The organism is Undibacterium sp. GW821-FHT11B02 (assembly GCF_058808955.1).
The window spans coordinates 515,378-571,384 of the sequence record NZ_JBXASD010000003.1 but is presented as its reverse complement, the minus strand read 5'-3'; the positions used below and the strand labels follow the sequence as shown (position 1 = coordinate 571,384).

56 protein-coding genes and 2 pseudogenes (2 of these 58 only partly in view) are annotated in these 56,007 nt (G+C 51.3%); 41 read left to right on the top strand and 17 right to left on the bottom strand.

Annotated elements, in window-relative coordinates; all coding sequences use genetic code 11:
- From AC1RVX_RS08885 to AC1RVX_RS08875, 3 genes are all read right to left on the bottom strand, one after another.
- On the bottom strand, positions 1–751 hold the 5' portion of the coding sequence (locus AC1RVX_RS08885; protein WP_493216207.1) for a methyl-accepting chemotaxis protein. 875 nt of this gene lie to the left of the window's left edge; only the first 751 of its 1,626 coding nucleotides appear in the window; its start codon is at positions 749–751; its stop codon lies beyond the left edge, outside the window.
- A gap of 261 nt (positions 752–1,012) precedes the next feature.
- A complete protein-coding gene (locus tag AC1RVX_RS08880) occupies positions 1,013–2,275 on the bottom strand; it encodes a cation:dicarboxylate symporter family transporter (protein WP_493216206.1) in 1,263 nt (420 codons plus the stop codon).
- Positions 2,275–3,192, bottom strand: a complete 918-nt coding sequence (locus tag AC1RVX_RS08875; RefSeq protein WP_493216205.1) for a LysR family transcriptional regulator — start codon at positions 3,190–3,192, stop codon at positions 2,275–2,277. Before AC1RVX_RS08875 ends, AC1RVX_RS08880 begins: the two co-directional genes overlap by 1 nt.
- Positions 3,193–3,355: 163 nt before the next feature.
- Between AC1RVX_RS08875 and AC1RVX_RS08870 the strand changes: the two genes are divergently transcribed.
- The 3 genes from AC1RVX_RS08870 to AC1RVX_RS08860 all read left to right on the top strand — a co-directional run bounded on the left by AC1RVX_RS08870 (position 3,356) and on the right by AC1RVX_RS08860 (position 6,658).
- Entirely contained in the window at positions 3,356–4,447 is a 1,092-nt protein-coding gene (locus AC1RVX_RS08870; RefSeq protein WP_493216204.1) for a porin, read from the top strand.
- Between the two features lie 19 nt (positions 4,448–4,466).
- Complete coding sequence (locus AC1RVX_RS08865) at positions 4,467–5,258, top strand: substrate-binding domain-containing protein (RefSeq protein WP_493216203.1); 792 nt, start codon at positions 4,467–4,469, stop codon at positions 5,256–5,258.
- An 80-nt stretch (positions 5,259–5,338) separates the two neighbouring features.
- Positions 5,339–6,658 carry an MFS transporter gene (locus AC1RVX_RS08860; protein ID WP_493216202.1) on the top strand — a complete coding sequence of 440 codons (1,320 nt, stop codon included), beginning with the start codon at positions 5,339–5,341 and terminating at the stop codon, positions 6,656–6,658.
- Between the two features lie 226 nt (positions 6,659–6,884).
- Here AC1RVX_RS08860 and AC1RVX_RS08855 read toward each other — a convergent pair whose 3' ends face one another.
- Positions 6,885–8,636 carry an alpha-L-fucosidase gene (locus tag AC1RVX_RS08855; RefSeq protein ID WP_493216201.1) on the bottom strand — a complete coding sequence of 584 codons (1,752 nt, stop codon included), beginning with the start codon at positions 8,634–8,636 and terminating at the stop codon, positions 6,885–6,887.
- 318 nt (positions 8,637–8,954) lie between these two features.
- Between AC1RVX_RS08855 and AC1RVX_RS08850 the strand changes: the two genes are divergently transcribed.
- The gene (locus tag AC1RVX_RS08850) at positions 8,955–10,172 is read left to right on the top strand and encodes a DUF1444 domain-containing protein (RefSeq protein WP_493216200.1); all 1,218 of its coding nucleotides are present in this window, start codon (positions 8,955–8,957) and stop codon (positions 10,170–10,172) included.
- Positions 10,173–10,337: 165 nt separating this feature from the next.
- On the opposite strand, the gene AC1RVX_RS08845 is transcribed toward AC1RVX_RS08850, so the two are convergent.
- The gene (locus tag AC1RVX_RS08845; protein ID WP_493216199.1) at positions 10,338–11,936 is read right to left on the bottom strand and encodes a family 43 glycosylhydrolase; all 1,599 of its coding nucleotides are present in this window, start codon (positions 11,934–11,936) and stop codon (positions 10,338–10,340) included.
- Between the two features lie 946 nt (positions 11,937–12,882).
- Here AC1RVX_RS08845 and AC1RVX_RS08840 point away from each other — a divergent pair.
- From AC1RVX_RS08840 to AC1RVX_RS08805, 8 genes and pseudogenes are all read left to right on the top strand, one after another.
- Complete coding sequence (locus tag AC1RVX_RS08840) at positions 12,883–13,791, top strand: proline dehydrogenase family protein (protein ID WP_493216198.1); 909 nt, start codon at positions 12,883–12,885, stop codon at positions 13,789–13,791.
- A gap of 231 nt (positions 13,792–14,022) precedes the next feature.
- Complete coding sequence (locus AC1RVX_RS08835) at positions 14,023–15,129, top strand: calcium:cation antiporter (protein WP_493216197.1); 1,107 nt, start codon at positions 14,023–14,025, stop codon at positions 15,127–15,129.
- Between the two features lie 208 nt (positions 15,130–15,337).
- Positions 15,338–16,627: a PQQ-dependent sugar dehydrogenase gene (locus AC1RVX_RS08830; protein WP_493216239.1), complete on the top strand. Its 1,290-nt coding sequence runs from the start codon at positions 15,338–15,340 to the stop codon at positions 16,625–16,627.
- Positions 16,628–17,389: 762 nt separating this feature from the next.
- Positions 17,390–18,139, top strand: a pseudogene (locus AC1RVX_RS08825) (IS5 family transposase).
- 388 nt (positions 18,140–18,527) lie between these two features.
- Positions 18,528–19,187 (top strand): hypothetical protein, encoded by a 660-nt coding sequence (locus AC1RVX_RS08820; protein ID WP_493216196.1) that lies wholly within the window; start codon positions 18,528–18,530, stop codon positions 19,185–19,187.
- Between the two features lie 2 nt (positions 19,188–19,189).
- Complete coding sequence (locus AC1RVX_RS08815; protein WP_493216195.1) at positions 19,190–19,735, top strand: GTP-binding protein; 546 nt, start codon at positions 19,190–19,192, stop codon at positions 19,733–19,735.
- A complete protein-coding gene (locus AC1RVX_RS08810; protein ID WP_493216194.1) occupies positions 19,725–20,129 on the top strand; it encodes a roadblock/LC7 domain-containing protein in 405 nt (134 codons plus the stop codon). Before AC1RVX_RS08815 ends, AC1RVX_RS08810 begins: the two co-directional genes overlap by 11 nt.
- 142 nt (positions 20,130–20,271) lie before the next feature.
- On the top strand, positions 20,272–20,631 hold the full coding sequence (locus tag AC1RVX_RS08805; RefSeq protein WP_493216193.1) for a hypothetical protein: 360 nt from the start codon (positions 20,272–20,274) through the stop codon (positions 20,629–20,631).
- Positions 20,632–21,090: 459 nt separating this feature from the next.
- Here AC1RVX_RS08805 and AC1RVX_RS08800 read toward each other — a convergent pair whose 3' ends face one another.
- Positions 21,091–21,594: a GNAT family N-acetyltransferase gene (locus tag AC1RVX_RS08800; RefSeq protein ID WP_493216192.1), complete on the bottom strand. Its 504-nt coding sequence runs from the start codon at positions 21,592–21,594 to the stop codon at positions 21,091–21,093.
- Between the two features lie 126 nt (positions 21,595–21,720).
- Here AC1RVX_RS08800 and AC1RVX_RS08795 point away from each other — a divergent pair, with 126 nt between their 5' ends.
- The 5 genes from AC1RVX_RS08795 to AC1RVX_RS08775 all read left to right on the top strand — a co-directional run bounded on the left by AC1RVX_RS08795 (position 21,721) and on the right by AC1RVX_RS08775 (position 25,572).
- Positions 21,721–22,479 (top strand): hypothetical protein, encoded by a 759-nt coding sequence (locus AC1RVX_RS08795; RefSeq protein ID WP_493216191.1) that lies wholly within the window; start codon positions 21,721–21,723, stop codon positions 22,477–22,479.
- A 79-nt stretch (positions 22,480–22,558) separates the two neighbouring features.
- Entirely contained in the window at positions 22,559–23,308 is a 750-nt protein-coding gene (locus AC1RVX_RS08790) for a metal-dependent hydrolase (RefSeq protein ID WP_493216190.1), read from the top strand.
- Positions 23,305–24,171: a cupin-like domain-containing protein gene (locus AC1RVX_RS08785; protein WP_493216189.1), complete on the top strand. Its 867-nt coding sequence runs from the start codon at positions 23,305–23,307 to the stop codon at positions 24,169–24,171. Before AC1RVX_RS08790 ends, AC1RVX_RS08785 begins: the two co-directional genes overlap by 4 nt.
- Positions 24,172–24,210: 39 nt before the next feature.
- Positions 24,211–25,104 carry a LysR family transcriptional regulator gene (locus AC1RVX_RS08780; protein WP_493216188.1) on the top strand — a complete coding sequence of 298 codons (894 nt, stop codon included), beginning with the start codon at positions 24,211–24,213 and terminating at the stop codon, positions 25,102–25,104.
- 111 nt (positions 25,105–25,215) lie between these two features.
- Positions 25,216–25,572 (top strand): FlxA-like family protein, encoded by a 357-nt coding sequence (locus tag AC1RVX_RS08775; protein ID WP_493216187.1) that lies wholly within the window; start codon positions 25,216–25,218, stop codon positions 25,570–25,572.
- 139 nt (positions 25,573–25,711) lie between these two features.
- Here the strand turns inward: AC1RVX_RS08775 and AC1RVX_RS08770 are convergent, their stop codons facing one another.
- On the bottom strand, positions 25,712–26,068 hold the full coding sequence (locus AC1RVX_RS08770) for a hypothetical protein (protein WP_493216186.1): 357 nt from the start codon (positions 26,066–26,068) through the stop codon (positions 25,712–25,714).
- On the opposite strand from AC1RVX_RS08770, the gene AC1RVX_RS08765 reads away from it, so the two are divergent.
- The 4 genes from AC1RVX_RS08765 (at position 26,058) to AC1RVX_RS08750 (ending at position 28,914) form a co-directional block, all read left to right on the top strand.
- A complete protein-coding gene (locus AC1RVX_RS08765; protein ID WP_493216185.1) occupies positions 26,058–26,372 on the top strand; it encodes an EthD family reductase in 315 nt (104 codons plus the stop codon). The genes AC1RVX_RS08770 and AC1RVX_RS08765 overlap by 11 nt on opposite strands.
- A gap of 70 nt (positions 26,373–26,442) precedes the next feature.
- Positions 26,443–27,324, top strand: coding sequence for an alpha/beta hydrolase (locus tag AC1RVX_RS08760; RefSeq protein ID WP_493216184.1), 882 nt, complete (start codon positions 26,443–26,445; stop codon positions 27,322–27,324).
- Positions 27,321–28,178 (top strand): sigma-70 family RNA polymerase sigma factor, encoded by an 858-nt coding sequence (locus AC1RVX_RS08755; protein WP_493216183.1) that lies wholly within the window; start codon positions 27,321–27,323, stop codon positions 28,176–28,178. Before AC1RVX_RS08760 ends, AC1RVX_RS08755 begins: the two co-directional genes overlap by 4 nt.
- Positions 28,179–28,281: 103 nt before the next feature.
- Positions 28,282–28,914, top strand: a complete 633-nt coding sequence (locus AC1RVX_RS08750) for a TetR/AcrR family transcriptional regulator (protein ID WP_493216182.1) — start codon at positions 28,282–28,284, stop codon at positions 28,912–28,914.
- Here AC1RVX_RS08750 and AC1RVX_RS08745 read toward each other — a convergent pair.
- Together AC1RVX_RS08745 and AC1RVX_RS08740 are read right to left on the bottom strand one after the other, a co-directional pair.
- Positions 28,908–29,759 carry an NAD(P)H-binding protein gene (locus tag AC1RVX_RS08745; RefSeq protein WP_493216181.1) on the bottom strand — a complete coding sequence of 284 codons (852 nt, stop codon included), beginning with the start codon at positions 29,757–29,759 and terminating at the stop codon, positions 28,908–28,910. The two genes, AC1RVX_RS08750 and AC1RVX_RS08745, sit on opposite strands and share 7 nt — an antisense overlap.
- Positions 29,756–30,595 carry an SGNH/GDSL hydrolase family protein gene (locus AC1RVX_RS08740; protein WP_493216180.1) on the bottom strand — a complete coding sequence of 280 codons (840 nt, stop codon included), beginning with the start codon at positions 30,593–30,595 and terminating at the stop codon, positions 29,756–29,758. The genes AC1RVX_RS08745 and AC1RVX_RS08740 overlap by 4 nt, the downstream gene beginning before the upstream one ends.
- A gap of 587 nt (positions 30,596–31,182) precedes the next feature.
- Between AC1RVX_RS08740 and AC1RVX_RS08735 the strand changes: the two genes are divergently transcribed.
- The 11 genes from AC1RVX_RS08735 (at position 31,183) to AC1RVX_RS08685 (ending at position 42,867) form a co-directional block, all read left to right on the top strand.
- Positions 31,183–31,872 (top strand): GntR family transcriptional regulator, encoded by a 690-nt coding sequence (locus tag AC1RVX_RS08735; RefSeq protein ID WP_493216179.1) that lies wholly within the window; start codon positions 31,183–31,185, stop codon positions 31,870–31,872.
- Positions 31,873–31,900: 28 nt separating this feature from the next.
- The gene (locus AC1RVX_RS08730) at positions 31,901–32,419 is read left to right on the top strand and encodes an isochorismatase family protein (RefSeq protein ID WP_493216178.1); all 519 of its coding nucleotides are present in this window, start codon (positions 31,901–31,903) and stop codon (positions 32,417–32,419) included.
- Positions 32,420–32,430: 11 nt separating this feature from the next.
- Complete coding sequence (locus AC1RVX_RS08725) at positions 32,431–33,588, top strand: trans-sulfuration enzyme family protein (protein ID WP_493216177.1); 1,158 nt, start codon at positions 32,431–32,433, stop codon at positions 33,586–33,588.
- Between the two features lie 135 nt (positions 33,589–33,723).
- A complete protein-coding gene (locus AC1RVX_RS08720) occupies positions 33,724–34,392 on the top strand; it encodes a hypothetical protein (protein ID WP_493216176.1) in 669 nt (222 codons plus the stop codon).
- Between the two features lie 245 nt (positions 34,393–34,637).
- Positions 34,638–35,495, top strand: coding sequence for an AraC family transcriptional regulator (locus tag AC1RVX_RS08715; protein ID WP_493216175.1), 858 nt, complete (start codon positions 34,638–34,640; stop codon positions 35,493–35,495).
- A 141-nt stretch (positions 35,496–35,636) separates the two neighbouring features.
- A complete protein-coding gene (locus tag AC1RVX_RS08710; RefSeq protein ID WP_493216174.1) occupies positions 35,637–36,029 on the top strand; it encodes a cupin domain-containing protein in 393 nt (130 codons plus the stop codon).
- 327 nt (positions 36,030–36,356) lie between these two features.
- A complete protein-coding gene (locus AC1RVX_RS08705; RefSeq protein WP_493216173.1) occupies positions 36,357–37,460 on the top strand; it encodes a type IV toxin-antitoxin system AbiEi family antitoxin in 1,104 nt (367 codons plus the stop codon).
- Positions 37,461–37,654: 194 nt separating this feature from the next.
- Positions 37,655–39,445: an AAA family ATPase gene (locus tag AC1RVX_RS08700; protein ID WP_493216172.1), complete on the top strand. Its 1,791-nt coding sequence runs from the start codon at positions 37,655–37,657 to the stop codon at positions 39,443–39,445.
- Entirely contained in the window at positions 39,438–41,366 is a 1,929-nt protein-coding gene (locus tag AC1RVX_RS08695; RefSeq protein ID WP_493216171.1) for an N-6 DNA methylase, read from the top strand. Before AC1RVX_RS08700 ends, AC1RVX_RS08695 begins: the two co-directional genes overlap by 8 nt.
- 198 nt (positions 41,367–41,564) lie before the next feature.
- A complete protein-coding gene (locus AC1RVX_RS08690) occupies positions 41,565–42,242 on the top strand; it encodes a hypothetical protein (RefSeq protein WP_493216170.1) in 678 nt (225 codons plus the stop codon).
- 118 nt (positions 42,243–42,360) lie between these two features.
- Positions 42,361–42,867 (top strand): Lcl C-terminal domain-containing protein, encoded by a 507-nt coding sequence (locus AC1RVX_RS08685; protein ID WP_493216169.1) that lies wholly within the window; start codon positions 42,361–42,363, stop codon positions 42,865–42,867.
- Between the two features lie 232 nt (positions 42,868–43,099).
- Here AC1RVX_RS08685 and AC1RVX_RS08680 read toward each other — a convergent pair.
- From AC1RVX_RS08680 to AC1RVX_RS08670, 3 genes and pseudogenes are all read right to left on the bottom strand, one after another.
- Positions 43,100–44,301, bottom strand: a pseudogene (locus AC1RVX_RS08680) (aminotransferase class V-fold PLP-dependent enzyme).
- Complete coding sequence (locus AC1RVX_RS08675; RefSeq protein ID WP_493216168.1) at positions 44,289–44,762, bottom strand: RidA family protein; 474 nt, start codon at positions 44,760–44,762, stop codon at positions 44,289–44,291. The pseudogene AC1RVX_RS08680 and the gene AC1RVX_RS08675 overlap by 13 nt, the downstream one beginning before the upstream one ends.
- 6 nt (positions 44,763–44,768) lie before the next feature.
- Positions 44,769–45,746, bottom strand: a complete 978-nt coding sequence (locus tag AC1RVX_RS08670) for a quinone oxidoreductase family protein (protein WP_493216167.1) — start codon at positions 45,744–45,746, stop codon at positions 44,769–44,771.
- A 99-nt stretch (positions 45,747–45,845) separates the two neighbouring features.
- Here AC1RVX_RS08670 and AC1RVX_RS08665 point away from each other — a divergent pair, with 99 nt between their 5' ends.
- Complete coding sequence (locus tag AC1RVX_RS08665) at positions 45,846–46,763, top strand: LysR family transcriptional regulator (RefSeq protein ID WP_493216166.1); 918 nt, start codon at positions 45,846–45,848, stop codon at positions 46,761–46,763.
- 44 nt (positions 46,764–46,807) lie between these two features.
- Here the strand turns inward: AC1RVX_RS08665 and AC1RVX_RS08660 are convergent, their stop codons facing one another.
- Positions 46,808–47,350, bottom strand: a complete 543-nt coding sequence (locus AC1RVX_RS08660) for a cytochrome b (protein ID WP_493216165.1) — start codon at positions 47,348–47,350, stop codon at positions 46,808–46,810.
- A 391-nt stretch (positions 47,351–47,741) separates the two neighbouring features.
- On the opposite strand from AC1RVX_RS08660, the gene AC1RVX_RS08655 reads away from it, so the two are divergent.
- Complete coding sequence (locus AC1RVX_RS08655; protein WP_493216164.1) at positions 47,742–48,227, top strand: hypothetical protein; 486 nt, start codon at positions 47,742–47,744, stop codon at positions 48,225–48,227.
- 341 nt (positions 48,228–48,568) lie between these two features.
- On the opposite strand, the gene AC1RVX_RS08650 is transcribed toward AC1RVX_RS08655, so the two are convergent.
- Positions 48,569–48,769 (bottom strand): hypothetical protein, encoded by a 201-nt coding sequence (locus tag AC1RVX_RS08650; protein WP_493216163.1) that lies wholly within the window; start codon positions 48,767–48,769, stop codon positions 48,569–48,571.
- A gap of 9 nt (positions 48,770–48,778) precedes the next feature.
- Here AC1RVX_RS08650 and AC1RVX_RS08645 point away from each other — a divergent pair, with 9 nt between their 5' ends.
- On the top strand, positions 48,779–48,907 hold the full coding sequence (locus AC1RVX_RS08645) for a hypothetical protein (protein WP_493216162.1): 129 nt from the start codon (positions 48,779–48,781) through the stop codon (positions 48,905–48,907).
- Positions 48,908–49,002: 95 nt separating this feature from the next.
- Here AC1RVX_RS08645 and AC1RVX_RS08640 read toward each other — a convergent pair whose 3' ends face one another.
- Entirely contained in the window at positions 49,003–49,434 is a 432-nt protein-coding gene (locus AC1RVX_RS08640; RefSeq protein ID WP_493216161.1) for a hypothetical protein, read from the bottom strand.
- Positions 49,435–49,452: 18 nt separating this feature from the next.
- The gene (locus AC1RVX_RS08635) at positions 49,453–50,352 is read right to left on the bottom strand and encodes a LysR family transcriptional regulator (protein WP_493216160.1); all 900 of its coding nucleotides are present in this window, start codon (positions 50,350–50,352) and stop codon (positions 49,453–49,455) included.
- 223 nt (positions 50,353–50,575) lie between these two features.
- On the opposite strand from AC1RVX_RS08635, the gene AC1RVX_RS08630 reads away from it, so the two are divergent.
- The gene (locus AC1RVX_RS08630) at positions 50,576–51,556 is read left to right on the top strand and encodes a zinc-dependent alcohol dehydrogenase family protein (RefSeq protein WP_493216159.1); all 981 of its coding nucleotides are present in this window, start codon (positions 50,576–50,578) and stop codon (positions 51,554–51,556) included.
- Between the two features lie 271 nt (positions 51,557–51,827).
- Here AC1RVX_RS08630 and AC1RVX_RS08625 read toward each other — a convergent pair whose 3' ends face one another.
- Positions 51,828–52,043: a hypothetical protein gene (locus AC1RVX_RS08625; RefSeq protein WP_493216158.1), complete on the bottom strand. Its 216-nt coding sequence runs from the start codon at positions 52,041–52,043 to the stop codon at positions 51,828–51,830.
- A 1,106-nt stretch (positions 52,044–53,149) separates the two neighbouring features.
- On the opposite strand from AC1RVX_RS08625, the gene AC1RVX_RS08620 reads away from it, so the two are divergent.
- The 5 genes from AC1RVX_RS08620 to AC1RVX_RS08600 form a co-directional block, all read left to right on the top strand.
- Positions 53,150–54,103 (top strand): YdaU family protein, encoded by a 954-nt coding sequence (locus AC1RVX_RS08620; RefSeq protein WP_493216157.1) that lies wholly within the window; start codon positions 53,150–53,152, stop codon positions 54,101–54,103.
- On the top strand, positions 54,087–54,881 hold the full coding sequence (locus AC1RVX_RS08615) for an ATP-binding protein (RefSeq protein WP_493216156.1): 795 nt from the start codon (positions 54,087–54,089) through the stop codon (positions 54,879–54,881). Before AC1RVX_RS08620 ends, AC1RVX_RS08615 begins: the two co-directional genes overlap by 17 nt.
- 364 nt (positions 54,882–55,245) lie before the next feature.
- Positions 55,246–55,674, top strand: a complete 429-nt coding sequence (locus AC1RVX_RS08610; RefSeq protein WP_493216155.1) for a hypothetical protein — start codon at positions 55,246–55,248, stop codon at positions 55,672–55,674.
- Positions 55,674–55,937, top strand: a complete 264-nt coding sequence (locus AC1RVX_RS08605) for a hypothetical protein (RefSeq protein ID WP_493216154.1) — start codon at positions 55,674–55,676, stop codon at positions 55,935–55,937. Before AC1RVX_RS08610 ends, AC1RVX_RS08605 begins: the two co-directional genes overlap by 1 nt.
- On the top strand, positions 55,934–56,007 hold the start of the coding sequence (locus AC1RVX_RS08600) for a hypothetical protein (protein WP_493216153.1). 484 nt of this gene lie beyond the right edge of the window; the window shows 74 of its 558 coding nt (coding positions 1–74); its start codon is at positions 55,934–55,936; its stop codon lies off the right edge, out of view. Before AC1RVX_RS08605 ends, AC1RVX_RS08600 begins: the two co-directional genes overlap by 4 nt.

The window sequence follows — 56,007 nt, the reverse complement described above, 5'->3', positions numbered from 1 at the left end:
AAGCCTGCATGAGCTGACCGGTTTCATCGGTGGAATTGACTTCGATGTTGCTGGTCAGGTCACCATCGGCTACATTGCGTGCCAGCGTGACAGCATGGTTCATGGGGCCGGTGATGCCATGGGTCAGGTACCAGGCACACAAACTACCAAACAGGATGAAGGTTGCGATTAATGTGCTGATCAATATGCGGCTGCTGGTGGCAATGGCATCGACATCCTTGCTCAGGTTATCGACTTGCTGCACCTGGAATTCCAGAAAATCGAGTTCGCTTTTCTGGTAAGCATCAGAAAAAGGCATGAATTTTTCAAACAGCTTGGCAACTTCATCTGCCTGGCCGTCTTTTTTTGCCTTGATGATCAGGTCACGTGTGGCGATATATTGCTTGCGCACGACAATGATATTGTCCAGCAGTTTTTTTTCGTCAGGTGACCCAATGTGCTCTTCCATGTATTTCTGGATTTCACTATTGCGGGTGGTGGATGCCTTGACATCACTGGCAAAGAAATCACCCAGCGATTCATCGCTGCTTTTGACAACCGCCAGCGTACGTTTGAGTCCCGCGAAGGTGATGCGATACCATTCTTCCGTCATGCGTTCTTTTTTAAGCGGTTCCTGCATCATGGCGCGGGTATTGCTGGCGACTTCATTCAAGCGCCACAACCCAATACCGGATGAGAGGGTGGCCAGCAACAACACCAGGCCGAAACCGAAACCAAGCCTGGTACCGATAGGCAGATTTTTAATTTTCATAATGACCTCATTGAATCCAGCAATTGGAAAGGCATAGCAAAATCAAATACGTGCCGCTTCGGGTGAAGCAGTGTCCCGCATACCTGTCTTGCCCGTTTGTTTTGCTTGGCTTATGGGGTGACAGTATGGGAAAGGCAATTGGTCTCTTGATACTTACTATCGGCCAATCCTTGTCAATTTGCAAGTAAAGGATTGCAAATTGAATGCCAATAAATTAACTGTGTTGTACCTTAACTAAACTGGTGTGGTGCTTCGTGGATTTCATGCCTGATCCAGTTGCTGTTTTAGAATTTTCCTGTCACAGGCACCGTCCCACATCGCCACCACCAGGCACACCACGACATTGCTGATGGTGCTGGTCAGGGCGCGGGCTTCTGACATGAAGCGGTCTATGCCCAGCAGCAGGGTAGCACCCGCCAGCGGCAAATCGGGGATGACGGTCAGCGTTGCCACCAGCGCCACAAAGCCACTGCCACTGACACCGGCAGCCCCCTTGGAAGTCAGCAGCATGGCGGCGATCAGTCCAAGTATTTGGCCATTGCTGAGTTGTATGTCATAAGCCTGGGCGATGAATAGCGAAGCCAGTGTCAGGTAAATGGCAGTGCCGTCCAGGTTGAAGGAATACGCCATTGGCAGCACCAGCCCGGCGACATCTTTCTTGCAACCCAGGCTCTGCAGTTTTTGCATCAGCGGCGGCAATACCGGCTCGGACGATGAGGTGCCCAGCACCACGAATAATTCTTCGCGCAGGTAACGCAGCAGTTTCCACAGACTAAAGCCATGCAGCCTGGCCAGGCTACCCAAAATGACCACCACAAACAATGCGCAAGCCAGGTAAAAACTCAAAATCAGGTAACTGAAACCGGCGATGGACTGTATGCCATAACGGCCCACCGTATACGCCATCGAGGCAAAGGCGGCAATGGGTGCCAGCTTCATGATGCTGCCAAAAATACTGAAACACAGGCGGCTTAATTCTTCCACTGCATTCAGCATGCGGTCGCCGGCCTGGCGCGTGCGTGCCATGGCAAACCCGGTCAGCAGGGCCAGCAATAGCACAGGTAAGACTTCCGGCTCGGCAAAGGCACCCACATAGGTGGCCGGGATGACGTGCAGCACAAAGCCTGCCAGACCCTGGTATTCCTTGGCACTCGATAAGGCTGACATGACATTCGTGTCTGTCGCTGCCGGATGAAAATGCCAGCCTGTGCCCGGCTGCATGATGGCGGCGGCCAGCCAGCCCAGCAACAGGGCCAGCAAGGTCAGCACATAAAAAATCGCCATGGCCTTGAGCAGTGTCCTGGCGACGCCACGCCGTTCATTCAGGTTGGCTATGCCGCCCGCAATGGTGCAAAACACCAGCGGTGCCAGCATCATCTTGACCAGTTTGATGAAGGCATCGCCCAGCGGTTTCAATTCTGTCCCCAACGCCGGCCAGACGTAGCCAACACCGATACCAAGAATGACGGCGCAGATGACCTGTACGTACAAATGTCGCTTCAGAAAAAGAAAAGGCAGTTTCATCAGGGCAGGGATTTTTTATCGGTCTTGATGCTTTGCACCAGCATCTCAAACAGGGTTTGTGCTGCTGGCGGCATGATGCGCCCGCGCTTGCAGATCAGGCCCAGCGTCCGGTATATGGGCGGGTTGACCAGGGGCACACCAACCAGCGTGGCCTGAATGTGTGGCGGCAGGGACAGGCGTGGCACGGCGGCCACGCCCATGCCGGCTTCCACCAGCGCCAGGATGCCGGATACATGATTGACTTCGTAATAAATGGCCGGGTGCTTTTCCACACCAGATAGCGCATTGTCGATCAGGCTGCGGTTGCCGCTGGATTTGGAAACGGCAATATAACGCTCATTGGCGGTTTCTTTCCATGACAGTTTCTTGCGCTTGGCCAGTGGGTGATCATGGCGCATGGCCAGCACATAACTCTCTTTGTAGATGGGTTTGAAGTCGATTTCCGGGTCTTCGGCCCCGGCAAAATTGATGCCAAAATCGGCTTCACCAGCCAGTATCAGGTTCAGCACATCTTGCGCGCTTTCATCATGGATGCGTACGCGTATCTTGGGAAAACGTTCGGTAAAATTTTTCAGCACTGCCGGTAAAAAATAATGCACGGCAGAAGGCACGCAGGCCAGCGTGACGATGCCGGTGCGGTGTGCTGCCAAGTCAGACACGCCCAGTATCGCCCCTTCCAGTTCATCCAGCGCGGTACGTACGTTGACCAGAAACCCCCGGCCCACATTGGTCAGTTGCACGCGCCGGGTGGTGCGTTCAAATAATTTGACGCCCAGCGTGTCTTCCAGCTTTTCTATGCGGCGACTCAGTGCTGGCTGAGATAAAAACAGGTCTTCGGCAGCCTGCTTGAAGCTGCTGCGTTCAGCCACTGCGACAAAAGCCTGCAGTTCCTGTAAATCGAAATTGATGCGTCCCATGCATTAATCTTAATAAATATTGCAATTCACAAATTATGCCATGTGATGGATGATGCAGTCCAAGAAAGAACGGGCTGTACATCAATATTGACCCGTTCATCAAATAGTATTCTTGCAATCAAAATGCCTCATCAAGAAGGCAAACAAAAACTTTGGAGACAATATGTTCAAACCTTCTTACCTCGCCGTTCTGCTGGGTGCCAGCGGCAGCGTCTTTGCCCAATCTGCCGTTAACCTGTATGGCATCGCCGATCTGGGCGTGCATTACAGCACCGGCATCAATGCCAGCAATGTGCCGGTCGTGTCCGGTTCCACCATGGCCTTAAATAGCGGCGTCAATAATACCAGCCGTTGGGGTATCAAAGGGCAAGAAGCTCTGGGTGATGGCTTGGAAGCCGTGTTCCAGCTCGAAGGTGGCTTGAATATCGACACTGGCGCATCGGCCAAATCAGACAAGCTGTTTGACCGTCTGGCCTTTGTCGGTATCAAATCCGGCTATGGCAGCCTGACTGCCGGTCGGCAGGCGACTATCCTGTCTGACGCTATTTCGCCTGTAGACCCGCTGGGCATGCGTAATGCAGGGTTCAACCCCAATATTAATGTTACTGCACTCAGTAACACGGCTTTTGGTACCCATGCTTTTGGCGTGCAATATGGCACCAGCGGCTATGCCGATAATTATTATCGTCTGGATAATATGCTGAAATATACCGGTGAATTTGGCCCGGTAGTGGCGCGTGTTTCTTATTCATTTGGTGAAGTGGCCGGCAATAGCAGCGCCTTATCCACCATGGGTGCGGGCCTGACATATCAACAGGATGGCCTGAGCGTTTCTGGTGCCTGGATGAAGTTCAAGAACAGTGCCGACTTTGACCTGCAAGCCTATACCCTGGGTGCTGCCTACCAATTGGGCAGCGTGCAGTTGAAAGCCAATTTTGGCAGTAACCGTGCCGACACCAGTACGACCAAGCAAACCCGGCAGCGTATCGCCTCTGGCGGTGCAGCATTGACCTTGAGCCCTGACCTGACCCTGACCACGGCGTATTACCGTGTTCGTCGTGAAGCCACCGGTTTTGTCGATGATGGTTTTGACCGTAGCTTTGCCTACCTGGAAAAAGCTCTGTCAAAACGCAGCACAGTGTATGTCGAAACTGACTATACCAACTGGAAAGGCAATGCAGCCGGTGTTACCGGTAGCCAGGCCAACAACAGCAACGGCCTTGGGCTGACGCTGGGCTTGATGCACAAGTTCTGACCTCGTCAAGGAAAAAATCATGTCCTTTTCTATATTGCGCCGCAGCGCAAGCATCACACTCACGCTGGCCATGTTGTGTGCCGGTAGCCAGGCTGTGGCTGCTGACATCAGGGTAGTCAGCTCAGGCGGTTTTGCGCAAGCATACAAAAACCTGGCACCTGCCTATGAACAGGCCAGTGGCGACAAACTGATATCTGGCTGGGGTCCATCGATGGGCACAACCACCAATGCCATCCCGGTACGCATGGCCCGTGGCGAAGAAATGGATGTCGTCATCATGGTCGGTGATTCGCTGGACACCCTGATGAAAGAAGGCAAACTGGTCGCGGGCAGCAAGGTCGTGCTGGCCAATTCGCCTATCGCATGTGCAGTAAAAAAGGGCAGTGCTAAACCCGATATCAGCACCGTTGACGGTTTGAAGCAGGCTTTTTTGCAAGCGCACAAAGTGGCTTATTCTGACAGCGCCAGTGGCGAATACATCAAGCACCAGTTGATGAAAAAACTCGACATTGTTGACCAGATGCAGAGCAAGGCAGCGCAAATCCCTGCGACGCCAGTCGGTGAAATCATTGCCCATGGCGAAGCTGACTTTGGTTGCCAGCAACGTAGTGAATTGTTGCCGGTACAGGGGATAGATATTGTCGGCTTGCTACCACAAGAAGTACAATTGACAACAAGCTTTTCTGCCGCTATTGTCACTGGTAGCAAGGTGCAGACACAGGCGCAGGCTTTGTTGAATTTTCTGTCGTCAGAAGAAAATGCTGGTGTGATTGCAGAGACCGGTCTTGAACCAATGGCCGGCAAAAAGTAATTGATATCGTTTCATCTCATTCATTTTCACAGACCCGGCTTCTCCATATGAGCAGCCACCGACTACAAAGGTCGAATAGTATGTCTAGCGCAACCACCCCAGATCGCACCAGCGTTGATCAGGCAAGCAATCCGCCTGAGGCACGGCATTCGAAATTTTCTACCGTGATCCGTGTCACGAGTGGCAATTTCATTGAAATGTATGACTTTTTCCTGTTTGGATTTTATGCCACCTATATCGCCAAGGCATTTTTTCCAGCCAGCAGCGAATATGCGGCCCTGATGATGACCTTTGCCACCTTTGGCGCGGGTTTCTTCATGCGACCGCTGGGTGCCATTATCCTGGGTAGTTATATTGACCGCATTGGTCGCCGCAAAGGGCTGGTGCTGACGCTGGGCATCATGGCGTCTGGCACGGCGATGATCGCCTTCATCCCCGGTTACGCGACCATAGGCTTGCTGGCACCTTTCCTGGTGCTGGTCGGGCGCTTGTTGCAGGGTTTTTCTGCCGGGGTGGAACTGGGCGGGGTATCGGTGTATCTGTCAGAAATGGCGACGCCGGGCAACAAGGGTTTTTATGTCAGCTGGCAATCGGCCAGTCAGCAAGTGGCCATCATCTTTTCGGCAGGCCTGGGTTACTTTTTGAATGAAACCCTGAGCAAGGAATTCATCGCCGACTGGGGCTGGCGCATTCCTTTCTTTATCGGCTGTTCCATCATCCCTGTAGTGTTTTACATCCGCCGTTCGCTGCAAGAGACAGAAGCCTACCTTGCACAAAAGACGCATCCCACTTTCAAGGAAATGCTGAAAACCATTTCCCTCAACTGGCCGCTGGTGGTTACCGGCACCATGCTGATTGTGATGACTACCGTATCCTTTTACCTGATCACGGTCTACACACCTACTTTTGGCAAAACGGTGTTGAAACTGACGACGGTAGAAAGCCTGCTGGTGACGCTGTGCGTGGGGGTATCCAATTTCATTTGGCTGCCGGTCATGGGTGCCTTGTCTGACCGCATCGGCAGATGGCCTCTCATGGCAGTGTTTTCGGGCCTGACTGCGGTCACGGCTTACCCTGTGCTGTCGTGGCTGATCGCCAACCCCAGCTTCGGCCACATGCTGGTGGTGGAATTGTGGCTGTCTTTCCTGTACGGCAGCTATAACGGGGCCACCGTTGTTGCGCTGACAGAAATCATCCCCGCACGCATCCGTACCACTGGCTTTTCCTTGGCGTATAGCCTGGCGACAGCCTTGTTTGGCGGCCTGACACCGCTGGTCTCTACCTGGCTGATAGAAACCACCGGCGACAAGGCTTCCCCCGGTTACTGGATGGCGATGGCCGGCAGTTTTGGCTTGCTGGCGACTTTCCTGATTTATCGTGGTGTGGTCAAAGAACGTTAATCGATTTTAAAGGCGACCGCCGTGACAGAACGTAGATACGATTAGCGAAGCGTAATCGTACACAACCGTGGCATGTCAGTCACGGTTTGCAATCTTTAAAGCTGATTTGAAATATCTTCGTGATTTTCAGGCACAATAGCCGTGCGATTACGCTACGCTAATCGCACACAGGCTACACAGGCACATGGGTTGATTGTGCAACCTTTCTGGCGGTTTTGCACATGTTCTAATCGATTTTAAAGGTGACCGCCGTCGCATACGGCATCGCAGATGGTGCGGTAATGACCAATCCATCTGCCTGCTGTTTCCACTGTAGCGGCGCACCCTGATGGCCCAGCAGGCTGACCGATTTGACTGGCTTGCCCAGCAGATTTTCTGCACTGCCCAATGAACGTATCCTGATCTCCGCACCTGCAGCCGGTACCGCCATGCTGAAGGCATACAGTGATCCATCCTTGCCCCTGGTGAATCTGAAGTCATGCGGACCAAACGCAAATTCAGCCTGCTTCTTGCCCAGGGCATGGCCGGGCAGGGTACGCAATTTATTGTCTTCACTTTCACCCAAGCGCACCCAGGCTTTGCTGCCATAAATGCCCTGACCATTCAGGCGCAGCCAGTTACCGACTTCTTGCAGCATGCGGGTGCTGCCTTCATCCAGTGAGCCATTTGGCAGAGGGGACACACAAATGGCGACATTGCCATCACGTGCGACTTCTTCCAGCAAATAACGGATGACTGCACCAGAATCATAGGTAAAGCCGGGCTGGTAATACCAGTCGCCGACCGGGGTTTCTGCTATCCAGGCCTGGTCGGTCTTGATGTCGCGCGGGATGGTGCCTTCTTCGGTATTCACTGTGCCATTGGTATTGGGGCGAAACTTGATGATGCTGAAGGTATCTACTTTGCCGCGTGTTTTCAGGGCATGGTTATAAAAATCCGCAATCACTGTCTGGGTCGCGTCAGCCTTGTAGCCGGTGCCGGTATGGTCGCCACTGAAGGGTTGTGGGCCGGTGCCGTCGGTGTAGATAAAGTCAGGATCGTAGCGATCCACCACATCCATCATGCGTAAGGCCCAGCGGGTGGCATACCATTTGGCATAATCCTGATGACGGCTGAACAGGCCATCCGGCGGTGGGTTCCATGGCGAATGGGCAGCTTTGCTGACGCCCTGGTATTCGCGCAGATCGATGTTATACAACAACCTGGGGTCCAGCCCTTCCCACCACTTACCCACACCATCCGCCAGTGTTAACTTGCCATCGTAAGGGATGCCAGCGCGTTCACCCTGGGTATCGCTGCCAAAGGCGGTTTGCCACCACCACCACGAATATTCATGGTGAAACGCCACCCCATAACGGATGCCAGCCGCTTTGGCTGCCTTGGCCCATTCGCCGACCAGATCCCGCTTTGGCCCCATCCTGACTGAATTCCAGGGTTGGTAACGCGAATCCCATAAATCAAAATTGTCGTGGTGTACGCCTTGCACGATCAGGAAACGGGCACCGGCATCTTTATAGATGGCAGTCAGTTTGGCAGGGTCAAGCTGCACCGGATTCCAGTCACGCAAGACTTCTTTATAGCCAGTCTCAGAAGGGTGACCATAATTATTCAGATGATTTTTATATGCCGGGGTAGCGGGGTTATATAGCTTGCGTGCATACCAGTCGCCACTTTTACCTGCGGCTTGCGGGCCAAAATGCACCCAGATACCAAATTTTGCTTCACGCAGCCATGCCGGTGTGCCGGGGTAATTCTTTTCTATTGATTCCCAGGTAGGCTGGAAAGGACCGGGTGTAATGGGGATACTCAGCTTGACCTCGGTAGCGGTTTTGCTGTCACCCAGTGGCACGCTATCTATCGGCAATGCGGGTGGAATGGCTGGCATAGGTGGCAAATCCGGCAGCCCGGCGTGTGCCTGCATGACACAGCTGATCAGCACGGCAATGGTGATTCGCTTGAAGCAGGATTGATTGTGCATGGTATTCAGTTCGGGTCAGGACAGGTGGAAGGCGGGCTGCTGTACAGCACCATGCTAAAAGCTGGAAAGAAAATCAGCCAATCAATTTTTTGTGAAGGACGATATGCAAAATGGTATCGCATGTGATGTCCATAGCCGCTCAAGGACATGATTGTTTGGTTTAAGCAGGGCAGGACGCATAAAGGTGAGAGAATTTCACCAGAATGTCAAAATGCAATCTTTACCACAAAGCTTGGTAAAATAAGGCGGCAGCTCACATTCCACCATTCACCGCACAGCAACAATAGAGCAACAACATCGCAACGGCAAAGGACATCCATGGGCATTTTTGATTTTTTCAGCAGCAAGCCATCCACCAAAAAATTTGGACAGATCGTCATTGACTTTGCCCGCAGACAAGGGGTGGACCAGATCATCCGTTTCGATGAGGCTGAATTTCGCCTGCTGGTGGGGGACACCGGCTCGCACGTACTGAACCTGCACAATGCCTACCGCGATTACTGCGCTTCGGCCAAAAAACAGCGCGACACGGTTTTGCTGAAATATACCGCTGGCCTGACACTGGAAGGCATACCGGATGATTATGCCAAAGCCAAAGCCCATCTCATGCCCAGTGTGAAACCGCGCGGGCAGGGTGAATACCTGCGACTGACCAGCCTGATCCAGGGCAAGCCCGCGTCCTATGATGAAGCATCGTTGAACTTCAGCGATGATGCCGTGCTGATGCTGGCCTATGACACCGAACATTCGATGGCCCTGGTCAATCGTTCCAATTTTGATACCTGGGGTGTCAGCGTGCAGGATGCAATGGATGTGGCCCTGGCTAACCTGCGTGACCGTACTGTCGATAAATTTGTTGATATTGGCGTTGGCGTGATGGCAGGCGTGTGGGACGACGCCTATGATTCATCGCGCATCCTGTTGACAGACCTGGCCTATCGCGCTAATTGTGGCAGCGACCCGGTCATCATGGTGCCAACGCGTGGGCGTTATTTGGTGACCGCTGCATCGAACATCGCTGGCCAGTTGTGCATGATAGTGCACGCGCAGGAATGTGCCGAAAAAGAAGGTCGCGTGGTGTCGGCCTGCATGTATAAAATCAAAAATGGCCAGATCGTCAGCTACACACCGGAAGATCCGGACATACTGACCAGTTTGAAATCATTGCAGACTTCTTTCGTGGCAGAAGATTATGGCTCGCAAAAAGAATTGCTGGAAGCCCTGTATGAAAAAGAAAAGACCGACGTTTTTGTCGCCACCTATACCGTCTTCAAAAACAATGATACCGGCCTGCTGACATCGCTATGCACCTGGACCCGTGGTGTTGTATCCCTCTTGCCCAAAACCGATCTGGTTGCTCTGGTCATGCCCGGCAATAAAGAAGGCGAATATGAAAGCAAGATCATTACCTGGGCCGCCGCCACCAGCATCGCCGCTGACCTGATGCAAGAAGTGGAGGGCTATCCCGTACGCTACCTGGTCAAACATTTCCCAACAATGGAACAGGTCAATTCGGTGGCGGAAACACCGTTGTGATGGTGGGAAGCAAGGCCGTAACCCGTAGGGTGCGCCATGCGCACCGCCTCCGTAAAATAAGTGTGGCGTGTTTGAAGACGGTGCGCGTGGCGCACCATACGGATTATTTGTTGACCAACTTGTTTGATTTACTCATTCAATCAATAAGCGTCAGGTCAACATGCCCTAAAGTGCTTGATACACAAAGTCTTTTATCCGGACACTTCCCTGGCCTGCACTGTATATGCTTGGCTTCAGACTTAAAAAACCGCCGAACACATTATGGTGCATCCCCGACACTTCCATGGTCCAAGGGTGCTGAATCCAATTGTTTCCGTCAATTGAATAAAAGAAATTGACAATATTCCGGTTGTTTCTGACTTTGACGTGAACAGTGGAAATTGACATTTCTGTGCGCATCCAAACCTGTTCCTGGCCGTAGTTAAAAGTTAACATCTGATCTGATGTAAAACCCAGGCCGACAAACATACGCTCGTTGTAATACAGCAGTAAGCCGCCTTCGCCTTTTTCCAGTATGTCAAGCGTGACCCTGGCCTCATAACCGAGATCACCTACGATGAAGGTCAGCGGCGAACAGTCGGCAGGGGAGCTTCCCTTGCCCTTGACGGTGATCGCCCCGTGGTTGAATTGCACCCGTTTCATTTCTAGGGAGTCTGGATTGTGGAAGCTCCATTGTGTACCGAATTTGTTGCCGGTAAAATCATCGGACAAAGGAAAGCCTGATGGCCCCGGTTTACCATTTCGCGGCATTGGCAAAGGTGACGAGAGATCACCACCTTTGGCCCGGAACCAACCATCTTGCGTCCATTCGACAGGCTCAAGCAAACATTGGCGTCCCAAAGTTCTGAAGCCGTTCTCGTAACCGTGATACACCATCCACCAATCGCCGCCTGGCCCTTCGACAAGACTGGCATGACCTCTCGACCACCATTTTTCGTCAGCACTGAGGGTACGGACGAGCGGGTTGTGCGGGCAATGCTCCCAAGGACCGTGGATTGAGCGTGACCTGGCAGCAATGACCATATGACTGGTAGGTGGCCCCGAGGTGCCACCCACTGCGGTAACGATGTAGAACCACTCGCCACGTCTGAGCAGTTTCGGGCCTTCTGGGGCGAACATTTCCACTACCCAGTCCTTTGGATATTGCCAGGCAGAATAGGCTTGTTCAATTTTACCGTCCGTCGCCAGGCCGTCATCGGTCAATCTGACGCGCCGGATGCCGTTCGTGAAAAGGTAGCGTTTGCCGTCTTCACCGACGGCGTGACCTGGGTCAATGCAACCTGGCAGATTCAGGTCGATCGGATCACTCCACGGACCTCTGATGTTGTCCGCCCAGATAACGAAGATTGACTGCTTGTCATTCGGGCTTCCTGGGATATAGATATAGTAACGGCCCTTGTGTTTGATCAAATCCATAGCCCAAACACTGCCGATCGGTTTCGACAGCGCACTACCGACCGGAGCCCAATTCACTAAATCACGGGAGTGCCAGATAACGACGCCCGGATAGGCAAGGAAGGATGAAAACGTCATGTAATAATCTTCACCATCTTTCAGAATGGTGGGATCAGGGTGATCGCCGGAAACGATAGGATTAAGGAACGTACCATTACCGAGATCAGCTTTACGTTGCCCTTCAATTCCGCTACGCCATTTCGGCCCGGTGGATGTTTTTTTGTCGGCGCAAACATTTTTAGCTTGCGATATATTGGATGAAACCAGGGAACCAGCAATCAGCCCCTTAATGGCATTGCGTCTCGTCATTGTCATTGTCAGATACTTTCAACTATCAGAATCCCTAAAATCACATCGTTAATAAGACACAGAGAACACGGAGAGCGCAGAAGTTTTCTGTAATCAGGTGCCTCTTGTTTTTCATTTGGCAGCATTTCAGGAATCACTCAAGTTCATTTCGTTCCATGTACCGAAATATCGTACGCCACTCTGTATATAATCCTCAGCAATACGTATAGGCTGTTGCCAAATTAACCTGGCGTTGTTGCACCTTCCGAATATTAACCCCGGTACTAAAGTACAATCTGCATCAGCGTGTCGGGTCCGGGCGCGTCTGGTCATCCTGATTTTGTAATAGCGCCTTATTTTCTGTTGCATGCTATCACCTTCGTATTTAAGCAAAGTAGAAGAAAATCTCACTTGCAATAAATTGTTCGCAGCTTTAGCGATTTTCGCAATAAGGAATCGGTATTGCCTGGTCGCAGATTTGGCATGAACCATTCTCATTGTTGAGAATGGATATTTGAACTCATTTCACCCCTATTGATGAAATGAGTTCTGTATAAGCTGCGAATGTATAATTTGGTTGCTGAAGCCACGCCCTAAACATTAACTGCCAAAGCACAAACTTTTCTTTGACAATGAATCGCTTATTTGAGGTATCCTTGATGCGTCCAATTTGTGGACAAGCGATTTTAAATACCACTGTTTTGACACACCGTTTTACTTTCATCTGAAGAACGAACTCAAAACGGAAAATTTGCAGGTTCCCTGAGAAAAAAATGCAACGCGCTGCCTGGCCTCCAACTACATCTAACTGAACGCACATCGTTGTCACGCGCTGAAAAGCGTGTCGTCAGCATGCTGCCTTGTACCGGCTGGTAATCCACCTGCCGGCATTCTTGCTTTGCCCATTAACTTTCCGATCAGTGCATCGGATTGGCTGCGGCATTCAGTTATTTGTTTGGAGTTTTACATGCAATTAATCAACACTTTGGTGGCGCATGCCATCCCCTGGCTTCCTCGCGCTCTGGTACAAAAAATCTCTCGTCGCTATATCGCTGGCAACAAGCTGGCAGATGCACTGGTTCGTATTCGTGAGCTGAACGCCCTCGGTTTTCAAGTCACTGTCGATGTGCTCGGTGAATCGGTGAGCAATTTATCGCAGGTAGCAGATACTGCTGGCGAATATATCAAGCTGCTGCACGCTCTCGATGAGCATGGATTGAACGCTGGCGTCTCTGTCAAACCAACTGCGCTGGGGTTGTTACTGGATACGGTGCAGTGTGAACACCTGTTTGAGCAGATCGTGGAAGTTGCCGAAGGCTACCAAATCCCTGTCTGCATGGATATGGAAGATGTCAGTTGCACCCAGATGGAAATTGAACTGTTCATTCGCCTCAAGCAATACAGCAGCAAGCTGAGTCTGGCCTTGCAGGCTTATCTGCAACGCAGCTATGCCGATATTGAACAACTGATTCACTTCAAAAGCAACTTGCGCATTTGCAAGGGCATTTATGCAGAAGATCAATCCCATCTGGTGAAGGATGCATGGCGCGACAGAAGTGCAATCAACGCCCATTTTTTGCATCATGTTGCGCGTTGCTTTGACGCCGGAACCTTCGTCGCTATTGCTACGCATGACGAGGTGCTGGTCGAACAAATTGTTACCATGATTCGACAACGCAGCATCGCGCCGACACAGTTTGAATTTCAAATGCTGTTAGGCGTTTGCGAGCCGCTGCGTGACCGCCTGCAGGGGATGGGGTTTGGTGTACGCATCTATGTCCCATATGGTGAGGATTGGTATGGGTACAGCACCCGACGAATGAAAGAGAACCCGCGTATTGCTGGCTATGTTTTGCGGGCAGTGCTGGGGCTCTGACGGATAGCGTGTAGGGTTCGCCGTGTGCACAGCCTCCCGGAAAATGGGAGGCGAAGTGTTTGACGACGGTGCGCGTGGCGCACCCTACACAATCGTCATCAACATTCTGTGTCTGGCCGTAAATGCGCCGGCCTGTGATTCATCTGATGTGAAAAGCAATTTTCAGCTATGCTTAGGGCTGACTCACTTTGGGCTGACCCATCTTGTTGGTGTGATCCGCCCTGCCTACCTATGAAAATTCCTGCACGCTTGCCGTCCTGGTCTGTTATTACTCCTTTCGCTGCCTGGGTCATCCTGGCAGGGGGGGTGCTGATATCGGCTCCCCTGTATGCGGTGTTGTTGACTGCCGCGCTGTTTGGTGGTGTGCTGACGGCGGTGTACCATGCTGAAGTGGTGGCGCATCGCATCGGTGAGCCATTTGGCACGCTGTTGCTGGCACTGGCGGTAACGCTGATTGAAGTCGCGCTGATTGTGTCGCTGATGCTGGCGGGTGGTGAAGCCACGTCTGGCCTGGCGCGGGATACGGTGTTTGCTGCCATCATGATCATCCTTAATGGCATCATCGGCATTTGTTTGCTGGCGGGTGCCAGCCTGCACAAGGAGCAAAGCTTCAGCCTGCAGGGTGCCAGTACTTCGCTGGCGACGCTGGCGGCACTGGCGGTGCTGACCCTGGTATTACCTAATTTTACGTCCACCGTGGCAGGGCCTTTTTACAGTCCCAGCCAACTGACTTTTATCGCCATTATTTCACTGGTGTTGTACGGCACGTTTGTGCTGGTGCAGACGGTACGTCATCGCGATTATTTTTTGCCTGAAAATGTATCGACCGATGCAGAGGCAATTGCAGATGTACATGCAGAGGCACATGCGCCACTGCCATCCAACAAAATGAGCTGGATGAGTGCAGGCTTGCTGATGCTGTGCCTGGGGGCCGTCGTCTTGCTGGCCAAGGCGCTGGCACCAACGCTGGAAAGTGCAGTGGCTGCTGCTGGTGCACCCAAGGCGTTGGTCGGCATTATTATTGCGATGGTGGTGTTGTTGCCGGAAGCAGTTGCTGCCTTTCGTGCGGCCCGCGCCAATCGCTTGCAGACCAGCATTAATCTTGCATTGGGTTCAGCGCTTGCCAGCATAGGTTTGACGATACCGGTGGTGGCGGCAATTTCGCTGGCGACCGGCTGGTCTTTGACGCTGGGTATCGATGCCAAATCTACCGTGCTGCTGTTGCTGTCGCTGATCATTACTTCTATCTCATTGGGTACAGGCCGTACCACCATCATGCAGGGCACGATTCATTGCGTGATTTTTGCGGTGTATTTGTTTACGACCGTGGTGCCATAGGCAGGTAATATAAATTCTGACGGTGCACTGTTATGTGCTGTTGTGTACGCTGACGAACGGACCAGGCGCGTACAGAGGGATGTAATAGGGCATCGCCTTCCTGTTACTGCCTGGAGAAATCATGTCAGCTTCCGCGCCTGCCACCTTGATTGGGGGGCAGAAAGATATCCCGGGCCATATTCCTGCCAGATCTCGCTTGTTTGCCCTCATGTTGCTGTCGATGGTGCAGGCATGCAGCGCACAAAGCACTCTGCCAGAAGCCCGTGGCTTTGGTGCACAACCCAATTTGCCAGAGCCGGAAAAAAACCTTTTGCCGACGATCAACATCGCGCCCGCCATAGGCTGGCCCAAAGGTGATAAACCCGTGGCAGCCAATGGTCTGGCAGTGGCCGCATTTGCGACAGGACTGGATCATCCGCGCATGCTGCATGTCTTGCCCAACGGTGATGTGCTGGTGGCAGAAAGCAATGCACCTGCCATACACGATACCAGCAGTGGCTTGAAAAGTATCCGCAATTGGGTCGAAAAAAAAGTCAAAGGATCAGCGGGTGCCAGCTCACCGAGTGCCGATCGCATTACGCTATTGCGTGGCCTTGATGAACATGGCGTGGCCAGCACACGCAGCATATTTCTGCAAGGCCTGCATTCCCCCTTTGGCATGGCCCAGGTGGGGGACTATTTATATGTCGCCAATACCGACGCCATCATACGTTACCCCTATCAGCGCGGGCAAACCAGCATTACGGAACCTGGCGTCAAGATAGTGGATTTACCCGCCGGCAAAATCGACCATCACTGGACCAAGGACCTGGTGGCCAGCCGTGATGGCTTGCGCCTGTATGTGTCGGTGGGATCAAACAGCAACATCACAGAAAACGGCATGGAAAATGAAAAAGACCGTGCCGCCATTCATGAAATTGACATCGCCACAGGCCGTATGCGCCTGTTTGCCAGCGGCTTGCGCAATGCCAATGGTCTGGCATGGCAACCCCAAAGCGGGCAGTTGTGGGCTGCCGTGAATGAAAGAGATGAACTGGGTAATGACCTGGTGCCAGACTACATGACATCGGTACGCGATGGCGGTTTTTATGGTTGGCCCTATAGCTATTTTGGTCAGCATGTGGATGTGCGGGTCAAACCGCAACGGCCCGATCTGGTGGCCACTGCGCTGGTGCCGGATTATGCCCTCGGTGCCCACACGGCTTCATTGGGCCTGACGTTTTATGACGGAAAATTGCTGCCTGCCAGTTATGCCGGTGGTGCCTTTGTTGGCCAGCATGGTTCATGGAATCGCCAACCCCACAGCGGTTACAAGGTGATTTTTGTTCCCTTTGCAGACGGCAAACCAGCCGGTGCACCGCAAGATGTACTCACCGGATTTTTAACTGCAGACGGCAAGGCCAAGGGCCGCCCGGTTGGTGTCGCCGTTGACAGCAAGGGAGCTTTGCTGGTGGCAGATGATGTAGGCAATATTATCTGGCGCGTAACAGCGAAATAAGCAGGACTTACGCAAAACTGCCCCAACTGCGTTGCAGCTCCCGCATTTAGCAAGATTCGGTACTAAAGTACTGTCTTCGTCGCTGCGGTGTAGTCGGGCTTTCAGGTAACTTCAAACAACAACCTCAAAATGACGAGCGATGTGATCAGATCGAATGGCGGACTGTAGCCGCCATTCGGTGGATCAAGGGTTTTCAGCGTTTTCAAGGCATCCCAGCAATAAACTTCCAGATGTGTTGCGAAAGTTCAATTTTTACAATTAGTTATAATATGACAATCTTTTTTCTGTAGAGTATCCGTAATGAGATTCATCAGAAGATTAAACGCAAACGATGATAGCTTTGTGTCACTGCTACTGAACTTGCGCTCGCCCACCTCGCAAGTTTATTGGAATGCAGTGAGTAGCAAAGGACGCTGCAAGATCAAAAAATATCTACTTCCGTATCTCATAAGGCTAATGCAGGGCAACCCGACATTTGTCGGATTGTGGATTGCAGACGTATTTGGCATGATGAATTCAATAAATTTTGCACTGTATTAAAAACTAGAAAAATCGTCCGCTTCGGAAGAGTATCAGAAACAGATCAGGAGTTGATCAGGCAAGCCTTATTGAGAGGACTTTATGTCATTGCTGCTACCCGTGATCCGAAAAGCATTTCTATTGCTCATTCTAGGGCGTGTTGACGTTTGATCGTCAGTCTTTGAAAAAGAAAGGCAAACTTCTATTGTTAAGGTTCTCACACCGGATCAACACGAGTTTGCCATGCCCCGACTGCTGCTCAACGACGAGCTTTGGTCGAAACTGAAGAAGATTTTGCTTCAAGAACGTATTTATAACAAACGCCATTTACGCCTGATGGTAGAAGCGATGCTGTATCGGCTGAGAGTGGGTTGCCCTTGGAGAGACTTACCGAAAGCATTTGGTCGCTGGAACTCGATTTATAAGAGATTTAATGCCTGGTCAAGCTGCGAAAAGTGGAGTGCAGTTTTTAAGGAACTGGTCACAGAGCCGGATGTGGAGTGGATTTTTATCGATGGTAGTTATGCCAAGGCACATCAGCATAGTGCAGGAGCCGCCAGTGATAGCGATGAAGGCATAGGGAAAAGCCGGGTTGGTCATACAACGAAGATTCATTTGGCAGTCGATGGTTATGGATTGCCAATTGATTTTACTGTTACCGGTGGCGCTACCCATGACTGCAAGGCTGCGCCAGAACTGATTGCCGTGCTGCCGCAGGCGGGACCCATGATTGCCGATAACGGCTATGACAGCGAATAGGTACGAGAGCAAATCATAGCAAAGGGAAGTCGTGTCGTTATCCCGAGAAGACGCAACTCACTCAAGGGAAACGACGACCTTGATAAAGGAGTATATCGATACCGTCACTTCGTCGAGAATGCGTTTGCGCGCTTAAAACAGTTTCGGGCTTTGGCGACGAGATTCGACAAGTTGAAACGTAATGATGAAAGTGTTGTCGCCATGGCCTGCGCCTTTTTGTGGTTGCCTATGTGAAACGTCAACATTCCCCAGCGCTATAGAACAAAAAAATGTGTCAGATTTGGCATTGTATTTAAGTGGTATCTGATTAAGTCCAGTTTTGCAATTTCAGATTTAACGTCTATTGCGAAATTAAGATAACTCGGCGTTCCTGGCAAGGCGACGTAACAACGCCAGGTTAATTTCGAAGCAGTCACTTAACCAGAGGTTGCGTAACTTACTGGTAACGATCGCACTGTTCAGTAATCATATGTTTGCATTGAAAAGTTTCGTGCTGTGTGAAGAAGTATTTCCTCTTCCGTTACATGAGATGTGAAACCTGAAAATTCTATCAACCACTTCAATAATGTGTTCTACAGTCGCATGTAATTTTCTATCAAACGGTCTGCAATAACTTCTTCATATGTCCAATCGAAAAGTATTTTACTTCAGTGTGCAAGGTGTTGCTTTCAGGGACGCTGAGCTTCTTAAATCCTATGTGCGTGTGCTCAATTTTAATTTACAGTATGAGTGGTTACACGACGAAAAATTACCTGATCTCATCATTCATGGTAAAGAAGCTGCAATATCTGTTTCAAAAAATGAGACTTCCGCTTCGCATACATTGATGCTCACCACGTCAAATGCAGGGGGGGAACAATGTTTGTCTCTTCCATTGAATTCCGTTGAAATTGCAACCGTCTTAAACCGGATTGGTATGGCGCTTGGCAGGAGGAGCAATAAGAACAATGCGGCTCAATTACCTATTTTCGACTTAACTCAGCCTTATCTCCTTAAGCGTTGGCCGCCATCCAGCCTGATCAATACACGCGACCGGATTCGCTTGGCCACTGTCATGACGAAGCAGGCTATTTCGATAGAAGCGCTGAATAAAAAATCTGGTCAGGACATCGAAGCATGCAAATCGTTTGTGTTCGATCTGTATGCGTCTGGACTGTTAGCAAAAGAATCCAGAGTTATCAAAGTCGAACAGTCATATGAATCTGCTTTGCCAGCGTATGTTCAACCGGGCGTTCTGTCACGGATACGGAGCAAACTTTCTCGTATCATAGGGGCGGAATGACCATGGATTACAAAGTATTGTTTACCGGACCGGCGGGCGCAGGGAAAACCACTGCCATTACTGCTGTGAGTGAGGTGTCGACCTTAAGCACAGATGTGCTCAACACAGACGCGGAAATCAATAAATTAACCACGACCGTCGGGCTTGACTACGGGGAAATGACGCTCAGCAATGGTGACAAGCTCAGGTTATACGGTACACCTGGCCAAAAGCGTTTTGATTTTATGTGGGAGATATTGTCACGTGGTGCACTGGGTTTGATCATATTGATTGATAACCGCAAGGCAGATCCATTGGCTGATTTGGACACGTACTTGGACAGTTTCAAAAGCTTGATTAATTCGACAAGCTGTGTTGTCGCCATTAGCCACATGAGCACACATCCGTCGCCGGACGTTGAACGTTTTTCTGTGCACCTTAGTACACGCGGCATATTGTGTCCTGTTTTGCAAACCGATGTTCGCGAAGCCAGAAATGTTGCCGAGTTATTAGAGTTGCTTATGCTTCAGTTGGAGGCGAAACAGGAGATGCATAGTTATGAAGATTGATCAAAGTTTGATGGAAAGTGCAAAAAAAGCAGTTCATTCGGTCCATTCCCAGGTCAAAGGGGTAAAAGCTGTTGTCATTTCGACGGAAGATGGATTTGAAGTCGCTTCTCGAGTTGAAAGTACTGCGCTCGTCACTCGTTTGTCTGCTATGTCTAGCTCGATCGCCTCTCTAGGCGCCTTGGCTGGTAAAGAAAGCAATCTTGGTGCGTGTGAAAACGTGATCATAGAAGCCAAATTTGGTATGTTGCTGATATTCCAGATAGAGCGCGAGCAAGGATCGTTGATCATGAGTGTAGTTGCAGGGCATGACGCAATCATAGGGCAAGTGTTGTATTTCGCTAAACAGGCAGCCCGCAACCTGCAAAGTGCTAGTCATGCGCCAATATCTCAGTAGAAAAATCATAAGCAAGCTTAGATCAAAGCTCAGTCCCCGTCGATAAAAGGATGTAGTACGGTCGCGGAAATTTTTTCAGTAAATGTCGTTCGGGCGTCGCGTCGTTTGCTTTTTCATAGACGTCGTTATTATGGAGTTTTTTATGGCTAGTATTAATCAATCAGTGCAAAATTTAGTGGCTTTGGATGGTGCAATGTGTGCGGCTTTGGTAGATTCAACTAGTGGCATGATCCTGGGGCAAGCGGGAAGTGGAATGGACCTCGAAATTGCAGCCGCTGGTAATACCGAAGTAGTTCGTGCAAAACTGAAAACCATGAAGTCCCTGGATCTCCAGGATGCTATTGAAGACATCCTGATCACTTTAGGTAAGCAGTACCATATATTACGGCCACTAGCCAAACACGATGGCTTGTTTTTATACGTGGTACTGGATAAATCGAAGTCGAACCTCGCGCTCGCCCGACGCAAAGTGTCCGAAGTCGAAGCAGTATTGGATTTGTGATTTTTGCTGAATCTGGAAATAGAATTGTGTAGGAGGCTGTTGCAAAATTAAGATGGCCAGATGCACCGGCGAAGACAGTGCTTTAGTGCTGCAAGAAGGCGCACAATGCCAGGTTAATTATGCAGTAGCCTCTATGTTATCCTGGTCGATCCACCTCGCATAATGAGGAATTAAAAAATAAGGATTAACGCATTGGAAAGAAGCAAGCGCCAGTGTTGGCTAAAGGTTTGGTGAAAGACGTCAAGACACTGACGCCGATTTGTATGCTTTCTCTCATAAGCTGCTCAATTCTATGAGAGATACAGTGCTACACGCGGAACTGACTACGCATGCCGGTTATACGAGGTATCGGGATAGCTCCCCAAGCAAGAGAAATGGCCGTAACGACAGCATCGTCAACCGTCTCAAATGTCTGCCTGGAAAAATAACTCAGACCTGCCAAATGCTGGTCAGAGAGACTTATCCACAACCGGTTTTTGCTGCATGGGTGAGGGCAGCACCTGACAGGCGATAACACAACCTGTCACCGACTGGCACGCCGCCCAGGCTTTGATAAAAACGCAGCCCGGTTTCATTATCTGCCCTGACATGCCAGTCAACCCGCACGCAATTTTTGCTGACTGCATACGCTGCCGCCCATCTCATAAGCGCTTCACCAACACCGCTGCGGCGTGCTGTACGCAAGACATACAACTCTTTGACAAAAAGCTGCCCCGTCTCACCTGGCACCGCATTCACCAGCGAATGAAATATCGATATCGCCAGCAACCCGGTGACGGTGCCGTCATCCCGCGTGGCAACGACGATGCGCACGGCAGCATCTGGCCCGATCAGGTTTTGCATGAAATGCGCTTTGACAGTTTGTCTGGAAGCTGCATGTTCTCCATTGTAGTGAACGCCCAATTCGTGGAGCAGGTCGACGGTGGACTCGTACTGGTTTTCCTGAATGAATGCGATTTGCAAATGAACCTCTCTATAATAATATTATCGATATATTTTATATATACCATGTAATTAAAACCTGTCATTGAGAGGTCATGACCTGATTCTATACTCGGCATCTTTGTTACTTCAGCCATCCCCATTCTCATGCAATTGACAATAGTTCCCCGCTTCCTTACCACCGACGATATATCTACACTGTTGGAACTCGAATCCCTGCAATGGACATCAAACCAGGCTGCCAATGCCGATACGCTGCGCAAGCGCTTGCTTGATTATCCTGAATTGTGCCTGGGGGCTTTTTGTTCCCATACAGGCAAAGCGCTTGCATCACTTTTTATGCGGCCAATTTCGCAGCAAGGCATTGCGCGCGCACGTCGTTGGGAAGACTGTGCAGAGAGTGTACACGAGAGCACAGAAAAAAAGACCAACAGCCTGTTCGGCATCAGCCTGACGAGTGTCGAACCACAGGCAGCGGCAGCGCTGTTTTCCTTTTTCTGGCCACATGCTTTGAAGAATGGATGGCGTCAAATATATCTGGGATCACCGATTCCTGGTTTCAAACGTGCGCTGGAAAATAATCCTTCGCTCGATGTCGCCACCTATGCGCATACCCGTCGCGGCAAGCTGCCGCTTGATCCGCAATTGCGGTACTACCATGGCAAAGGATTTACCCGCATTGTTGCCGTGCTGCCAGATTATTTTCCGCATGATGCCTCGCTTGATCATGGCGTATTGATCCAGGGGACTGTGCCGCTATCGCAACTGTGTCCTGTGTGGCAGCGCCTGCCATTCAAGACCTTGCAAGTGGTGCTCAAATGGATCACCCATGTTGAAGACATGGTTGCAGAATACGCGAAGCCGCGCCCCGAACTGAAAGACAAGCCTGCTATTGAGCGAGTGTGATAATGAGGTTAAAGATGAAAATGAAGTTGAATTGTCAGCCGGCCCTTACACCTGTATGCCTGGCCGGGATGATCGTGCGATGAATACATCTGCAAACCCGGTGCCTGCAGAATTACCCACGCTTTGGTGGAATGACGGTGACGCATTCCGTTCTCGTCTGTTCGATGCTATTTCGCTCTTGCTTCCCTGTGGCGAGCATTTCGTCATTACGGCTGTTTTCGATTGGCTCAACACAAGCGTGCGCAGTTCTTCCAACCCGCAACTGCAGAATGAAGTGCTGCGCTTGACCAAGGAAGAACAAAGCCATTCGCGCGCGCATCGTCTGTATAACGAAAGAATGGCCGCCCATGCGCCAGCGCAGCGACTAGAGCAGCGTATTGAAGCAGCCATGCAGCAAATGGAAGGATGGAAACTGCCGACCCGCATCGCTTTTGCCGCCGCGTTCGAGCAGTTGACGGTGCTACTCGCAGAACAGGTGTTGCGGCCACACAATGCATGGCTAGGGCAGAATGACACGCAACAGACCAGACTATGGCAATGGCATTGCAAGGAAGAGATAGAACATCGCTTTGTCGTGCAAGAGGTGGCCGATGCGATGGGCATCGGGCAAGGTCGGCGCGCATTGATATTTCTGGTGGCGGCATGTTATCTTTTTACCGATGTTGCCATTGCGCTTGCTAGCCTGTTGTGGTCTGACATACGCGCCCAACGTGTTGGCGCGGCACGCGTGATGCTGCAAGCTGCCGCCTTCACCATTCGTGCCATCCCCAGTTTGCTACGTATGGCCGGCGCCAGTCTGCGCCACATCGTCATGATCAAAGGGCGATGATGACAGGGGAGTATTTTCAGGGACTGGCACCGGCTATGTTTCCGGGCATGCAGTTATTGTGCCATCGTGCCGGGCCATCCGTATTCAGAGGCTTGGCAGCGCATTGGCCTGCGGTACAACACTGGAGTTTTAACCGGCTGGCCGGGCTTGCCCCCGATATGCAAGTAAAGCTGGTGGCAGGCAACCGCGAACGGGGCCGCACGCGTTTCATTGACTCCAGCTTACGTGCCTATCTTGCTTTGCTTGAAGAAGGTCATGATCACGAGAACCAAGCGAATCAAGAGCATCAGGAGAATCAGACAGATCAACCCCTGTACCTGAAGGAATTTGATTTGCTTGACGCCATTCCTGCGTTGCGGCAAGACTTGCAGCATACTGATTTCTTTGTGCGGGGCAGCACATTGTCATTACAGAGCTGGATAGGCCCGGCCCATGCACGCACTGGCCTCCATTACGATTATCTCGACAATCTGGCCGTACAAATCGTCGGCAGAAAACGCTTTTACCTGGTCCGTGCAGGCACGGTAGAGCGCATGCATGCAGTGGCGGGCAAATACGATTCCTGGGCCAGGCTGGCCACCTGCACCGCGCAGGAGCTTGCGGCAAAAGCGGAGGCACATGCTGAAATACAGGGCGATTTCTTTGTCGTCGATCTGGAACCTGGCGATGTCTTGCATGTGCCAGCAGGCTGGTGGCATGAAGTGTTGAACCTGACGCCCTGTATCCTGTTCGGCGGATTCCATGGCCCACGTGCACAAGTGTCAGCACGCTGGGCCTGGGTGCAATCACGCGATCTGCTGCACCGCCTTGGCTGGATGGGGCGGGGTAATTGTACTTGCCATTCTGAGGGTGCTCTTAATTAAGGACTATAATCAATATAGACTTATGAAGAGGATTCATGAATGCAAAAAGAAAACTTCAATGACCTGCTTGCCTTCATCACCGTCGCCCGTGAAGGCAGCTTTACCCGGGCTGCCGCCCAGCTTGGGGTGTCGCAATCAGCATTGAGCCACACCATGCGCGGGCTGGAAACGCGGCTGGGCGTACGTCTGCTGACACGCACCACGCGCAGCCTGTCCCTCACTGATGCGGGTGAAAGGTTGTTCAAGACTGTGGCCCCGCGCTTTGAAGAAATTGAATATGAACTGGCCGCCCTGAGCGAGCTGCGCGACAAACCCGCTGGCACCATCCGTATATCTGCGGCGGAACATGCCACCAACACCGTCTTGTGGCCCAAGCTGGCCACCTTCTTGCCCAACTATCCCGACATCAAGGTAGAAATTAATATCAACTACAGCCTGACCGATATCGTGGCTGATCGCTTTGATGCCGGTGTACGCCTGGGCGAACAAGTCGCCAAGGACATGATCGCCGTCCGCATCGCGCCTGATCTGCGCATGGCCGTTGTGGCATCGCCCACGTATTTCGCCAAGCATGCACCCCCGCAAACCCCGCAAGAACTGGCGAGCCACAACTGCATCAACCTGCGCATGGCCACCTATGGCGGTCTGTATGCATGGGAATTTGAACGCAACGGCCATGAACTCAATGTGCGGGTAGAAGGGCAGTTGGTGTTCAATAGCAGCACGCAAATTTTACGCGCCACGCTGGCTGGTTTTGGTCTTGCCTGCCTGCCAGAAGACATGGTGGCACCACATGTGCGCGACGGCCATTTGCAACGTGTGCTGGAAGACTGGACCCCCAGCTTTCAGGGTTACCATCTGTATTACCCCAGCCGCCGCCAGGCTTCACCAGCCTTTGCGCTGGTGGTGGATGCATTGCGGCATAAAACCTGAAGATATTCATCTCAACGGGCAGTAATTCGACAAAATTGATTCGACAAAATTGAACGTGCTCAAGTTTGCCTTGCCTGTGTCGTTAATATACTGATAAGCATAGTGACGGGGATGAAAATGGTAACAACGGTAGGATCATCTGCTGCTATTGCATCCGGCAGTTCAGACACTGGCAGCAAGGTCGCTCAACTACAGAAGCAATTGGTGGGGCTGATGAAGAAATTGCAGGACGCGACCAAAGACACCTCCAAGGGAGCAAAAGAGCGGTTGACGCTGTTGCAGTTACAAATACAGCAAATTCAAATGCAGATCCAGCAATTGCTGACAGCCGCAGCGCAAAAGGAAGCCCTGGCACAACTTAACCAGCACGGCACGTCATCGAACACCCAGAAGCCCCAGGCCACAGCAAAGCATTCGCAATATTCGCCGTATTCAACAATAGGCAGTGTCGTCAACACGACTGTCTGACAAACATCGCCATAGGTCGGCTGAAGACAATTTTTCAGGCACAAATTGTCAGGTGAAACAGCTGGCAGCATGGCGTCAATCTTGGCGAGCACCAGTGCTTAGTCTGTTTGATGATAGTTTCGCTTGGGGTTTTTCTTTGCTAAAAAAGCATCGCTCCTTTCTTATTTTGACGTTCGACAGTAGCTGCAAACGAAGCTGCATTTATCCGCACCAGCCTGCATTCCATCGCCACGAACCAGCAGTATCTGCAACTGACCAGGATGTTCAACACGTCCTTGGTATCGGCCTTGATGCTGGCCAGCACGTCCAGCCAGCGACCTATGGCCGCTTGACGCTCGGTGCCGGCTGGGTGTCGCGCCAGGAGAATCGCCGAAATATATTTTCGATGTCGCGATCCGTTTCCACCTTCGGCGTCGTCTTTAGCATGTATCAAACAAAAGCAGACAAATTTGTCCACATCGCGCAACTTAACGAAGGAGAACACCATGGCACGCATGGTCGTGATTTACCGAACACCGAAGGATGTCGCCGCATTTGACAGCCACTACTTTGGCACCCATATACCCCTTAGCAAAAAAATCCCGGGACTCAGAAAATACGAAGTCAGCAAGGGGCCGATCGCCGCGGTGGCAGGTCGCGCCGATGTCCATTTGATCGGGATATTGCATTTCGACGATATGGCGGCGATCAAGAGCGCGTTTGCAAGCCCTGAAGGTCAGGCGGCGGGCGCGGACCGCCGTTTGTTTGCACCCGATGATTCGGGCTTCGAAATGTTCCTCTTCGATGACATTGAAGTGTGAAGCCAGGACATAACACTCAGATCGCTTGAACAGCTTGCAAAGAATGTAAAATCACATAAAGAGGAAGCACATGCCGGTAAGCAAAGCAATTTTTATCCTGGTCCATGGCGGATGGCATAACCGTTCATCCTGGAATCGGGTCAGGCCACTGCTTGAAGCGCAAGGCTTCGGGGTGATGACGCCAGACCTTCCGGGCGCGGGTGACAATGCGATACCACCTGGTTCGCTCGACGCCCGTCCGTTCGACAGCGCCGCCTTCGCTGCCGAGCGCTCGCCCATCGCGGAGCTCACCCAGGAAGAAAGGACGCAAGCGGTGGCGGCCCTGGTCAGGGAAGCGGCCTCGCGCAGCAATGGCCAGGTCATCCTGGTCGGCCACTCGGCTGGTGGCATGACTGTGTCGGCGGTGGCTGAACGGGTGCCGCACTTGCTGGGTGCGGTGGTTTATCTTGCCGGTTTCATGGTGCCCAATGGAATGCCCCTGCTGGCCATGCTGATGGATGAATCGATGGCGTCGGCGCTGGCACCGCGCCTGTTCGTGGGCGATCCGATGGCTATCGGCGCGACCAGGATTCACGCCGGTTCCACCGACGAGGCCTACCGCGCTTTGCTCAAGGCTTCGTTTTATGCCGACCTGTCCGATGCCGATTTCAACGAGGCCGCCTCGCAACTGCATCACGATGAATCGAATGGCGGCGCGCTGGCTCTGTCGGAAATCAGTCCAGAGCGGTTTGGCACCGTGCAGCGCCACTACATCCGCTGCACGCAGGATCGCGCTGTGCCGTTGCCCGGCCAGGATTACATGATTGCCTCGGTTGACGCCGTTATCGGCAACAAGACGGTGACGCATACGTTGGAAAGCAGCCACTCGCCATTCCTGTCGCAACCGGCGGCGCTGGCGAGCATTCTCGTCAAGATTGCCGATCACGTACCTGCTAAACAGGAGGGCGCATGAACAAGGAAGAATTCGAAGACTGCCTCACAGCGTTGCGGCCACGGCTACATCGTTACTGCGCGCGCATGACTGGTTCGGCAGTCAATGGCGAAGACCTTGTGCAAGAGACCCTGATCAAGGCTCTTCTCGCGTATGGCCAGGGTGTGGAGATAGATCACCTCGACGGGTGGGTGTTTCGCATTGCTCGCAATGCGAGTCTGGATTTCCTTCGTGAGAAGTCGCGCGTCATCGTCGTGCCGCTGACCGATGAGCTCGAAGCAGAAGCGCTGCCCGAAAGTGATATTGTCGCGATCAGTTTCCAGACCTTCCTGCGCCTGCCTGAACTGCAGCGCTGCGCGGTGATCCTCAAGGATGTGCTTGGCCATTCTGTCGATGAAATCGCCAGCATTGCCGAGTGCTCGCCAGCGGCGGCAAAGTCGGCGCTGCAACGCGGCCGCGTCGCGCTACGCCAGCTTATGCAGGCACCGCCAGACATTCAGTTGCCGCTGATGTCTGATGTACAGCGGTCGAAAATGGCCGCCTTCGTGCATTTGTTTCAGAGTGGTGACTTCGACACGATCCGCGCGATGCTTGCCGATGATGTGAAGCTCGAGCTCGTCAATCGTTTGCATTGGGAAGGTCGCGAAAAGATCGCGCCTTACTTCACACGCTACGCGCAAGAAAAAAAATGGCGCTTCGGCTTTGGTGCCGTGGAAGGGCAGCCAGCCATGCTGGTCTTCGACGCCGCCAGCGATATGAAAAAGCTGGCGCACTTCGTCCTGATTAACTGGGCGGAAAACCAGATCGCCGGAATCCGCGATTATTTATTCGCGCCGTATGTGCTGGAGACTATCGATTGGGTTCGCCTGGAGTAAGCGCTGTCCGGCCCGGCGTTGTTGCAACAGAATCTGATATGATTCTATGAAGGTAGACAGTATGAGGAAGGCAGCATGAGGAAGACAGCATGAGGAAGACAGCATGAAGACGACCGAAAGGAACCCTTTACGGCGCGAGCCGAAGCAGCAACGTTCGCGGCAAACCGTAGACGCCGTGCTTGAGGCGGTCCACCTTGTAGTGAAGCGCCACGGGACCCAGGCTATCACCACGAATCGCATCGCGGAGGTGGCAGGTGTCAGCATCGGGTCGCTGTATCAGTACTTCCCCGACAAGCGCACAATCTTCACAGCCCTTCATGACCGGCACGTCGAAGATGTACAACAGGTCATCGAGCAGACGACGGCTGCCTACGCCTCGGCTCCGCTGGAGGATTTCACGTGTGAACTCGTCCAGAGTCTGGTGAATGTGCACGCGGAAGTTGCGGAGCTGCACGAGATTATTTCGCCCGTCGTTCCGGAGAGCGCTCCGGGCTTCAAGAACGCGCTGCACCACACGTTCGGATGGGTATTGTCACGCGCCGACCAGGAGCAGTACAGCATCGACGAGACGGAGCGTATGCTTTTTGTCCTTCCAGGCATGGTGGAATCGCTCGTGCACGGAATGGCCCACCAGACGCACACCGCCCTCTCGCGTGATGACGCCAGCAACGAGGCAATTCGTACCGTACAGCTCTACGTGAATTCTTTTCGGGGCAACACACTGAAGCACTACTGAAACGATGCAGCGTTCTCGGTGGCCCACTGTTCGAACGGGATTGGTTCCCGCCCGGTGACCAACTTTACGCCCTCCGTGACGGTGTCAAGCCGGCCCTCGCGCACCGCGCGCCAGATGTTCACGAGGGCATCGACGTAAGGCCCTTTCCCAGCCCATTTGACAGTCCCGGTGTATGCCTGTTTGTCGGATATCTCCTCGAAGCCGACGGGCTTGCCGATGGCTCTGCCTATTGTGGCAGCCATCTCCCCATACGACAGCGCTTTTTGGCCGGTGATCACCAATGCCTGGCCGTCGTGGTCGCGCGTGGTCAGGGCGGCCAAGGCGACGGCGGCGATGTCGTCCGGATGGATGAATGCAATCTTGCCCCCACCCGTAGAAGAGCGCAGCATGCCCTCCCGGCGGATGGATTCCGACCAACCAAGCGCGTTGGACATGAATCCGGCTGCCTGAATGAAGGTGAACGCCAACCCGCTGTCCCGAATGGCCTCTTCGCCGCGTGCGTGCCACGGACCGGTGCCGATCCCGGTTAGCACATCCAACGTAGAGAGCTTGACCACGTGTCGTACGCCTGCCTGGCGGGCGGCGAACGAGACCGCACGATCTCGCTTCTCGAGATCCGGTCCATCAGTCACGAGGAATATCCCGTCGATACCAGCCAGCGCAGTAGCTAGCGAGTGACCTGGCTTTTCGAGGTCCCCGGTATGGATATCGACATGGTCGCCAAAAAGCGCTCTGGCCTTCTTCGCGCTGCGCACGAAAACGGACGGGCGTGCTCCAGAATCAACGAGGCGTTGAGTTACGCGGGATCCGATGTTTCCCGTGGCACCGATGACAAGGTAATTCATTTGAGCTCGCTCCAGCCGCGGATCACTTCGAGTGCCAGTCGCTTCTGGCCCGCCAGAGTGAAATGCAGACCATCGTCCATAAGCAGGTCGGATGGAGGTGGACTTCCAAACGTGGAGAAAGCGTCGATGACCCGTCCGTCGCCGTCGCCGTCGCGGACGATGTTGGCGACTTGCTCCAAGTCTTCGTTACGGAACCGAACCCCGAACCTGGCCAGGCCCCAATGCGCCTCCACCTGTGCCTCATTGACCGCGGGCGGGGTGATCCAGACGCATCTCGCAGTGGTCTCTCTGGAAACGCGTTGACGCAGCTCCGCCATGTTGCGCGCGGTCTCTTCGTGATGGACGAGCGTCTTCGTGGGATGCGGGCCTTGCGTGCGTGCGTCATTGGTACCGAAGAGGAAAAGAATCCAGTCGGGCCGGGAATTGGCGATCTCTCCAAACCGCACGAGACCGTGTGTGGTCGTCTCGCCCGCAACTGCGCTGATGGTCAACGAAATCCCGTCGGCACCACGGCGCATCGCCAGCATTTCCTTCAGGATCACGGCCCAGGACTGTGGCTCGGACGTCAAACTGTCGCCAAACACCATTACCCTGGCCCCTTTCAGCAAGGGAAGGCGATCGACCATCGATGCCACGGCCTCGTCAGCAAGCAACGCGCTGGCCGCTTCCGAGGCTTCCTTTTGCATGCGGCCAAGTTCAGTCGCGTAAATCTCGACCGGGAGATTGAGGAGCCCGGCGTGAGCAACCTGACTGAAGCTGGCGGCCCCGGGCAGGGCGGCCAGGGTCCGCTCGGGTTGGATTACTTTCAAAAGCCAGCGCACTTGCTCGTTCGACATGGGTTTCACCTCATAGTTGGATCCGTTTATAGATGACAAATGATAGACAGGTTACAGGGGCGTCGCTACTCGCGTTTCATGTTCGCTAAAGCCTTGAAATTGCCTGTGAATTTGGTCATGTCCAGAGCCTTACTCAGATTTTGGCAGTTGCTGGTCGCGCCCAGAAGTTGGTCAGGAGCCGGGGCGGTGCACAGAGTACTGTTGCTGTAATCGGCAGTTCGTAGGGGGGCGATAACGAACTGCATGTCGAATACGAAGGCCCGCACATCTGGCCGTATTACCTGGTCGCCGGGCCGATGTACCAGAATACATTCCGCTTGTTGCGCTACGTTTTTATTACCCTTGCACTGATCTTCACTTCCGCTGACGCTCGCTACAGATCATAAGCAGGTTCTAAGCCTTACGATTGAATATGACTGACCGGCATCAGGTTTTATGTCTAATTAACATTCATGGTAGTATATTACATACTACTGTAATATACTACACACCAAGAAAAACCAATATCGTGCAAATCTGGCCGTCTCGTCTGCTCATTTAGCCCGCTTTATTCGACACTTATTCATAGCTATCCATATCACCCATCCATGCCCATACCCGCCAGCACTGCTCCCTTACCGCGTTCACTTGCCCGTGAAGACGTATATCGCTGCCTGAAGCAGTGGATTGTTGAACTGCAGCTTGCGCCGGGTGAGATATTGCGGGACCAGGATCTGGCGGCGCAACTGGGGGTGTCACGCACGCCAGTGCGGGAAGCCTTGCGGCAACTGGAAGATGAAGGGCTGGTCGTGACCAGCTTTCATAAATGGACCAAGGTGGCACCATCGAATCTGGCGGACATCGTGCAGCTTTACCCGGTGGTCGCGGCACTGGAGGCGACGGCGCTGGAACTGGCCTTGCCGCATCTGACTGCTGACCTTCTGCAACAACTGGAAGCCACCAATGCCGCGCTGGGGCAGGCCATTGCAGAACAGGCACACCAGCGTGCGACGGAACTGGATGCCCAGTTCCACGCCATCATCGTGCAGGCCAGCCAGAACACGGAAATAGACAAGCTGCTTTCTGCTCTGCGCCCACGCATCAAGCGCATAGAGCTGGCCCATTTTGGTGATCAGCGCATGGCACCGCAATCCATCGTTGAACATCAGGCCATTATTACTGCGTTGAGGGCTGGCGATGCCAGTGCAGCAGTGCAGGCGATGAAACAAAACTGGAGCCTGCCGCCAGAGCTATTGAAATTGATTTCCGCATCTGCATCGACATCAGCATCGACATAAACACGTCTCACTTTTTTTGGAGAACCCCATGCCTTCCGCCTTGCTCATCATCGATTTCCAAAACGCTGTCTTCATCGATCCGCCAGCTTACCAGGCAGAGCAGGTGCTGGAACGTATCAGCAGCCTCATCACCCGGGCGCGCCACGCAGGCATGCCGGTGGTATACGTGCAGCATGATGAAGCCGGTACGGTATGGGAAAAAGACAGCGCCACATGGCAATTTCCGCCAGCGATTGCGCCGCAGCCTGGCGACTTTGTCAGTGCCAAGCAGCATAGCAGCGCCTTTCAGCAAACCCCATTTCAGGCAGCGCTGGCCGGGCGCGGTATTGATGAAGTATTTGTGTGTGGTTATGCCACTGAATTTTGCCTGGACACCAATATCCGCCAGGCAGCAGCACTGGGCATCAAGACCGTGGTGATTGCCGATGCCCATACCACGCGCCAGCGCCCGCACATGGATGCGCCTGCCATCATCCTGCACCATAACTGGATATGGAGTGAGATCGGGCAGATCAGGCTTATCCCTGCTGTACAACTGCCGTTTTAAGAAAGTTTGTTATGACCGATATCAGCACAGTTGTGGTCCGCCCAGCAGGGGATATTCCTGAAGGATTCGCTTCGCTATCGCAAGGCGTCTTCCATGCATCGACCATCGTCTTCCCCGACGTGGCGTCGTTCTTGCACAGGCAGGCGCAAGCGCACGCGGGATACAGCTACGGCCAGAACGGCACGCCCAGCCATTATGCGCTGGCGAATAAATTGTCTGAACTGGAAGGGGGCGGTCACACCGTGCTGGTACCCAGCGGCTTGGCGGCAGTGGTGCTGGTCAACAGCATGTTGCTGGCGGCGGGGGACCATGTGTTGCTGCCAGATTCCATCTATGGGCCAACGCTGACCGTGACCCAGACCCTGTTCGCCAAATGGGGCATACGCCATACCATTTACCCGAACGATATCGGCGCTGGTATTGCAGATTTATTTGAAGAACAGACCAGGCTGGTATGGACAGAAAGCCCCAGTTCCGACACTCTGAAAATGCAAGACATACCCGCCATCGTCAACGCCGCCCATGCACGCCAGATCAAGGTGGCCATGGATAATACCTGGGCCACGGCGCTGGGTTTTCGGGCGCTGGATGCAGGCGTGGATTTTACCGTGCAGGCATTGACCAAATACGTGGGCGGGCATTCTGATTTGCTGATGGGTGCAGTCAGCACGCGAGATGAAAAAGCTTTCCACACCTTGCGCGATACTGCTGAATTGCTGGGTTATTATGTCGCCCCCGACGAATGCTTTTTGGTCCTGCGCGGCTTGCCTACTCTGGCACTGCGGCTGGAACGCCAGTATGCATCCGCCTTGCGCATCGCCGCCTTTTTGCAAACCCATGCGGCAATTGCCACACTCAATTATCCACCTCTGCCGGGTGACACCTACCACCATTTATGGCAGCGCGATTTCAAGATGGGCAATGGCTTGCTGTCTTTCACCCTGAAGCAGGGAGGCATGGACGCAATAGAAAAATTCGTCGCTGCCCTGAAACTATTTGCCCTGGGCAATAGCTGGGGCGGTGTGCATAGCCTGATCGCCGTTGCACCCCAGCGTGCGCCTGCGTGTGCACAAGACCCAGGCTGGCTGCTGCGCCTGCATGTGGGGGTAGAGCAGGTGGATGATTTGCTGGCAGACCTGGCGCAGGCTTTGGCAGTGATTGATGCCTGAGGCATTGATGAATACAAAAGTTTTTTTACTGCGTCGACAAGCAATAATGTTTACAATCCCGTGAATATCAATTTACTGCTGGAATTCATCTCACTTTTATAGGTGAAATGAATTCTGCAAACAAGGCGTTTCTGCATGGGTATCATCAGTTTTTTCGGTTTTCTGGCTTGCTTGCTTGTTTTCTTATTGCTGGGCAGCCTGTGTGCACGCTACGTCATCCGCTTTGCCCATATACAAAATATCAAATACAGGAAGATGACGCTGGTCATCGTCAATCTGCTGGTTATTGCCGCAGCATGGGCTGCCTATAATTATCCGCAGATCATCAATCAGCGAAAGATGAATACACTCAGCGCAGACTGTGGCTGGAAAGTCTACCGTACCGTCAAGGACGTCGATGGCGTCTTCATCGAACCCCTGGCAGGCGAAGAAGCTGGCGCGGGCAGTGCCTTCTTTCTGGAGATTTACCCGCAGGTAGAATACGCTACCAGCAATGGCGACATACATCGCCTGAGCCGTGACCGCAAGCCCATGGAAACGACAATTCGCAGGACATTCAAATATGGATTCCGTACCAAATCAGACCTGCTGGAAAACGGCATAGAACGTACCCGCAAAACCCTGCTCGATTTTGACAAGCCAGATATTCTTGCAGAAAATATTGCATACCAGTTTCTTGATAGCCAAAGAACAGACACCATGTCCTTGCTGTTTTATTTCGTCCGCTATCACCCCGAAGGCTGCGGCTGGGTAGGCGCGACCGAAGCGGAACGTCGCTACCGCTCTGTCTTGCAACCAAAGTAAGGGTGCACCACACACACCATATTTTCAAACGCATGGCGGCATTCGGTGCGCGTGGCGCACCCTACAATGTGCGACCTCGCGCATAGGAATGGATAACACGTAGGGTGCGCCACGCACACCGTTTCCAAACTCATCACATCCAACTGCCGAAGGTGATACCCACGGCGCATGCGACAGCAGCGGCTTCAGCACGCTGCACCGCAAAAGCTTAAAATGCTGGTAGCCACTGCACCGCACCCAAAGCCATGAGAAAGCAAGCTAAGGACCACCAAAGCGACTGGATACACCACGCCCCCGGCTCCAACGCCAACCGGCTGGAACGTATCGAAGCCTATTTCGCCGGCAATGCCTATGCCATGCACAGGCACGATACCTATGCCATTGGCACCACCTTGTCTGGTGTGCAAAGTTTTGCCTATCGTGGCGCTGAACGACACAGCCTGCCGGGCGGCACCATCGTCCTGCATCCAGACGAAGCGCATGACGGGCAGGCTGGCACCGGCGACGGTTTTCATTACCGCATGATCTATGTTGAACCGGCGCTGATACAGCAAATCCTTGGTGGCCAGCCTTTGCCCTTCATAAAAAACGGCATCTCGGCAGACCCGCGCCTGCATGCCGCCACCCTGGCCATGTTGCAACGCATGGACAGCCCCATGAATGCGCTGGAAGAACAAGATGCCCTGTTCGACCTGGCCCATGCCATGCATGCTGCATCCGATAAAATCATAGGCAACCCCGCCCGCAACCCCGCTCACAGCCAACGCTTTGATTACCTGGCAGCAGAAAGGGCGCGTGAATACATGCACAGCGCCATCACCGATAACATTACTCTCGAAGAACTGGCAGAACACAGTGGCCGCGACCGCTGGAGCCTGTCACGCGATTTCCGTCTGCTATTCGGCACCAGCCCCTATCGCTACCTGACCATGCGCCGCCTTGATCTGGTCAAAAGCCTGCTGATGCAGGGTCATTCTCTGGTGAACGCTGCACTGGCGGCAGGCTTTACCGACCAAAGCCATATGACCAAACACTTCAGCAAAACCTTTGGCCTGACCCCGCTGCACTGGCTGAAAATGCATGGTGCGAACGTGAAGAAATAGCACGGTACGGCACATTGTGGCTTAGAACCTGTTGACGATCTGTAGCGAGCGTCAACAGCTTCTTACGCACAATCGTACAATATTTACCGTTGGACTTTGCTTATGCTGATGGCTTGTTCATTCCATCAAGGATAAGCCACCATGCAAACCCAGCCAGTCACCACCACAACAGACTACCAAAGCATCAACTTCGCCAACAAATTCAGCCTGTTCAGTGAGCAATGGTCACAAAAAGTCATCGTAGAAATGAACGACTACCAGTTCAAAGTCGCCCGCCTGCAAGGCGATTTCATCTGGCATGACCACGCCGATACCGATGAAAGCTTCATCGTCCTGGAAGGCCAGCTACGCATCGATTTCCGTGACGGCCACGTACTGATATCCCAGGGTGAAATGTTCGTCGTCCCCAAAGGCGTTGAACACAAGCCCTACGCCGAACACGAAGTCAAACTCTTGCTGATAGAGCCACGCGGCGTGGTGAATACGGGCGAGGAGGGTGGTGACAGGACTAGTGAGCTGGATGTGTGGATTTGAGATTGTCGTGTCTTTTAATAACTATTTTTGAATGACTGTAATTGTATTTTTGATAAATATCTTGGGGCGTGAGTTTCGAAGTGCTTTTAAAAAGAGAGCGCTAGGTAAAAGAAAATCCATTAATATCAATTACTTATGGTAAATAGATATGATCTTTTGCTTAGTTTTTTTGATGATTCTCCAGCTCCTGTCACACTATTTTTGTTCGATTTATTAAAATGTTCGCGTTACGCGAACAAAATAAATATTGAACAAATGCAGAAATGTTCGTAATATTGATTTGTTCGCGTTATGTGAACATTTAAAATTAACGAACATCAGGCAACTATGTTTGCAATTACTGCAGCAGACTATGGCGAAGTGACACTGGCACTGACACAGGCAGGGCTTGCTGCGCTGGAAGCCCAGACGGGAATCAGGGGGAAGATTCTTCGTGCCGCCATCCCGAACAGTACAGACCGTGGATACGATGCCGTCATTGAATTGCATGCCCACGGCAAACAGTATGAATATTATGTGGAATGCAAACCTCTGCTTGACCGTAAAATAACGATAGCCCAAGTCAAAGAGCAATTTAGTAAATATGGGCGTAAGGCTTTATTGATTGCCCCTTATCTCAGCGCTGAGATGGCCGAGTATTGCCGCTCTATTGATTTGGCTTTTCTGGATACGGCAGGCAATGCCTATTTGCATGACGCTGGTTTATATATCTTTGTCAAAGGCTTGAAGTCTGACGATGTCAAAACCTGGTCAGGTACTGACATGGGCAAAATCAACCCCACTGTTATGAAGATGATGTTTGCCGTGCTTTGTCAGCCGGAAATATTGAACATGAGTTTCAGGGATATCGCCAAACAAGCCAGAATCCCCTTGAGCATGGTCGGTGATGCGTTTCAGTATCTGATCAAACGCGGTCATCTGCTCAATCCGCAATCCCAAAAACAGCGACAGCTAGTAAACAGCACATTGCTGCTGGATGAATGGGTAACTCTATTTCCTTCCATATTGCTTCCAAAATTGCGCTCACGCCGCTTTAGTTGTGAAGATGCCGACTGGTGGCAGGTAGTCAATCTGGATGGTATTAATACCGCATGGGGCGGAGAAGTTGCAGCGAAAAAGCTGACAAATTACCTGAGGCCAGTGACCCAGACTTTATACGTCAATGATAATTCGAATGTATTTTCCAGGGCAGCTAAAACCAAAACCGATATCTTGAAAATACCAACTTTCACACATGATCTGATCAAAAATCACAGATTACGTCCTGATCCCAAAGGCGCGATTGAGATTCGTGAGAAGTTCTGGAATTTTTCGCCTTCAGATCAACATCCAGATATTGCACCGCCGCTGCTTGTGTATGCCGATTTGATGGCATCGCTGGAACCCAGAAATATAGAAATAGCCCACAAGGTCAAAGTGGAATGGATATAGCGCATATTTCTGCACTTATTTAAGCAATTCAATGTGGCGTCCAACAGAAAGTAGTACTGCCTGGTTGGCAGACAATCGGCGATGGTGAACTTGAAGTAAAAAATCTCTAGGTAAAGCGTTACTTAAGCACAAATTATATGCTGATAAAGTGGCTTTTTTGATCTGGGATATGGATATATAAAGGATTATTAGTGATGAGTATTACTTCATTAGCGTTACCGCCTAATGTGCTTTTTTTGGGACCGCAAAAGCTTGATTTTGAAAAAATTGCTACCTTCATAGGTGGAAATGGATCTGGTAAATCAACTATCTTGAAATCTATTTTTGATGAGAAGTTGAAAGGAGCACTATATGAAGAATATAGAATAGTGTGTTTTTCATCAGGGCAAAACGAAAGCTATTCGAGGCACTTTAGTGATTATTTAAATGTGGAGCGTTCAAAAAGGAACGCATTGAATCTAGATTGTTTTTATTACGATAAGTTATGGTCTAAGTTACTCATTTTCTTGGCTACAACAAGTGCTCATGATGGGTTAGTGCGAGGCTTTCTAAAACAGAGCAATTACTTGATAGAGAGTGATTTTGATGAAGACAAAACGACGAAACTTTCTTTCAAAGTTAAGGTAGAGAAGAGCTATACAAACCTTGTAAGGCAAGCCTTAGAAGATGAAGCTTCTGGTGAAACAGATGTCATCACAAAAAAAGCATATCATCGAACGCTACAAAACTTTATCAACTCTTTAGTATCGGATGAGTATAGATTTGAGATTCCCCTTGAGCAGTCCAATATTGAATTGACTCAAGATATTCTTTCAAAAATATCTTTTGAAAATGATGAAAATAAGTCTTTTGACTCAAAGGTTCTATTTTTCACTCAAGCTGCAGACAATGATTTTTTTATCGTAAAAGATAGTTTTGATTTGGCATTTGCGAGGGATGGGATAAAGCTATCCTTAGAGGATCTCAGTGATGGCGAGTATCAACTGCTATTTTTATACGCATTGATTGACATTTTTGATTCAGAGGATACTTTATTTTTGCTTGATGAAGCTGACTCTCACCTCCACTATAAAAATATAGAGAAGCTTTGGAATGTCTACTTCAATATTAAGGGGCGAATTCTGACGACAACTCATCTACTGGATTCGATAACCAAGTCTGGAATTGAACGCTTGAAGGTTATTGAAAATGGAGAGGTAAAACCAGGAAATAACATTAAGAGACTTGCCGAGAGACTCAAAGATTTATCTGAAATAAATAATGTTCAGTTTCAAGCCCTGTCTCTTTTTGAAAATATTGTGCTCATGGATGATGAAAATGATTGGGATCAATTTAAACTATTGTTAAAAAGAAAATTGTTGAGTGTTCTGAGTGAAGAGGCTATTGAGCAGAAGCTGAAGAAATTTATTGCTATTAAATGTCCTTCTGGATATGAAGGTAAGGAAAATGAAATTTTTGCCGGGAAAAAAATATCTTGGCTTAGAAGTTTTTCCGAACACTTGCATGGTCAAGCCCATAGAACAAGAAATGTATTTTTAATATGCGATCGAGATGAGCTCCCCTTTCCAAATATAGGGACTGGCAAATGTGATTTATTGCTAAAAGGAAAATCTTGTGAAAAGATTACCCCGACACTGACCTCTCATATTTTATCTTGGAAGAGACGAGAGATTAAACATTACTTGTTGTCATATACAGCATTAGCAGATGACATTGCTAGTGTCGCGATTGAACTTGATTTAGGAGCAAAATCAGAGCTTCGACCTAAATTTTCGGGCGATAAAACAACTGATGGGAAATATAATTTTAAGTTGGCAATTTTGAATTCAGCGCCTGTAAAAGAAATAGTAGACCCATATATAAACATTGAAGGTCAGGGCTTTTGTATCGATAAAGCAAGGGTGTATATAAGTAGGATGCCTCCAGAAGAAATTAGTGAAGATATAGTTAATATGTACAATTACTTGGTAGGTGCCAATGATTAAATCTGAAAATAAACTATCCAGGTTGCTTGAAATTATCCGAAAGGATACTGGAATTAATAATGCTATTGATGCTATAGAACAGTTGTCCCTAATTCTTTTTTTAAAATGCTTTCATGACTCTTTTTTGGGTGACATTAGAGAATCAAAAAACTCTAGTAAATTTAATGAAATATTCTATAGCTCCGGCGAGTTTCGCAAGAGCGGAAATTATTTCTATGCACTAAGCAGTGCATTGGAAGATGTTGCATATAAAACAGACAATCAAGTTTATGGTACTTATCGCAATGATATAACCAGAGACTCACTACACAAAGCAGAGGAGATTTTGAAAGGAATTCCTTTTAGAATGCGATCTGAAAAAGTTTTGAGTGTTTTATTATCAAAATTAGAAGAGATAGATTTTATTGACATAAAAGCTGAAGACTACGATGCTTTGATCAATGACATGGTTAATGAATCTATTTCTTCAACTGCTTTCTATACTCCCGACGCTCTTGTTAGAGCGGTATTGAAAGTTATGGATCCAGTATTTGGGGAATCTATATATGATCCTGCGTTAGGAACTGGTGGCTTTATTGTTGAAGCGCAAAAATTAGTATCAAAGAGTTCGGACGAACGCTTAAGCAATTACTCTTTTTTCTATGGTAAAGACATTTCGCCTTTTGCTTGTTTAGTTAGTTCGTTAAAACTATTACTTAATGGTTTTAATATTAATAATGTTGTCTTAGGCGATTCTCTTTTAGAGGTTGATCATCCTAGTTATGACATGATTCTATCGGCTCCCCCTTTTGGGAAAATAACAAATATTGCTAAGTACCAATACGAATATCATGGTTACGCGTCAAATCTTGAATCAATGTTTTTGAAGCTATCGATGAACAAACTTAAAAGGGGAGGAAAAGCAGCGATAGTTGTGCCAGAGGGCCTTTTATTTGGCAGTAATAATCAACTAGTTGACCTTAGGCGTGATCTGTTAATAAATTTTAATTTACACACAATTTTAAGTTTGCCTTCGAGCACTTTATCTCCTTACGCTGGAGTTAAAACGAGTGTGTTGTTTTTCGATAATAGTGAGCCAGGTGAGAACATTTGGTTCTACGAACTTGCAACTGAAAAGCCTTTTACCAAAATAAGACAAATATCGGATCGAGATTTAGTTGGATTTGTAGAATTATTTCGTTCAAGGACTAATGGGACAAACTCCTACTTGGTTACCAAGCAAGAGATTCTACGTTTGGAAGACTTAAGCCTGTCATTTAAACATCCTAATAAAATGGATGATGGAATTGATTTCGATATTTCGGTTGGCATGAAACTTTTGCGAGATGTAAATAAAGATTTTGGGGTTCTACTTTCAAATTTTACTGGTTTATTAGTAAAAGACAAAAAAGCAAAGTTGGTTGAAAAAGTCACTATTAATGAAATTTTTAAAACTAGGACAGGTCAAAAATTGAACCTATCTGAAGTTGAAGATGAAGGCCGTATTCCCGTATATGGGGCAAATGGAATAATAGGTTACTCTAATGATTCAAATCGAGATGGTGAAAATATTCTGATAGGACGAGTAGGTACCCATTGCGGTAATGTTTATTATACGAAAGGCCCAATTTGGTTAACTGACAATTCTTTTAGTGTCGAACTTAAATTGCCAGGAAAAGTACATATGCCCTATTTGGCGCATGTACTACGGGGCTTAGACCTGAATAAGTCAGCGCGAGGATCTGCACAACCTTCTATCTCTTTTTCAAAAATTAAAGATACTAAAGTCAGTCTTCCATCATATGAACACCAAGTTGAGCTGGCTAAATGGTTTGAGGATATGCGTAGGCTAGAAAGCAGTTTACTTGAGTCACTTCAATTGCAGAGTGGGTTACTTAGTCAATTAACGGAGTCTTCTATTAATGTTAATACGAGCCTGTAAAAATCTGTGTGAGCCTGTAAAAATAACTGTGTAAGTTCTCCCGGAACTATTGGTAAGCGTTGATGCGCTCACCAAATTCTATATCAAAGCGGTTGAGTGCTTGTCGCCAGATGTACTACTGAACTTGCCTCTGACCTAAGTATCCCTTGTCAATTTACTAGACCTAGCCAATCCACAAAATTGGAACACTGATCCCCTATGGCTGACACACATGATCCCCAAACAGGTATGCCATCTGCAGACGGCTCACCACGCCGCCGCCTGCTGTTGCAGACGCGAGTGACGGAGGAATTTTTGCTTGCGCTGGAAGCGGAGCTGGTGACGATTTTGGTGGGGCGCTTTAAGGCTTATCGTGATCGCAGATTGTCGCCAAAGCTGTACTCATGGTTGCTGTCGTTTATAAAGTACGACAGTATTTTTGGGCTTGGTATTTCTCTTCTTTCTTTTTACCTGGGTGGCTCGATGGTTTATTCAGTGAGAATAGACATTATCTTGATACTTATTTTTGCTGTCCTGTGTGCTTTGTTCTGGAATAAAAATAAATTCATCGAAAGACACACTGCCATGGCCACTAGGTACTGGACGTGGTTGGCAAAAAACAGAGCACGCAGCATGCTGCGCAAGGCCAGAAAAACCTTGCCCTTTTGTGCCGAATACGATTTTCGTGATGACGTGGTCGCGTATTACCGCATGACCGACAAGGCGTCTGTATTGGCATGGACCCGCAAGATCAAACACTGGCGCATTAGCGGACAATATGCGACGCTGTTGTTCAAGAAGAAGACATCAATGTATCCCTATGTCATGATTTTGCATGCACCATCGGCGGAATTGGATCGTTATCTGGATGAATTGGGGATACAATCCGTTCATTAGAAATAGCCTTGGATAGGTGATTTGGTTTCGAAAAATCGGTACGTGCGGCACACCCTGTGCAGCAAATTTACATGCACTCTACACTTCATAACATACGGTGGATCAGATGGAAAATGGAATGACTACGGCGGCAGCGAAATACAAGATAGGTGAACAGCTTGACGGTGGCATCATCTTTTATATCGATAGAAGCGGCGAGCATGGGCTGATGGCTGCGCCGGTCGATCCGGTTGAAAGGACAGGGTGGTGCCCTGCCAAAAGCCCGCACGTCCTTGCAATGACGGTGCGGGACGGGGTCGGCATGGGTCGTTACAATACAGAAAAAATTATCGATAAATATGGCTCCGGCGATTATGCCGCCATGCTTTGCGCACGTTACCAGTTGAACGGGATTGGCGACTGGTATCTGCCTTCCATATACGAGCTGGAACTGATGATTAAAACGATAGGGAATGGTACCAGTGGCCCGAACAGGAACATCGGCAAATTCAGTGAAGGTTATTACTGGAGTTCCAATGAAAAGAACGATTCTGAAGCCTTCGTTGTTGCCAGTAACAATGGTGCACGAATGGACTTGATGAAGCGTTCAGACGAGCGACGCGTCCGGGCGATCAGGGCGTTTTAACTAGCTGGCCTTTGCTCTACCATCGCAAGGCTGATGCCGGTTAGAGTGGGGATGCAGTAGTGGCCGTAGTGATGTTCGTGAATAGATGAATTTCGGGTTCCGGAAAATCGGTGCGCGCGGCGTACCCTACTCAATTTTGCACACGCGGTAGGGTGCGCCACGCGCACCGATTTAACCGTACGAACGTATAAATCCACACACGCGGCACATCATCAACACCCCCCACAACAAATCAACCCAACCGCTCCAACACCCGCGCCAGCTTTTCCACATCATCGCCCGTATTCAAATAAGAAAACGACACCCGTGCAATGCTGTGCAGGTCGCGTGCCTGCATGTCCAGAGGGGTGTAGGGTACGCCATTGGCACCGATGTAGATACGCTGCTGGGCCAGTTTGTTTTTAAGCGCCATCGCATCATGCCCACGCAGGTTGAAAGCGACGATGCCTGATTGTCGGTCCTCACCCAAACCACTCAAATCACCCAGATCATGCAGCGTGATGCCGGGGATGCGTGCCAGGCGTGTGCGGCAAGCTGTTGCCAGTGCAGCGCTGACCTGGCCAAGCTGGGCAACGTCCATTTCCAGCGCGAGTTTGATTGACTCTGCCAGCCCCAATTGCAATGCCACGGCAGCTTCGCTGGTTTCAAAGCGGCGGGCGTCGTCGCGCAAGTGAACTTCATCGGCGCTGATGGGGGCAGATGATACATCGACCCAGGCTGGTTCCAACTGCTGCAAGAAGCTACGCCGCACATACAGCAGGGCGGTGCCACGTGGGCCACGCAGGTGCTTGCGGCCTGCGCTTTTCAGTACATCACATTGCAATGCCTGCACATCAACCGGCACTTGCCCTAACGCCTGGCCTGCATCGATGATGTAGGGCACGCCTGCTGCGGCGGCGACTTTTCCCACGGCTGCGGCGTCGTTGATCAGACCGCTGTTTGCTGGCAACCAGGTCAGCGAGATCAGGCGCACGCGCTTATCGATCAGGCATGGGCATCGACACTGCCATCGGCATGGCAGGGGATGGTTTCAACCTTAGCACCGGCAGCTTGTGCGGCACGCTGGTAATTGGCCAGGTTGCCGCCCCATTCTTGCCTGCCCACCAAAATGCGTTCACCCTTGTTCAGTTTGGGCATGGCAGCAAACACGCTGCCAAAGGCGCTGGAGCCGGATGTCGTCAGGGCGATTTCATCTGCCTGGGCATTGATCAGTTGCGCGGCATGGTTACGTAACGCTTGCAGCTTGTCTGCCACCAGCAAACCCGCCTCCATCGGGCCGACTTGCGCTTCCAGATCCAGGTGGGCATGGATGGCTTGCAAGGCCGCTTGTGGCAGTAGCGATGCACCTGCATGGTTGAGGTGGATGCCGCTATCCAGCCCCGGTGTGTGGTCACGTAAGCGTGCCAGTTGCTCTGCGCTGATCATGTTGCTGATGCTGGATTCAACTGCACAATCGCATCCACTTCCACTGCTGCACCCGTTGGCAGGCTGGCGACGCCGATGGCGGTGCGTGCGTGGTGGCCACATTCGCCCAGCGTTGCAACGATCAGGTCAGATGCGCCATTGGCGATGGCGCTGTGGCCGTCAAAGTCTGGCGTGGCGGCGATGAACACGCCCAGCCGTTGTACCTGGGCGATGCGGGTGATGTCGCCACCAGTGACGACATCGATAATCGTCAGCACACCAAGGGCGGCAATTTCTGCCTCTTGTTTTGCGAGCTCTGGCGATAGCCCGGCACCGACTACACCTGCTTTGGCAGCGCCAGGGCGACCAATTTGCCCGGCGATGATGAGCTGGTTATTTTGTACCGTGTAGCTGACATAATTGGCCGCCGGTGCTTTGACAGGGGGCAGGGTGTGGCCGAGTTGTTGCAGTTTTTGTGCGATGGTAGTCATAGGATTTTATGAATCGATTTTAGGGTTGATAGAGAGTAGTAATTTGCCTTGCGTGTTCCGCTCTGCCAGCGCACGATGCGCCAACGCAGCATCGGCCAGCGGATAAGTGGCATGAATACGCAATTGCACCGTGCCATCGGCAATGTGGCGGAACACTTTCGCCGCATGCGCTTGCAGACGGGTAGACGTGTCTACATAATGCGGCAAGACCGGGCGCGTCAGCGTGATGCTCTTGCGCATCAGTTGCAAGACATCGACAGGGTCAGGCTGGCCGCTGGCTGCACCAAACAGGATGACATGGCCACGTGTGGTGACCAGTTGCAGGCTATGTGCAAAGGTCGATTTGCCGACGGAATCAAACACCACATCCACACCACGCCCGCCGGTTTGATCCAGCACATTTGTAACCCAGTCGGCATCGCCGTCATACCGTACCGGAACAGCACCAACGCTGCTCAACCATGCCGCCTTGGCAGCGGATGAGGCAGTGCCAAATACGGTTAAACCACGTGCCACCAGCAACTGCACCAGCCAGCCGCCAACACCACCGGCAGCGGCATGTACCAGTACCGAACCTTTTTCTGGTAGCCGGGCCACATCATCGGCCAGCATGATGGCGGTCAGGCCATGTTCGATGGCGGCGCAGGCATCACGCAGGCTGACATCATCTGGCACACGTACCAGATTGGCGGCAGGTACGGCCACCAGTTCGGCATAGCTGCCCTGTACGCCAGTGGTATAGGCTACGCGCTCACCCGCTTTCCAGCCACTGCCAGCGGATGCATGCATGATGATGCCCGTGCCTTCTATGCCCATAGGCCAGGGTTGTTTGACGCCGGGGTAACGGCCTTCACGCTGATAAATATCCACAAAATTGACGCCTGCCCAGGCCGCCTGCACGATGATGTCACCGCTTGGTGCATCCACCTCTTGCAGGCTTAATTGGTCTGGCCCGCCGAATTGATTGACAACGATTGCTTTCATTTCACATCCCATAGGAAGTTACGATGAGCAAATTATTGTCGTACTATGTGAAGATTAAAAAACGATACTTTCGCAACATGAAAGTGAGGGAAATTCAACATGCATGGAAAACTGCCACCCCTGTTCACCCTGCAAGCCTTTGAGGCAGCATCGCGGCTGGGCAGTTTTAGCCGTGCCGCAGAAGAACTCAGCCTGACGCCCGGTGCCATCAGCCGCCAGATACGCCAACTGGAAGACTGGAGCGCGCTGACCCTGTTCAAACGCAATGGCCCCAAGGTCAGCCTGACAGATGACGGTGCCGCCTTGCTGGCACGTCTGGCTGGCCCCTTGTCGGCCCTGCACCAGGCGATTTACCAGCCCGACGATGCGGCACAAAAGACCCTGCACATCAGCACCCTGGCATCGATTGCCAAAGAATGGCTATTGCCACGCCTGGACAGCTTTACACAGGCCCACCCACATATCCGTCTGATTATTGATACTGATTACGCCCTGGTGCGGGCCGCACCGCGCGTGGCCATGCTGGCCATACGCCATGGCACCCGGCAAAGTACCGACCAGATTTGCGAAACCCTGTTCACTGACCGACTGCTGGCAGTGACCTCGCCAGCATTGGCGGCAACACTGGGCAACGACGCGCGCCTGTGGCCAGCCAGCGCCATGCTGCAACACCTGTCGCTGGATGCGGGTAGCTGGCAAGCCGCCGCTGGCCTGCCAGAAGATTTCAAGCCGCAAGGCCAGGCGTATAACGATGCTGATGTCTTGCTGGAAGCCGCTGAATTAAGTCAGGGCATTGCCCTGGGCCGCCTGTCAATTGCATGGCGACGCTTGCAGACTGGCAGCCTGGTGCTGGCCAGCGAGGTGGTCTGCGCCACGCCACGCGACAATCTGCTGATCATGCGTGAAGACAGTGCAGATCTGCCCGAAATGCGTGTATTTACAGGCTGGCTGCGCGAGCAGGCACGTTTATGGCAAAGGGAAGTGGATGCCTTCGATCAAAGGCATCCTGTTTTGTAGGGGGGGAGGCTGGTAAAGCGTTTCGTTTCAAGCCTGGTCTTAGCTTATTTCGGCAACATACGACGCAGCACGCCGTCTTTCTTCACCAAAGCATGCCACAGCGCTGCAGCCGCATGAAACGCCGCCACTGCCAGCAAGATATTGGCCAGCAAGCCATGCAGGTCCACCACATCTTCCCTGAGCGCTTTATTGGCCGGATCAAAGGCAGGTACCGTGAACAGGTTGAAGATATTGTCGCCACGTATCCACACCGCAGCAATGCCGATGACCACAATCGCCATCATCAATGCATATAACAGGTAATGCACACCAGTGGCCAGCTTACCCAAAGCACCGGCGTCAGAAGGCGGCAATTTAGTACCGCCACCGCTGCGCCACATGATACGCATGCACAACACCACAGCCAGCAGCACACCAAAACTGATATGCAGACTACGCACGGTGATGCGTGGCGTACCCTTGGGGAAAAAGTCGATAGTCTGTCCGGCTGTCCACAATACAATCACCAGCAAGGCACTAAGCCAATGCAGGATGATCGTGCGTTTGTCGTAAGCGTCTGACTGGCTGCTGCGGCTTGTCGTGTTCATGGTGGTTTTAGTGGTTGGGTAAAAAAAACTGAATGTAAATGACAGAAGTGGCAGGGTGATTACTGCATTGCATGCCACCATCGCCTACTCTGGCAATTGTTCAAGAATAAACTACAAATCTTAAAGCAGACTTAAGAACCAGTACATAGTTTGCTGTACATCAGATGCATTTCGAATTAATAGTGCTAATCGCTTCTTCAAAATTGCTCACGTGGGTAAGTGTAAACACAGCAGGGCTGGTGACCGCTCTGCTACATTTTAAGGCGTCAGCGGCATCAAATCACTGGGTTTGCTCAATTAGGTCAACCCGCCTAAATGCGGTATCCTCGTATCCTCATACACTGACTTATGCCCAACGAAAGCCCAACAAAAAGATATTCGCGGACATTCCATGCAGCCACCACAAGACCTGATCACCGTCGCCACCTACCTCAACCCATGGGATGCCCACCTCATGCGCGGCTTGCTGGAATCAGAAGGCATCAGCGCCAGCCTGGCCAGCGAACACCATGTCTGGGCCAACTGGCAATGGTCACTGGCACTGGGCGGCGTGCGCATGCAAGTGCCGCTGAAAGAGGTAGATAAGGCGACACAAGTCTTGTCCCGCTTCGCCAGCGGCGAATTTGAAGCAGCGCTGCACGATGAACTGAAGGGCAATGCCACAGATTCTGCCGATCTCGCAGAGGCCGATGCAGCAAAGCCACTTACATGCCCCCATTGCGGCTCTACCCATATTGAGCCAGCAGGCAGCGTGACATCCATGGCTGCGGCACTGAGTATCCTGTTTTTTCTGGGTGTCATCGTGCCGCAACACAGAGATAAAAAATGCGGGTCTTGTGGCAAACCCGTGCCGGAGAATGTGGCGCTTAGCTCATAAAAAAGTATTGCAGGTACGATCTGCATCACGCGCAAAACCACACAGACGTGTTAAACCCGTAAAGTATCCGCAGCCACCTTCGCGACTTGCTTAAGATAGCCTCCGCCCATGCTGACCATTTATTCCACGCCTGCAGTGCTAGGCTGGGTATCACAAATACCGTCATTCCATTGGCGTCTATTGCCAGCGGCCCACTTGCCTCGCTTGGCGGTGTCGGTAAACTTATATCCAGTATCTGGCTTAACTGTTTAGCTGTTCCCGCACCGTGCACGATCAGCACTTTGGGTCGGATGAAATGAAGAAGCACTTCAAAAATCTCAGTGCCATGTTTTGTTCCACCTTTATGGTCCGGGAGTGCAAGGTCGCTGCTCACGGGGGGAGTAACAGATGACATTCGTTTCCAGAACATCGCTGATTCGTTCTTCTTCCAGCATAGCCCGGAAACGGTTGATGTTCTTGCGGGTAGGGGATGGCGCAGCGCCGCTCATCTCGTCATACAATTGCCGGCATGACTCACCGGCACGGTTAAACAATGCATTCATATGTCGTTGATGCGTGAGCCTATCTTCCGCATAGGTTTTCGCCTGGTTTTTGCCGACGATGAACAGGGGGGGCCGACAAAGGGTCTGTTGTATCACTCATCCATGGGCGTGGATATTGGCCGTTCAATGGCCGGGTAAGTTCTGCTATGCGCGATTCGAATTGCTGCGGGATGTTTTTCATGTAGTGGTAGAACGAGCAGTGCTTTACGTTGAAAGCACTGCGTATATTCGGTTTATTGTAATACCTGTAGCACGCCAATGACAGCAGCCATGCATCCCGCCCAAAACGCCGTATGTTCAATACGTATGCATATGGATGAAGGAATTAGTTGCAGAGACCAGGGACCAAGATTTTCTTTGATGAAGTCATCAAAATTTTTATAATACGGAATGCTACTCGCGATCAAGCCTCCAGCCATGCCTGCGAGCAAAAACATGACGATGCTGATTTTTATGTAGGGGAACATAAGCAGATACTGACCCTTTACTGCCGCATTCGAAAAGATGCCGATGATGCCTGCTATCAGTGTGGTGTACATACCAATATGAAACTTGGTGTAGTCAAACAGGCTCTTCAGTTGATCATCCATAGATGTTCCTTCTTTATTAATACTGACATCCGGCCAGCGCGGTAACTCTGCTAAAACCCGTTCATCCAGCATCATCCTAAAAACAAGTTCATATCACACCGAAAACGGTCTCAGCACTTCCTCTAAAAACTGAACAAACACCTTGATCTTTGCCGCATGGTGACTTTTTTGCTGGAACAATACTGACATTTTCGGGCCGGGTGCTGACCAGTCTTCCAGCACTGGCCGTAACTGTTTCGCTTGTATAGCCCCTGCAACTGAAATGGACATATGCTGGACGATGCCAGCACCTGCCTTTGCTGCTTCTATCAGGGATTCTACATGGTCCATCGCCAGCGAGGCAGATGGCATATGCTGGAATTGCTTGTCTTTTTTGGTGAATAGCCAGGGCCTTAGCATGCGGGAGTTGGGGCGCAGAAAACCCAGGCAGGCAAATTGTCCGAGCTCATCAGGGTGCTGCGGTGTGCCATGCTTTTTCAAATAGGAGGGTGAAGCGCAGCAGATATAACGGGTTTTGCAAAGCGGTTTTGCAATCAGGCTTGAATCGGGTAGATCGCCAATGCGTACAGCCACGTCAACACCATCTTCAACCATATCAATGTTGCGGTCACCCACACTGATCTTGAGTGTGATATCCGGGTAAGCAGCAATAAAGCGCGGCAATGCAGGCGCGATATACAGGCGGCTGATGATGCTGGGCAGTTCAACGCGGATACTGCCTGATGGCGTTTTATTGGAACGCATCAGGCTGGTTTCAAGTTCATCCATGTCGCCCAGCAGTAGCAGTGCCTGCGCATAGCAATGCTTACCTTCTTCGGTCAGCGACATGCTGCGTGTGCTGCGGTTGAGCAATTTGACCTGGAAGTGTTTTTCCAACGCGGCAATCTGATTCGTGACAGAAGATGTGGACATGCCCAGTTTGTCGGCAGCCTTGCTGAAACCACCAGCATCTACCACGCGGCAAAATACTTTCAAGGCTTCCAGGCGATCCATACGTGCTTCCCTCGCTGATCAATCCAAAAATGATCATTGTATTTTAGCACCGGCATCATTTGCTGCGGGCAGGGATTATGCAGGTTTTGAGAATACTGCATTGCATGCCGACCTGTTTATCTGGGCAGATATTAGTCCTAGACTGCACTTCATCGCGGATAAAACTGTAAAAAACCACAGCAATCACCGCGTGTTCACCAAGTCAAATTCAGGAGAGATTATCATGACACTTACCCATACCCCAACCATGCGTGCACTGGTGCTGGAAACTTTTGGCAGCGCTTTCAATCTTCGTGATATACCACAACCACAGCCAGCCGCTGGCGAAGTACTGGTGCGTGTCATTGCCAGTGGCGTGAATCCGCTGGATACCAAAATACGCGCTGGCAATGCAGCCCATGCCAAAGTCGTGTTGCCCGCCATTCTGGGCATAGACCTGGCGGGTGTGGTGGCAGATGTCGGCGCAGACGTGAATAATTTCCAGATTGGTGACGAAGTATTTGGCATGACCGGCGGCATTGCTGGTGTGGCTGGTTCATTGGCGCAGTTTGCCAGCGTGGATGCCAGTTTGCTGGCACGCAAACCCGCAGCACTCAGTATGCGTGAAGCCGCTGCCACACCTTTGATCTTTATCACTGCATGGGAAGGTCTGGTTGACAGGGCAGATATCCAGGCCGGGCAAAAAGTATTGATACACGGCGGTGCCGGTGGCGTAGGGCATATGGCTGTGCAACTGGCGCAGGCATTGGGCGCGGATGTGTATGCCACAGGATCAGCAGTACAAAAAGACATCATTGAAGCTTATGGCGCGACGGCAATCGATTACCAGACCGAGAGTGTGGAAGACTATGTGCAGCGCTACACCGATGGCGCAGGCTTTGATGTCGTCTACGACACCGTAGGCGGCGCAACACTGGATGCTTCTTTTTCTGCGGCACGCATGTATGGTGGCCATGTCATCAGTTGTCTGGGCTGGAGCACGCACCCTTTGGCCCCTTTGTCTTTGCGTGCGGCGACGTATTCTGGCGTATTCACCTTGCTGCCACTGATCACCGGCAAGCATAGACAGCACCACGGCGATATCCTGCGTGAGGCAGCAAAACTGGCAGATGCAGGCAAGCTCATACCACGAATGGATGGCCGTGCTTTTGACATGAATACCGTGATGGCTGCACACGAACTGGTGGAAACTGGGAAAGCGTAGGGGAAAGTAGTGATTGATATTGCTTAGCCATCTGTTTGGTAGCAGCAGTCAGAAATGCAGGTAACACAAAGGGAGAGACATTCGTATTGAATGTCTCTCCCTTTGCATTGCGGGCATTGAAGTTGCCGGGCGCTGACCCCGGCGTGCGCTTCCTCGGCCTAGAACGATTCAGCCAGCGAAAATTGCGGGGCGATGTGCATGTGATGCTTCATTGCCCGGCCTGCCTGGCAATCCAGGCAGGCGTTATATTTTGTTGACGCTACTACTATTGTTACTGCGCCCAGTCCTGCATGACCTTCGCCATCATCCTGCCAAAGTTTTCAAAGCGTCCCTGTTCCAGCATGGATGCCATTTTTTCGCATTGTTCCATACTGCATTCAGAAAACGCATCGATGAGGTTTTGTGCATTGATGCCGCTGGCGCTGCTGGCCATGACTGGCTGGGCGTAATAACTGGCTGGTTGGCCGAAATAGGTTTGAGTAGTCATGCATGCCTCCTGAAGAGTGAATACTGATTGTTGCTCCATGAATAGAATTATACGTATTCGTATTATATAAGTCAATACTGAATTGTATTGATTGGGTTTGAAATGTATTGCCCAGGTTAGATCGAATAGTCATAAGCAAGCGCTGAAAGCCGTGCTTTCTTAATATGCATTTGGCCGTATAAATTTCCACCTGACGAACGTGTAAGTGAGATATTTATTAAATATAAGTGCTTGTATTTGTTAGGAAAGCGGCTATATATCCTTGCTTGGGAAGACCGCAGTCTTTGTCCCCAAGGCAGCACACGATGCGGCTGCCATACAAACATAGAGGCAGCGTCATCGCTCCATTCTGAAACGCATTAAATTTTAAAAAATTACATCAAAACTGTTTGAATGTAATACGTAATCGTATATAATATGTTCCATGATGAGGACATGCAGATGTCTTGCCTAAGGCCGTGATGCCTGGGTATTGAGAACCTGCTTACGATCTTACTGCGCGAGCGTGATCGGGGCTCATGTGCTGCTCAAAATGCTCATGTACTACAGTACATTCCGCTTTTTGCGCTGCGCTTAGTTACCCTGACCCCGCTGACGCACGCTCGCGACAGATCGTAAACAGGTTCTTCGGGTGGGTTTGCCAAGGCAGATTTCGCCCGTAAGCGCAAATGCGCATAGCGGTCCACGCTGGTGAGTGTTGATGAATATCAATCAGTACCGGTGCAAAAAAATGGACGTGAAGAAGTAATGTTGTCGCCCGGTTTTTCTGGGTGCTGAGTAACGCAAGTAAATAATGCAACAAATTAACGCACACAACTAACACAAGTAATACGAAGTATCTATCCAGCTCAAAGAAGCCTCCGCTTCTTTGATAGGCGAAGTGTTGTCTGTCGCTTTTACACAGCGATGACAGCGTGCTTGCCCACGCCTGGATGATTTTGATCATTTCAACCGGCCAGAATTCGCATGTCAGATAAACACCAGCACACAGTCAAGCAGTTACGCAGGACCAATGCCAATGCCCAAGCATCGGGCATGTGTACGCTTGCGCCTGTCTGTTTGTGCATGCTGACCAATCAGGCTCGCTGCATAGTCAAGGTGGCCGCATGAATTATTACAGCCATCACATCGGTGATTTCAATAATGCCACGCGCCATTTGAACCGTCTGGAAAGAGCGATTTATCGCGACATGCTGGATTTGTATTACGACACCGAATCGCCCCTGATGCTGGACTTGGGTTTGCTGTGCCGTCGCCTGGTTGCGCGCAGTGAAGAAGAAACGGTAGCAGTAGAACAGTTGCTGAAAGAATTTTTTGTGCCGACCGATGCAGGTTGGTTTCATGCGCGCTGTGATCAGGCGATACGTGAATACCAAAAAAATACCAATGCCAAATCATTGGCAGGCAAGGCCAGTGCAGCCAAACGGGCAGCAGAAAAACATGGTCGTCTGGATGAAGTGAACACGCCTTCAACAGCTGTTGAACAGCAAGACAACACAGCTATTAGCTATGTTCAACTAACCAATAACCATAAACCAATAACCAAGAACCATAAACCAGTAAACCAAAAAAACCTTCAGCCCGCGCTAGCTGAACCTGCGCCAATTTTGGCAGAAACGGTGACGGAAACCCCCGCAGAAACGGCAACTGCTGTGCCTGCATCGGCATCTGGGGCCGCAGCAGGGCAGGGCAGCACCACAGCGCTGGACTTGTGCTTGACATTCCGCCAGGCCGGGGTAAAGGCCCAGGCCGCTGATCCGCGTTTGCTGGCTCTGGTGGCGCAAGGGGCAACGGTGGAGGTGGTGCAGGCTGCCTGTGCCGAAGCCAAAAGTTCCAGGCCAGATGAAATCATCGGCCTTGCCTATGTGCTGAAAATTCTGGAACGCTGGGGCAAACAAGCCGCCAGCATGCAGGCCGGTGGTGCTGTCCTGCCCAGGGGCGACCCCGGCATCGCAGGGAGGGGCGGAGGTGGCCGCAGCCAACCCGCAAGCCAGTCACGACACAATAATTTTGAGCAGATCAACTACAACGAGGGCATAGAAAATGGACGTATCATCTAAAGCTGCCAGCTACATCAGCACCACCCAGCGCAGCGCGCAATGCGATAGCCATGGTGCTTACGACAGCACGGCCATCCTGCTGGGGACCAAGGTCATGCACTGGTCGGCCTGCCCGCATTGTGTGCGCCAGACAAATGTGGCGAGCCGTGCCCGCGCTGCACAGCAAGCGGTGGAAGAACGCCAGCGCAGGTTGGAAACACGCCTCAACCAGGCCGGTATTCCCTTGCGTTTTCGTGAAAAAGATTTCGCCAGCTTTGTTGCCGATACCGACGAAAAAGAAAAAGCCCTCAGCACCGCGATGGAATTTGCCCACAATTTTACGCGCCACCGCAGCACCGGCACCACCATGGTGTTGTCTGGCATGCCAGGCACCGGCAAAAGCCACCTGGCAACCGCCATTGCTCGCTACATCATGAGCAAGCACACCGTCATGTACACGTCCGCCATTGATGCAGTCCGCATGATACGCGACACCTGGCGGCGTGATGCACCACAAAGCGAAACCCAGATCTTGCAAGTGCTGGCCGACATTGATCTGTTGATTCTGGATGAAGTGGGCATGCAATACGGTTCAGAAGCAGAACAGATCAGCCTGTTCGACATCATTGACAAACGTTACCGCAACGTCATGCCGACGATCTTGATCACCAACCAGAACCGCCATGGCCTGCGCCAGTTTCTGGGCGACCGCAGCTTTGATCGCCTGCGAGAAAACAGCGTCTGGCAAAGCTTTAACTGGACATCACAACGTGGGCAAGTCATGAATCTGACTATTTGAAAACCCTGATGACGCAGCAGGAAATATAGCGGCGTCATCGGCAATACACCACCAGACATACACAACGCCAGTCTGCAAAACAGCCTGGACGGGATTCGCTTTGTCCCAAATTTTTAAGTCTTACAAAAACCCGCATCTTCCCGCATGCCCTGAGCCGGAAGCCATGCCTGAAAAACACAGGGTCAACAGCAACCCCGCACGCCATCGCGGATGTAACACCAGACAGCCATAGACCAGCGTGGAGTAACAGGCACGCTCAAACAAACAGGGGCATCGCGCATACGACATGCCGTACCCGGACAGGATTGATGCAGATCGGATGTAGCCGATACAGCGCAATTCACATCGATAAGGATGCAGAAAAATGAAAAAAATTAGTGTTCAAAAAAACGCCGCTCGCAATACCGTTCTATTCAACCAGGACAATCTGCTTCAGTACATACGCCAAAAGCGCGGCCTGAAGTTCCAGAATGCCCACCTGGCTGCCACCTTTGGCGTGCCTTCTGGCGACATGCGCAACATGCTCAACACGCTGCTGGCCGACAAGCAGATACAGACCTGCGTCATTGGCAACAACCGCCGCTTTTACATTCCCTTGCCTGTGCAAGGTAAACCACAAGCTACCCAGGCACAGCCACGCGTCTTTAAGGAATACAACAGCAAAGCCAATCCACAGATGCAAGCCATCAAAGAAAGAGTCAAGGAACTCTATCCCGATGGTCGCGGTTTTATCAGCATCCACACCGGCCTGGGCCGCCTGGAAGATTACCGCGTCTTTGGGAACCAGCTCTGATGCGCCGCCACGAATATTGCCGCGACCCGCTGGCCATCTTGTTGCAGCGTGAAGAAAAAACCTGCAAGGGTTGCCGTCACCAGGGCTGGATAGAAATCGGCGAAAAACGCCAGCACATTTGCAAGCTGAAAGACAAGCATCGCCCCGTGCGCCTGCTGTCCAAAGACAGCACGCAAGCCACAGCAGCCGTCGAAGAAGATGGCCTGACTGCAGCAATGCAATTACACGGACAACGTTGCACATCCTACGAGGAGAGAGAATGACTACCTTATTCAACAACACTCACGACGCACTGACATTTGCCTTCAATTATTCCAGCCAGCAGTACGCCAT

Bases quoted from the DNA above. Each gene is read 5' to 3' on its own strand.
- AC1RVX_RS08880 (WP_493216206.1), bottom strand. From the start codon at position 2,275: ATGAAACTGCCTTTTCTTTTTCTGAAGCGACATTTGTACGTACAGGTC.
- AC1RVX_RS08875 (WP_493216205.1), bottom strand. From the start codon at position 3,192: ATGGGACGCATCAATTTCGATTTACAGGAACTGCAGGCTTTTGTCGCA.
- AC1RVX_RS08870 (WP_493216204.1), top strand. From the start codon at position 3,356: ATGTTCAAACCTTCTTACCTCGCCGTTCTGCTGGGTGCCAGCGGCAGC.
- AC1RVX_RS08865 (WP_493216203.1), top strand. From the start codon at position 4,467: ATGTCCTTTTCTATATTGCGCCGCAGCGCAAGCATCACACTCACGCTG.
- AC1RVX_RS08860 (WP_493216202.1), top strand. From the start codon at position 5,339: ATGTCTAGCGCAACCACCCCAGATCGCACCAGCGTTGATCAGGCAAGC.
- AC1RVX_RS08855 (WP_493216201.1), bottom strand. From the start codon at position 8,636: ATGCACAATCAATCCTGCTTCAAGCGAATCACCATTGCCGTGCTGATC.
- AC1RVX_RS08850 (WP_493216200.1), top strand. From the start codon at position 8,955: ATGGGCATTTTTGATTTTTTCAGCAGCAAGCCATCCACCAAAAAATTT.
- AC1RVX_RS08845 (WP_493216199.1), bottom strand. From the start codon at position 11,936: ATGACGAGACGCAATGCCATTAAGGGGCTGATTGCTGGTTCCCTGGTT.
- AC1RVX_RS08840 (WP_493216198.1), top strand. From the start codon at position 12,883: ATGCAATTAATCAACACTTTGGTGGCGCATGCCATCCCCTGGCTTCCT.
- AC1RVX_RS08835 (WP_493216197.1), top strand. From the start codon at position 14,023: ATGAAAATTCCTGCACGCTTGCCGTCCTGGTCTGTTATTACTCCTTTC.
- AC1RVX_RS08830 (WP_493216239.1), top strand. From the start codon at position 15,338: ATGTTGCTGTCGATGGTGCAGGCATGCAGCGCACAAAGCACTCTGCCA.
- AC1RVX_RS08820 (WP_493216196.1), top strand. From the start codon at position 18,528: ATGTCCAATCGAAAAGTATTTTACTTCAGTGTGCAAGGTGTTGCTTTC.
- AC1RVX_RS08815 (WP_493216195.1), top strand. From the start codon at position 19,190: ATGGATTACAAAGTATTGTTTACCGGACCGGCGGGCGCAGGGAAAACC.
- AC1RVX_RS08810 (WP_493216194.1), top strand. From the start codon at position 19,725: ATGAAGATTGATCAAAGTTTGATGGAAAGTGCAAAAAAAGCAGTTCAT.
- AC1RVX_RS08805 (WP_493216193.1), top strand. From the start codon at position 20,272: ATGGCTAGTATTAATCAATCAGTGCAAAATTTAGTGGCTTTGGATGGT.
- AC1RVX_RS08795 (WP_493216191.1), top strand. From the start codon at position 21,721: ATGCAATTGACAATAGTTCCCCGCTTCCTTACCACCGACGATATATCT.
- AC1RVX_RS08790 (WP_493216190.1), top strand. From the start codon at position 22,559: ATGAATACATCTGCAAACCCGGTGCCTGCAGAATTACCCACGCTTTGG.
- AC1RVX_RS08785 (WP_493216189.1), top strand. From the start codon at position 23,305: ATGATGACAGGGGAGTATTTTCAGGGACTGGCACCGGCTATGTTTCCG.
- AC1RVX_RS08780 (WP_493216188.1), top strand. From the start codon at position 24,211: ATGCAAAAAGAAAACTTCAATGACCTGCTTGCCTTCATCACCGTCGCC.
- AC1RVX_RS08775 (WP_493216187.1), top strand. From the start codon at position 25,216: ATGAAAATGGTAACAACGGTAGGATCATCTGCTGCTATTGCATCCGGC.
- AC1RVX_RS08765 (WP_493216185.1), top strand. From the start codon at position 26,058: ATGGCACGCATGGTCGTGATTTACCGAACACCGAAGGATGTCGCCGCA.
- AC1RVX_RS08770 (WP_493216186.1), bottom strand. From the start codon at position 26,068: ATGCGTGCCATGGTGTTCTCCTTCGTTAAGTTGCGCGATGTGGACAAA.
- AC1RVX_RS08760 (WP_493216184.1), top strand. From the start codon at position 26,443: ATGCCGGTAAGCAAAGCAATTTTTATCCTGGTCCATGGCGGATGGCAT.
- AC1RVX_RS08755 (WP_493216183.1), top strand. From the start codon at position 27,321: ATGAACAAGGAAGAATTCGAAGACTGCCTCACAGCGTTGCGGCCACGG.
- AC1RVX_RS08750 (WP_493216182.1), top strand. From the start codon at position 28,282: ATGAAGACGACCGAAAGGAACCCTTTACGGCGCGAGCCGAAGCAGCAA.
- AC1RVX_RS08745 (WP_493216181.1), bottom strand. From the start codon at position 29,759: ATGAATTACCTTGTCATCGGTGCCACGGGAAACATCGGATCCCGCGTA.
- AC1RVX_RS08740 (WP_493216180.1), bottom strand. From the start codon at position 30,595: ATGTCGAACGAGCAAGTGCGCTGGCTTTTGAAAGTAATCCAACCCGAG.
- AC1RVX_RS08735 (WP_493216179.1), top strand. From the start codon at position 31,183: ATGCCCATACCCGCCAGCACTGCTCCCTTACCGCGTTCACTTGCCCGT.
- AC1RVX_RS08730 (WP_493216178.1), top strand. From the start codon at position 31,901: ATGCCTTCCGCCTTGCTCATCATCGATTTCCAAAACGCTGTCTTCATC.
- AC1RVX_RS08725 (WP_493216177.1), top strand. From the start codon at position 32,431: ATGACCGATATCAGCACAGTTGTGGTCCGCCCAGCAGGGGATATTCCT.
- AC1RVX_RS08720 (WP_493216176.1), top strand. From the start codon at position 33,724: ATGGGTATCATCAGTTTTTTCGGTTTTCTGGCTTGCTTGCTTGTTTTC.
- AC1RVX_RS08715 (WP_493216175.1), top strand. From the start codon at position 34,638: ATGAGAAAGCAAGCTAAGGACCACCAAAGCGACTGGATACACCACGCC.
- AC1RVX_RS08710 (WP_493216174.1), top strand. From the start codon at position 35,637: ATGCAAACCCAGCCAGTCACCACCACAACAGACTACCAAAGCATCAAC.
- AC1RVX_RS08705 (WP_493216173.1), top strand. From the start codon at position 36,357: ATGTTTGCAATTACTGCAGCAGACTATGGCGAAGTGACACTGGCACTG.
- AC1RVX_RS08700 (WP_493216172.1), top strand. From the start codon at position 37,655: ATGAGTATTACTTCATTAGCGTTACCGCCTAATGTGCTTTTTTTGGGA.
- AC1RVX_RS08695 (WP_493216171.1), top strand. From the start codon at position 39,438: ATGATTAAATCTGAAAATAAACTATCCAGGTTGCTTGAAATTATCCGA.
- AC1RVX_RS08690 (WP_493216170.1), top strand. From the start codon at position 41,565: ATGGCTGACACACATGATCCCCAAACAGGTATGCCATCTGCAGACGGC.
- AC1RVX_RS08685 (WP_493216169.1), top strand. From the start codon at position 42,361: ATGACTACGGCGGCAGCGAAATACAAGATAGGTGAACAGCTTGACGGT.
- AC1RVX_RS08675 (WP_493216168.1), bottom strand. From the start codon at position 44,762: ATGACTACCATCGCACAAAAACTGCAACAACTCGGCCACACCCTGCCC.
- AC1RVX_RS08670 (WP_493216167.1), bottom strand. From the start codon at position 45,746: ATGAAAGCAATCGTTGTCAATCAATTCGGCGGGCCAGACCAATTAAGC.
- AC1RVX_RS08665 (WP_493216166.1), top strand. From the start codon at position 45,846: ATGCATGGAAAACTGCCACCCCTGTTCACCCTGCAAGCCTTTGAGGCA.
- AC1RVX_RS08660 (WP_493216165.1), bottom strand. From the start codon at position 47,350: ATGAACACGACAAGCCGCAGCAGCCAGTCAGACGCTTACGACAAACGC.
- AC1RVX_RS08655 (WP_493216164.1), top strand. From the start codon at position 47,742: ATGCAGCCACCACAAGACCTGATCACCGTCGCCACCTACCTCAACCCA.
- AC1RVX_RS08650 (WP_493216163.1), bottom strand. From the start codon at position 48,769: ATGAATGCATTGTTTAACCGTGCCGGTGAGTCATGCCGGCAATTGTAT.
- AC1RVX_RS08645 (WP_493216162.1), top strand. From the start codon at position 48,779: ATGCGTGAGCCTATCTTCCGCATAGGTTTTCGCCTGGTTTTTGCCGAC.
- AC1RVX_RS08640 (WP_493216161.1), bottom strand. From the start codon at position 49,434: ATGATGCTGGATGAACGGGTTTTAGCAGAGTTACCGCGCTGGCCGGAT.
- AC1RVX_RS08635 (WP_493216160.1), bottom strand. From the start codon at position 50,352: ATGGATCGCCTGGAAGCCTTGAAAGTATTTTGCCGCGTGGTAGATGCT.
- AC1RVX_RS08630 (WP_493216159.1), top strand. From the start codon at position 50,576: ATGACACTTACCCATACCCCAACCATGCGTGCACTGGTGCTGGAAACT.
- AC1RVX_RS08625 (WP_493216158.1), bottom strand. From the start codon at position 52,043: ATGACTACTCAAACCTATTTCGGCCAACCAGCCAGTTATTACGCCCAG.
- AC1RVX_RS08620 (WP_493216157.1), top strand. From the start codon at position 53,150: ATGAATTATTACAGCCATCACATCGGTGATTTCAATAATGCCACGCGC.
- AC1RVX_RS08615 (WP_493216156.1), top strand. From the start codon at position 54,087: ATGGACGTATCATCTAAAGCTGCCAGCTACATCAGCACCACCCAGCGC.
- AC1RVX_RS08610 (WP_493216155.1), top strand. From the start codon at position 55,246: ATGAAAAAAATTAGTGTTCAAAAAAACGCCGCTCGCAATACCGTTCTA.
- AC1RVX_RS08605 (WP_493216154.1), top strand. From the start codon at position 55,674: ATGCGCCGCCACGAATATTGCCGCGACCCGCTGGCCATCTTGTTGCAG.